Below are 57,671 nucleotides of genomic sequence, written 5' to 3' on the forward strand. Positions count from 1 at the left end.
TGCAAACAACGGTAACCTGCTGAAGCTTAGCTCTGCTGCTACCGCGACTGGCGTAGCTATTGCCCTGTTTGAAAACGACGGCGTAACTGCTATCCCTCTGGGCAAGCCATCTGCAACTCACACCCTGACTCCTGCTGCTGACACGACGCTGACTTACTTCGCTAAGTACCAGTCTACCGCCGCAACAGTAGGCGAAGGTACAGCTGACGCTGCTGCAGACTTCACCATCCTGTACAACTAATACGTTATCTCCCCGGTTTAAATACCTCGCCCATGCTGCGGGTTATTTCTGACCGGGGAAATAAATATGCCGGGAAATAAACATTAAGCAGTAGGAGAGAGGTGGATGATGAATTATTTTCTGAATAGGAAAATAAATATGAAGACGCTAAACCTTCTATTTATAAGACTCAGAATTCATTGGGGAAATAATACAGATTCGCTTGGGTGCTACTGGTCGTTTATACAGCGTCATTTTAAGTTGTAATATTGAGGAGATGCCATGCTATTCGCTGTTAACCTTTCTCTGTTACTCATTCTCGCTGCTGCATGGCTATTGTAATGACATTTAACATACCATTCAAAAATTCCTATTGAGCTGTAGTCCTTTTCCATTCCTCAAGTCAGGTATTGCTGAAACTCCTTACTTTGCGAGTTTACTTAAATTTACGATGGCGTTTTTTCTTATAATGGAGATTGCAATGATATCGCCAGGAGGGCGAATTTTATGGCGAGAAATAAAGTACTAATTGTCGACGATCACCCATTGATCCACTTTGCAGTGACTCAGCTTTTGCAACCCAAAGGTTTTACTATCGTTGGGCAGGCAGAGACGGGGATTGAGGGAATTCAGCTGGCGGAGATTTTACAGCCAGATATCGTGGTGCTCGACATTGGCATCCCAAAGCTCAATGGGTTGAGTGTCATAAAACACCTTAAGGCAATTCACCGCCCGCCTCAAATCGTTATTTTTACTGCTGAAGTCTCAGACTACTACGCCACATTATGTATTTCACTCGGCGCTACGGGCTATGTGAGAAAATCGTCAGGGCTGGATACCTTAGTCCAAGCTATTTGCGCCGCACAAAGGGGCGAATACTATTTCCCGACATTGACCCAACGTCATGCTGAACCTGTGTTTACCCACAAACCTTTCCAACTGCTCTCTGCCGCTGAGCTCGCGGTATTGGATCTGTTATTGGCGGGGAAAAGAAACATAGAAATAAGTCGGTTGCTCAATCGCAGCCAGAAGACCATCAGTACCCACAAAATGAATATCTTCCATAAGCTGAATATCCGCTCTATGGCCGATCTCGCCAGTATTTCCTCACTCGGTTTTTGATAGATAGGGGCGTTCGATAGCCTCTTTTTCATGCTATGAGTGATCGTCCTCATACGATTAATCTTAGGTCCAGGCTTTTGTTTAAAAGTTTGTAATACTAAGGGCATCTTGAGGTTGAACATACATTGCTGTGAAAAGGAAAAACCATGTCCGAACAGAAGAGTAGCCACAAAGGCCACTGCCGCTGTGGCAAAGTTGAGCTGACCATCACCCGCCCGCCAATCATGACCGCCGCCTGCCACTGCACCGGCTGCCAGCGTATGACCTCTAGCGCATTTTCCATGGGGGCTTTGGTCCCTGCCGATGCCTTTGCCGTCACGCGCGGCGAGCCTGAAATTGGCGGCCTGCACGGCGATTCCAATCACTATCACTGCGGCCACTGCAAAAGCTGGCTGTTCAGCCGCCCAACCGGCTTTGAATCCATCGTGATTGTCAAAACGGTGATGTTTGACGACCTGCGTGATTTGCCACCCTTTATGGAGACCTGGACCAGCGAGAAGCTGCCGTGGGCCAGCACGCCTGCTGCCCACAGCTATGCGCAATTCCCGCCGCCGGCTGACTTGCCGAAGCTTATCCAGCAGTTTGCCAGCCGTTAATCGGCTGCGCTGAACGTGCCAAACAAAAAGGGCGCAGCCGGAATTGCCGACTGCGCCCTGTTTTTGCTGCCTGCTTCATGGACTTTTTATCCCATCTAGCGGCTGCCACAAAATGTAAAAATCTCTAATACTCAGTTATATGCCATGGTAAAGGTCGCGGTGGCATTGGTCAGCCCAGCAACGATTGGTGCCTCAGTTTGGTAATATTGTGCCACCAGCGGAAGTTCTATATCCCCCGTCTTGCCTGCGGTACCTAAACCGAGCTGCTTGCCCAGCACCACTGGCGTGGTGCCTTTTAATACCTGAATACCAATGCCGCTGGCCTGATTGGGGCCCGTATTAATGCTAAGAACCCCATCAGGACCTGCGCCATTACCCTCCAGCGTCAATTTGACATTTGTTCCCGCATCGCAATTAAGACCGATATTAAAGTCTTTCGGTTTAGCGGTGGAACCTACGCCTTTAAAATCAGAAGCATCTGCATCGTCAAGATTAACATTTATCACTGTAGTATTAACCGAACAGGCGACAGGCGTAATTGTACTGGTTCCGGTAAGCGCTAGAACCGTATGGAAACTTGGATCTTGTTGAGGGTAGTTTCTTACAATCTCGCCCGTCGTGATCGTGCCAGTACCCACACTACCTGTGGATGTTTTAATGAGCTCTATTGTGCGAGGATATAAGGATATCGGTTGTTTTGGCAATAAATCTATAGAGGTGGGGACATAGCCATAGGAAGTATTAATTCTTATGCCCACCCCTGCAATATTGGTATTATAGACATAATTGCCATAACTACTGAGCGTAGTAAAACGCACCATAGTGTCTACATCTTGCCATGCTTCAGTACAGGCAAAAAGTTTCTTACGGCCATCAATATCACCAGAACTGACTGATGCAATTACGCCACCGACGGGCGTGTCGCGCTGTACAATAACGTTACCAAAGCTAATATTATTGGTAATGACCTTCTGCGAGCCATTAGGGTCCCAATAGCAAGAGGCTAAAGTGGCTTTAGGGATTAATAAAAGAGGGCAAGCTGCAAGGCAGAGTAAAAATGCTTTATTGAATGTAGTCTTCATTACTTAATCCCTATTCACAATGAGCATCTTATTGTCTGCGATGCCTTTCCCTTACATTAAGATGAAGTTATTAAAATTCACATAACAAATATTAACAATGTTGTAACATCTGACATTGATGTGGGAAATTTCTCTTTATATTTTTTTATTGACAAGCTGCACCAGCAAGAAGCCGCGGTGATTAACAGCCTGCTTTAATAGCGCCAAATAACAAGAGAGCGAAGCCGGGATTGCCCACTGCGCCTGACTGGTTCATGTATCGTTTTTAACGCAGTTTCTCTACTCAATAAAAAACGCGCCAGGATAGGCGCGGCGTGGCAATAAATATTTTTTTGAAAATTGCATTTCATAGATCTTCATGCACTTTTCTTCGCCCAGCTAAGCGGCTGCCACAAAAATAAAAATATCTAATAATCAGTTGTATACCATGGTAAATGTCGCGGTGGCGTTGGTCAGCCCAGCAATAATTGATGCATCAGTTTGGTAATACTGAGCCACCAGTGGAATTTGCATATCCCCGGTCTTACCTGCGGTACCTAAGTCGAGCTGATTACCCAGCACCACTGGTGTGGTGCCATTTAATACTTGGATACCAATGCCGCTTGCCTGATGTTCGCCAGCATTAAGGCTAAGCACTCCCGCAGGGCCAGCACTGTTGCCATCCAACGTCAGTTTGACATTCGTCCCTGCATCGCAATTAAGTCCAATATTAAAGTCTTTCGGTTTAGCGGTGGAACCCACGCCTTTAAAATCAGCAACAGCGGCATCATCCAGACTAACATTAATCACTGTATTATTAACTGAGCAGGCGACAGGAATAATAGTATTGGTGCCCCTTAGCGCAACTAGAGCCTTGTAACTAGAATCTGGCTGAGCGTAAGTTTGACTAATATCACCTACAGTTAAATTACCTGAGCCTACGCCGCCAGAAGATGTTTTAATAAGCTCGACCGTGCGCGGGCCAAGGGTAATGCTTTGAGTTGAAAGATAACTCGAAGTGAATGGCACTGCCTGGCTTACACCCGAAACTCTAATGCCAACCCCTGCAATATTTGTATTAAATACTTTATTTCCATAACTACTTAGCGTGGTATAAAGCATGGGCTCGTGTGAAGCCGTCCATTCCTCGGTACAACTAAAAAGCGGTTTTCCGCCAAAAAAATCACCGCTAGTTGTGGATGCAATAACACTGCCGATAGGTGTATCTCTCTGCACTATAACATTACCAAAGGTGACATCACTGGTAATTACCTTTTTGGGGCCATTATTATCCCAAGAGCAAGCGGCAAATGTATTTTCAGACATGAATAAAAGAGGGCATGCCGCAAGACAGAGTAAAAATGCTTTGTTGAATTTGATCTTCATTACTTAATTCCTATTCACAATGAGCACCCTACTGTTTGCGATGCCTTTCCTTTATATTAAGATGGCGCTATTAGAGTTCATTCATCAAATACTAACAATGTCGGAATCTCTGGTGTGGATGTAGGAAAATTCTTGTTATATTTTTAATATTGAAACCTGAATCAACGAGAAGCGGCCTCTGCAGCAATTCTCCTTCGTTAACGACCTGTTTTTAAAGAACCAAACAGAAAAGGGCGCAGCCGGAATTGCCGACTGCGCCCTTGTTATTGTTGCTAAACCCTTACATTACAGCACCGGATCATCCTGATAGCGCGAGGCGAACAGTTTCTTCAACTGGCCCAGCTTCGGCATATCGTTGATGGCGATATAAGGGTTGTCCGGGTTCAGCGTCATAAAGTTCTGGTGATAATCCTCTGCCGGATAGAAGTGATTTTGGCTTTCGATTTTTGTCACCAGCGGCTTAGAAAACACATGGCTGGCGTCCAACTGGGCAATGTACGCCTTGGCGACTTTCTCCTGTGACGCGCTCAGTGGGAACAGCGCCGAGCGATACTGCGGCCCGCTGTCCGGCCCCTGACGGTTCAACTCGGTTGGGTTGTGCGCCACCGAGAAGAACACTTGCAGCAGGTCGCCGTAGGAGACCTGCGTCGGGTCGAAGGTCACCTGTACCGACTCAGCATGCTCGGTTTTGCCACTGCTGACGGTCTCATAATCCGCCGTTAACGCCGTTCCGCCGGTGTAACCCGCCACCACGTTGGTCACGCCTTTCACATGCTGGAATACCCCTTCGACACCCCAGAAACAGCCACCGGCGAACAGCGCGGTTTCACTGTGCGAAGTGGTAGCAGGCGCTTCATTCTGCACTGGCGGGGCAATGGCGACGGCCTCTTCCGCGCCGCCGAAGGACCAAGCAATGCTGCACCACATCAGCGCGGTGATGGCGATAAAGACGCCCCAGACACCGGAGCGGCGCAGGGAGGAAAATCGTTTATGAGTCGTTTGCATTCGGGTTGCCTCGTAGGTTTTTAACCAAAGGTGAAGGCATAAGCCGTCACGCCGCTGTCTAAGAATTCAATAGTAAAGGTATGATCGCCCTGATTATCTGACTGGCGGATCAGCTGATATAAACGCTGGTCAGTCACCACGCCGTCACCCTCAGGGGAGACATCCGTGCCGTGCATCGCGCCCGGCGCTTTGCCGTCGAGTAGCACTTTGAAATGCACCGGTTTGCCGTTTTTCCCCGGACCCAGCACCAAGTGCAAATCACGCGCATGGAACTGGTAGGAGATGCGCCCGGCCGGGCCATTCAGCTGAATGTTCTCGCCGCCGATGGTCCAGCGGCCTGCCAGCCCCCACGAGTTCAAATCCAGATGCGTTGGCAGGGTGTAATCCGCCGGGGCGTCGCTCACCGCGCTTTCAGAGACAAAGTTCTCGGCGCGCATATAGCCCAAATAGGTCTCTGGAGATAGCGGGGCGCTGTTCTGGTCAGCCGCCTGCTCGACGCCTTGCCCCTGCACCTGACTGATGGTGGTGGTGACGTTTTTGGCTCCTGCTTCACGCAGCAGTTGTTGGATCACCTGCTCGGACTGAGCGTAATCCCCTTCACCGAAGTGGCTGTGGCGAATCTGACCCTTGGCGTCGATAAAGTAGTGCGCAGGCCAGTATTGATTGTTGAACGCGCGCCAGATGCTGTAGTTGTTGTCGATAGCAATCGGGTAGTCGATGCCCAGCTTCTGCGCCTCTTTGGTGACATTATTGATGTCGCGCTCGAAGGCGAACTCCGGCGCGTGGACGCCAATCACCACCAGTCCCTGATCGCGATATTTGTCTGCCCAAGCTTTAACGTAAGGCAGGGCACGCAGACAGTTGATGCAGGAGTAGGTCCAGAAATCGACCAGCACCACCTTGCCGCGCAGAGACTCCGCCGTCAGCGGCGGCGAGTTCAGCCACTGCACCGCGCCGTCAAGGGAAGGCATCGGACCTTCATTATCCAGTAGCGGTGCGCCGTTTTCAGTGCTGGCCGAGGCGGTTTTCACCGGGCCATTGGCGCCGAACTTGTTGATTAAGCTCTGCTCGAAGCCACCCGTAGAGGCGGTGGAAATACGCGCCAGCACGCCGGTATCCAGCCCAAGGGAGATAGCCACCACGCCGAGCAGCATCGCGGCACCCAAACCACGGCGGATCCACTCGCCTGCGCCCAATGAGCGTTTCATGGCGCTAAACACTTTGCCGCCAATCAGCAGGGCCAGCGTCAATGAGGTCACGGCCCCCGCCGCGTAGGCCAGCAGCAGCAAGGTTGAGCCAACGTTAGCCCCTTGCAGCGCCGCGCCGGTCAACACCAAGCCTAAAATCGGTCCCGCGCAGGGTGCCCACAACAGGCCGGTGGCGATGCCGAGTAAAAATGACGTGCCAACCTGCGGCTTCTTGCCGACGGTCAGGGCATTGGTCATGCGATTTCCTGCGGACACCAGCGGGTGCATCATGCGTTCGCCAATGCTTGGGAACAGCAGCGTGACGCCAAACACCGCCATCAGCACCAGCGCCAGCCAGCGACCATATTGGTTAGCCTGCACCACCCAGCCGCCGCCCACTGCCGCCAGCGTCGCCACCAGCGTGAAGGTCAGCGCCATCCCCGCCAATAATGGCAGACCGGTGCGGGCGAAGGATTGGTCTGAACGCGCAAACACGAAGGGCAGCACGGGTAAAATGCAGGGGCTGGCGATGGTCAGCACGCCACCGAGGTAGGCAAGGATCAGGATCAGCATGGTGTTTCCTCACAGCAGGATAAGGGCACAAATTTTTATTGTTTTGGACGGTGACAACTTCGCACGCTGTTATCCTGCCAAACCAACAAGGGCCAATGAATGACGGCTGAATGACAAAAATGTCATAAACACCGCTCTGATTTTATTCTGCCTGCAATTGAGATGTTAAAGGGGGTTGTCACGAAAAGTTTAAGATTGTCACTGATGTATAAACGCTTGTTTTGGGGGGTATTTATGGCGCGGGGAATTGTTCAGGGAGTGATCGAAGGAGAGGGGAGATTAAACAAAAAACTCACCCCAACATGGCTCGCCAAATGGCGAATGTTGGGATGAGTCTAGAATGACGTTGGGCTAGGCCCGCGATCAAAATACCGCGTCGTCAGGCGTGATGCCGACCACCAGTTCCAGCGCGTTGCGCAGGATGTCGAGCTGAACGATATCGTTGGTGGTTTCAAGCTGCATAATCAGATGCAAAATAATGTCTTTATTTGTCACTTTGCCGCGTTGGGCCAAAATAGCGCGGATGGCGCCGCCCAGCGCTTCGGTTTCGGAGGAGTACATATCTCCTGACTTGGCAAAGTGTTGATAAACATGGTGCTGTGTAACTTCATCGGAAATCGACCCCATGCTGTGCGAGGCGTTGTTCTCGTGGTGCTCAAGCATATCCAAATCTGTGGCGTTAGTGCTTTTTACGTTCATCGGATGGCCCTTCAGCATTAAAAAAGTGGCGCACGTTGTCCGTGCTATAGATTTCGTAAGTGAACCGCCCCTGCTGGTCTTTCGCACCGTGGCGGATCTCGTTTATGACCTGTTCGCACATCCGTTTCCGTTGAGGGTCACTCTCGCGGCCAGCCATAAATTGCAGCTGGGTAAGGAGACGCTCAATGGAAATCGCGCTCTTAGACTTGAGCAGGGCGACGACGGCTTCGCCCAGAAGCAGGTCCGTCAGTTTTTCATCTTCACTTCTAAACATAGTAATGACCTCTAATGCCTTACCTGGACAAACGCATATCGGTGTCAGGCTCAGAGTTGCTCTTTAGCCCATCTCCCTAACGCACGTGCGTTAATGAGGGACGGTGCATCAAGAGGAAATACGGTCGTGCCAACATCTCAAAGTGGTTTGTTACTAGGCGTCGCGCTCAAGTACCAGTTGCAGGCAGGAGAGATAATGCTTTTCCTGCTCGCCGGACTTGGCGGTTTCAATTCTATTTAACAGCTTATCGCACAGTGCTTTACGGTTAAGATTTCTGCCAGCCGTTAAAATCTCAACGACGATCTGCCCCATGGTTTCTTCTTCAGAAAACAGCACCTCTGTGGAGAAGTGTGCCGCGTCCATCACAGACAGATTTTGCTTCGAGTTTGATTGCTGCATATGTTCCCTCACCCTTAAAATATATGGCTAATAGTCACCTGCGTGACCACAAAGCTATACAACAATCTAAAAGCTGTACAGGCTTGAACGCACTAAATGATCAAGATTTGTGCGCGGGTGGCGAGATTTGTAAGCAAAGTAAGTGTTTTATGTTTTTGAAATTATTAGAATAATTAAAATTGGGACAGAATAGTCTTAAAGCGGGGAGATTCATGCTAACTGCCTTCTCCTTGTACAGGAGAAGGCTGATTTAAGCCGATATTGCGTTACGAAGTTACTCTGCCAGCCACACCTCCACCTGATGATTAACCCCATCGTCTTGCAACGGGATCATGCTGTCGGCCAGAGGTTGCCCGTCCATCATCACTTGATAACCATTTTCGCCGCGTTTCACCATGATTTGATACTGGCTGCTGCCCTGTTGGTAGGTCAGGCTGACCTGCGGCCAGTCGGCGGGAAGGCGGGTGTGGATGGAGATAAACTCGCCGTGGCGCTTGATGCCGAGCAGGGACTCGGTGATCAGGCGATAGGTCCAGCCCGCCGAGCCGGTGTACCAGCTCCAGCCGCCGCGCCCGTTGTGCGGATCGACGGTGTAGATGTCGGCGGTTATCACGTAAGGCTCGACCTTGTAACGCTCGACGCCTTCGCTATTTAGGCTGTGGTTGATTGGGTTGATGAGCGACATCAACTGCCACGCCCGCTCGATATCGCCCATTTCGGCGAAGGCCATTACCGCCCAGATTGCGCCGTGGGTATATTGCCCGCCGTTTTCCCTCACGCCCGGCAGGTAGCCGCGAATGTAGCCGGGGTTTGGCCCGTCGCCGTTAAACGGCGGGGTGAGCAGGCGAATCAGTCCGGTCTGGTCATCCACCAAACGGTTATCCAACTGCTTCATCGCCTGCTGGCTGCGCTCGGGGTCCCCCGCGCCGGAGAGCACCGACCAACTCTGGGCGATGGCGTCAATCTGGCACTCATTGTTGAGATGAGAACCCAAGGTTTCGCCGCTGTCGAAGTAGCCGCGCAGGTACCACTCGCCGTCCCACGCGTTATCGTGCAGGTTCTGTTTCAGCGTTACCGCCTGCTGTTGGCACAGGGTGGCGATGTCGGCTTTGCCCAAGTGTTCGGCCAGCGCCGCAAAGCGCTGCAACACGTTGTAGAGGAAGAAGCCCAGCCAGACGCTCTCTCCCTGACCTTTGATGCCGACGTTGTTCATGCCGTCATTCCAGTCCCCGGCGCCCATCAGCGGCAGGCCGTTTTTGCCGAAGTTCAGGCCATGTTTGATGGCGCGCACCCCGTGCTCGAACAGTGACTCATTGAGGTGGCTGAGGGTCGGCTGCTCGTAGAAAGACTCCTCTTCCGGTGCCAGTAGCCGCGCTTCGATATAGCTCACAGGCTGGTCGGCAATCGCCACGTCGCCCGTCACATCTATGTAGTGGCACATTGCCAAAGGCAGCCACAGATAGTCGTCCGAGCAGCGCGTGCGCACGCCGTTGCCTGACGGCGGATGCCACCAGTGCTGGACGTCGCCTTCGGCAAACTGGCGTGACGCACAGAGCAGGATCTGCTCGCGCATCCGCTCAGGCGCGGCGTGGGTGAGAGAGAGGGTGTCCTGCAACTGGTCGCGGAAGCCAAAAGCGCCGCCGGACTGATAGTAGCCGCTGCGCGCCATAATGCGGCAGGCCAGCGTCTGATAAATCAGCCAGCCGTTGGTCAGCAGATTGACCGACGGCTCCGGGGTGTTGATCTGAATTTTATCCAGCACCTGATGCCAATGGTGATGAATATTGTCCAGCTCGCGACGGGCGGCGTTTTCATCAAGGAACTGGCGCATCAGCTGTTCGGCATCCTGCGCGTTTTGCCCAAGGCCGAGGGTGAAGACGAAGGTGCGCTGGTCGCCGTCAATCAGCGTGGTGGCTGACTGCACCGCGCCGCACGGGTCTAACCCCGCGCCGGTTTTGCCCGACAGGCGCTGAAGCTGCATCGCCGCCGGGGCGCGCGGAGAGCCGTTGCGCCCCAAGAACTCGCGACGGTCGCCACTCACCGAGCAGTGAACGCCGGTGACCGCGAAGAAGGCGGTGCGCTCCGAGCCATTGCTGCCGTAATAGTTGGTCGCCAGCACGCCGCAGCCTTTGTCCACCGAGGCGCTGCGCGTCATCACGTGCATGGCGGACTTCGCCCGCAGGTCGGCCATGATCCACTCGACATAGCCGGTGGCCGACAGCTTGCGCGGGCGGCCGGAGCTATTGCTCAGGGTGAGGATAAACAGCTTCACCGGCGCGTGTTCCGCCACCAGCACGGTTAATTCGCTGTCGATGCCGCTCTGGCGATGCTCAAAGCGGCTGTAACCAAAGCCGTGGCGCGTCAAATACTCGCCCTTGCCGCGAACTGGCAGCGGCATGGGTGACCAGACTTCGCCACTCTCTTCGTCGCGAAGATAGAAGGCTTCGCCCGATCCGTCGGTGACTGGGTCATTCTCCCACGGCGTCAGGCGATATTCGTGAGCGTTTTCGAACCAGGTGTAAGCCTGCCCGCTTTCGGAAACCACCGTGCCGAAGTTGGCGTTGGCGATGACGTTGGACCAAGGAGCAGGGGTGTTTTTGCCCTCTGACAGCAGGATTTGGTACTCGCGCCCATCCGGCGAGAAGCCGCCGAGGCCGTTGAAGAAGCTCAGGGAATGGGTGTCGAACTCGCGCGGCGCGTGGACGTTTTCCGGCAGAATTGACATTGGCACCAGCAGCGGCTGAATGTTCTGCGGCTGCTGCATCTTCTGATTGAGCTGGTCGAGCAAGCCGCCGTGTCGGTCGTCGAACCAAATGCTGGCGACGCTCATCAGCAGGGTGCGGTCTTCCGAGGTCATGTGCTCGCCTTTACGCACGAAGATGCCGCCCGGCTTGTCCATCAGGCTCGACTCGGCACCGGCCGCCACGCGGCTCATGATCTCATTGTGCAGCTCTTGCTGATAGCCGCCCTGATCGTTACTCAGGATCACCAAATCCACGCTCAGCCCTTTCAGACGCCAGTAGTTATGGGCGCGGATCAGATGAGTGACCATCAGAATATTTTCCGCGCTGGTGACGGACAGCAGCACGATCGGCAAGTCTCCGGACAGCGCGTGCCCCCACAGGCCGGACTGCCCGCGACGGTTGCGGCTCAGGGTTTGGGCGTCGGCGCGCAGTTCAGCACTCGGGAACAACACCGCGCTGGCAAGCCGGTTGTAGAGGTTGGCGTCATCCTCGTTGGCGTTGATTTGGCGCAGCGTCACCTGACTGTGCGACCACGCCAGCTCGAACACGCGGTCGGCGATGTTGTGGTCGCGGTACTTCTCCATCATCGCCAGACTGAGGCTGCGCTCCGGCGTGATGCCGTAAACCATGTCGATCACCAGCGGCACGCCGGGCTTGAGCACCACGCGCTGGCGAATGGCGACGATAGGGTCGAGCACCGGCCCGGCGCTGTTGCCCAGCGGACCGGGAGCTGCCAGCGCCTGCGGGTCGGCGGAAGTATGCCCACGGCCAATAAAGGCAGCGCGGTCGGTTTCAAACGAGGTTTCGCGGTCGGTCGGGCCATGAATCGCCAACATGTGGAACAGCCACGGGCAGGCCTCGTTCTCCTCACGCGGCCTGCGGTGGCACAGAATGCCTTCGCGGTCGGGCACTAATTCAGTCTGGATAAACAGATTGCTGAACGCCGGATGGGTCAGGTCATTGGCGGCGGGGGCCAGCACTACTTCAGCATAGGTGGTTATCTCGATGACCCGCGGCTGGCGACCTCGATGAGTCAAGGTCATTCGGCGCAGTTCGACGTCATCTTCCGGCGAAACCACGATTTTGGTGTGCATGATCAGCTGGCCTTCGGTGCGCTTGAACTCCACGCTGGCGTCGGTAAACACCGCCTGATAGAGGCTAGCCTTCTGCCCCAGCGGCTGCCATGCGTTGCTCCACACTTCGCCGGTTTGCGGGTCGCTGATATAGCAGAAGGTGCCGCGCTGGTCACGGGTGGCATCTTCGCGCCAGCGAGTCAGCGCCAGATTGTGCCACGTGCTGTAGCCGCCGCCCGCCTGTGTCAGCATCAGGTGATAGTTTGTGTTCGACAGCAGCTGCACTTCCGGGATCGGGCTGTCCACGCTGTTGAACTCGCGAATATCGACATTCACCGCCTGTAGTGAACCATCCACGGATTCAAACTGGCGGCGCGGGCTGTAGAGGTCCACGGCGTCAGGCACGCGCTCTTGCAGCAGCAGGCGCGCCGACTGGAACGAGGTATTGGCGGCGAAGCGATCGACCATTGGTGCGTCGAGCAGTAAATGCGACAGCGCGAGGAAGCCCATGCCCTGATGGTGCGCCATATAAGAGCGCACAATCACATAGCTCTGCCCACGGTTGAGCCGCGACGGCGTATGGTCCAGCGCCTCGTAAAAACCATACTGGCCGCGCGCGCCCAGCGCCTCCAGCTCCAGCAGGTTACCGCAGGCTTTTTGCGGCTCCACCACCAGCGCCATCAACGTGGCATACGGCGCGATCACCATGTCTTCGCCCAAGCCGCGCTTCAGGCCAAGGCCCGGCACGCCAAACGCGTGATACTGATAGTTATGGTTCGGGTCGAAAGAGGCGTAGGCCGACTCAGAAATCCCCCACGGCACGCCGTGCTCGTTGCCCCAGTCAATCTGGCGTTTCACGGCGGCGCGGCACATCTGCACCAGCAAGGTGTCGGGGTAGCCCGGCATCACCAGCTGCGGCATCAGGTATTCAAACATCGAGCCGCTCCACGACATCAGCGACGGCTGTTTATCTATCTGGGTGAACAGCCTGCCGAGGGCAAACCAACTTTTCAGCGGCAGCTGATTGGTGGCAATAGTGAAGTAATTGGTGAGGCGAATTTCTGAGGGCAGCAGGTCGTAATGGCCGCTGTCCAGCTTATTAATGTCGCAGTTATAACCCACGCTCAGCAGGCTGGTGGTGGCGTTATAGAGGAATTTGAAGTCCATCCGCGCATGGTCGGCGAGGCGCTTTTCCAGTTCGCTAATCAGCACCAGACGCTTACGCGCCAGCGTCACGGTCAGGGCAATTTTCGCCCGGTTCAGCCCCGGCACTTTGCCTTCTAGCTGAGAGAGCCAGACCAGCGAAGGCAGCACTTTGCCGCCCGGCTCCTGTTGTAGCCAGCCATAAAGCAGCGCCCACTCTTGGCAAAATTCGCTCAGTTGCACCTGAAGCGCACTCAGCCAGCGCACGTCGCCAGTGGCCTCTTGCAGCAGCGTCGAGGTCAGGGTCAGCATGGCGTTCAGCTCGTTGAACACCTGATGCTGCGGCAGGCCGCTGGCATTTAGCCAGTGCTGGCGCAGTGGTTTGAGGGTTTCTCGCTTGCCGGTGCCCGCGCCGCTTTCCACCAGATAAAGGGTGTCTTCAATGCCCGCCAGTACCTGTTTGACGTCAATCGCGGGCAGATGGCGCAAGGCCGCCAGCCCGGTGCTCAGGGTAAGTAAATGCCCGGCCAGATTGCCGCTGTCGACGCTGGAGATGTAGCGCGGATTGAGCGGCGCGAGGGTGCGGGTGTCATACCAGTTATAGAGGTGGCCGCGATAGTGCTCGAGCTTGTCCAGCGTATCCAGCGTATTGGTGGTGCGCAGCAGCAGCTCGCCCTGCGTGATGTAGCCGAAGTCCATCGCCGTCATGTTGGCCAGCAGCGACAGGCCGATATTGGTCGGCGAGGTGCGATGGGCAATCACCGGCTCCGGCACTTCCTGATAGTTATCCGGCGGCAGCCAGTTCTCTTGTTTATTGACGAAGGTGGCGAAGAAGGCCCACGTCTCGCGGGCGGTCTGGCGCAGGAAGCGGCGCTGTTTCAGGTTGATATCCGCCTGCGGCTTGCCCGGCGTTTTACTCAACCAACTCAGCAGGCGCGGCGCGAGGAACCACAGCGCGCCCAGCGGCACGGCGAGGGTCATATACAGCGGGTTGAAGTGCAGGGTCAGCAGCACAAACAGCACCCCGGCCAGCGGATTCACCCACATGGCGCGGTAGAAGTTTTCCGGCGACAGCGAATAGCGGGTTTTACTGGCGTCGAAGCTGGCCCACTCATTGAGATGCTTATGGCTGACAGCCAGTCGCCACAGGGTGACCACAATGGCTTTCAGGTTGTAATAGCTCTCGTGCGGCAGCGTGCTGAGGGTCAGCAGCAGGTGCGACAGGCGAGTCAGCGTAGAGCCTAAAACAGTTTTTATATGCTGCAACAGCGGGCGTCGCGGCCCTTTATTGAGCAGGTCCAGCAACAGCGCCACCGCCGTCGGGAACAGCAGTAGCGTAGCGATAAAGCCCAGCCAGTAGGCCGGGTTGGGCACCAGCGTGATGGTGCAAAACAGCATCACCAGCAGGCTTGGCGCCACCAGACTACGACGCAGGTTGTCGAGCAGTTTCCAGCGCGACAATGTGCTTAGCGGATTGGCGTGGCGAGTGCCATCGGCCCGCCGCACCCGCAGGCGCAGCCAGTTGAGCAACTGCCAGTCGCCGCGGATCCAGCGCGAACGGCGCGCCGCGTCCACCAGATAGTTGGCCGGATATTGCTCATACAGCACCACGTCGCTCAGCATGCCGGAGCGGGCGTAGCAGCCTTCCAACAGGTCGTGGCTCAGCACCAGATTTTCCGGGCAGGTGTTGTGGGTGGCTTGTGAAAACATATCGACATCGTAAATGCCTTTGCCGACAAAGGATCCCTCGCCAAACAAGTCCTGATAAATGTCGGAAGACATGGAGGAATAGGGATCGTTGCCCGGCTTGCTGCTGCTCAGCGCGGCATAGCGCCCCTGACCGTAGCGCGGGATCTCCTCGGCCAGTCGCGGTTGCAGGATGGCATAACCTTCCACCACTCGACCAAGTTCAGCGTCAAAAATCGGGTGGTTGAGCGGGTGAGCCATGGCGGCGACCAACTGATGGGCGGTGGCGCGGGGCAGCACGGTGTCGCTGTCCAGCGTGATGACATACTTCACCACCGAAAGCTGCTGCTGGGTGGCACCAATCACCGTGGTGAACGGGTCACCTTTGCCGCGCAGCCAGTGGTTTAAGGCACTCAGCTTGCCGCGTTTGCGCTCATAACCCATCCACACGCCCTGCGAGGTGTTGAACTCGCTTTCGCGATGCAGCAGGCTAAACAGCCCGCTTTGTGCCTGCGGATAGCGGCGGTTGAGCAGTTCAATTTGCGCCGTGGCGTACTCCAACAGGCGATCGTCGGCGGCGCGATAGCGGGTGCTGCTGTCGTGGAAATCGGCGATTAAAGCAAAGTAGAGATGAGCGCGGGTGTTGCCGAGATAGCAGACTTCGAGACTGTTGATCAGCGCGTCAATCCCGGCGCGGCTGCCGAGCAGGCAGGGGATCGCCACCAGCGTGCTGAAGCGTTCGGGGATCTCCTTGGAGAAATCCAGCCGGGGCAAAGGGTGTGGCGTGCGGCTGCGGGTAGTGGCCTCGCTCAGCAGGTTCATCACAAACTGGCTGCAGACAATCACAATCGGGATAGCCAGCAGCCACAGCGGCCAAGTCATGCCTCTATCGTGGGTGTGCAGCAGCAGATCGGCGGTGAGGGCGGTGATCAGCAGGCTCAGGCTGCCCAGCCATGACAGCAGGGGCGTTTTGTTGATTTGATGGCGAAAGCGGCTGAGCAGGGAGTAGTGAATGTTGAGATGCTGCTCCAGCGCGTCGCGGCCTTTATCCACCAGAAAATAGCCGACGTGGCGCATGCGGCTGCCGGTTGGCGCGGCCTCGGTCAGGGCAATCACCTGACGGGTGACGCCGGCTTCATCATAAATACAGTGGCGCGCCAGCATCTCAATCACGTGGCGATAATTATCGCGGGTATCGAAGTGCATGGTCGGGTAGATGCCCGCCGGGTCCTGATGCAGGATGCTTTCCACCAGACTCATGCTTTCGGCGAAGTCCGCCCAGTCCATCTCATTGAGCTGGCGCAGGCCGATAATGCTGTTACTGACCGAGAGCTGGCTGACTGCCAACTGCTGGTTGAAGCGGGCGATCAGCTCCGAGGTGGTCAAGCCGACCTCGGTCAGGCGCTGCTCAATCCAAGTCAGCGGCAGGGCCAGCATCGAGCCGTGGCCTTGCAGGCGGCGCACTAATTCAGCCACAAAGGCACTGGTGCGCGGCGGGTTGGTGCGGGCCATGTCGGCGATAACAATGATCAGCCGCGCGGGATCGTTTTCGGCGGCGTCCTGCATTTTGTTCACCCAGCGGTCGGCCAGATTGCGCTCCTGCTGGGCCTTCGCGACGTCAATACTCACTCGGCGCAGGTTCTCAATCAGCGCCAGACGCAACATGCCGGGCAAAGCCCACAGCTCGCCGAGTTTTAGCGGCGTGACCTTCTGGTAGGCGGCGATAAAGCGCGTCAGGGTAGTGGCGTCCCAGTGGCCGTCGCTGTGGGCGATAACCTCTGTGGCAATATCATAAATGCGCGGGCAGTTGTGCGGCGCGGCCAGCGCGGGCAAGCCTTTACCGAAGTTTTTCGGCAGCAGCTGCCGCACCAGGCGAATCTGTTCTTCAATCAAATAGAAGTTGTCGAGCAGCCATTCACCGGCTGGGGCAATGCTTTTCTTGTCGCCGGTGCTGAGGATCTGGCAGTTACGCGTCAGCAGGGTTTCATTGGCCGCCAGCCGTTTGAGCAGATAATAGGGCGCTTTTTTGCTCGACAGCTTATGCGACTGCGCCAGCTTTTCGCCATAGCGCTCCATCTGATCCACAGAGAATAATTCCGCTTGAATGGCAGTGGTTTCCTGATTCTCTTTCGGGCTACCGGGCTGTACCGGCTGATCTTTATGACTTTTTAACCAATCACTAAACGGGATTTTCACGCAAACATTCCTTATGCGTACGCAAAAGGACAGGCTTCGACACGGCGATGTGGGTACGCAAAGTGAGTGAAGAGATAGCGGAGAAGCTTCACGGATGGACGGCGGAGGGAATAACCGGTTGGTTTAAGCTTAGCAGTGATTGGCGAGGGGGCGCGGTTATATTACAGAGTTGCGAACAGGCTTGGCTTTGCCTTTGACGATTTTCAGCGCTTTGTCCGGGTCGCCCGCGACAAACTCAAAAGTTGGCGAATAATAAAAGGGCAGCCAGCCGCCGTAGCCACTTTCCCACTCCCAACGGACCGGGCAAGGCCACAAGATGTCTTCGTGCAGAATGTAGTAAGTCCATCGTCCGTGAGGGCGACGTGGTTTGGGTGTTTTCATAAATTGGCCGGACGGAATTTTCACAGGACACAGGTTATATTTTGGACCCCAGAGCGGCAGGTTTCAAGCCTTGTCCCGCGCGCAGCCCTTGACGATCGGACGCGTCCTACAAGCTTTCAAGACCCATCTGTCTATTCAACAGGAATCTTTACCTGCAAAATCCCTCTCCCTGCGCGTGCAGTCCTAGGATTTTACTCAGTTAAGAACATAGGAACTCTGCACTTTCCGAACTATGCTTGAAACAATAAAACTGCGTTAAGCGGATAAAAACATTGAGGATCCTATGTATAAAGCCTTAGTAGTCGATGACCACCCGGTAGTCAGGCTGGCTGTGGGGATGCTGTTGCAGCGTGGCGACATTGAGGTCGTGGGCGAAACGGGAAATGGTCTGGACGCCGTGCAGTTGGCGAAAAGCCTGCGCCCAGACATTGTGATCCTTGATATTTCCATCCCTAAACTTGACGGGCTAGAGGTGATTGGCCGCCTGCGCCTGCTGGATTTCCACGTCAAAGTGCTGGTGCTGACCTCGCAATCCGCCGCCTCTTTTTCTGCCCGCTGCCGTCAGGCCGGGGCGTCTGGGTTCATCACCAAGACCGAAGAGTTGAGTGACCTGCTCGACGCCATCAAAGCTATCCGCGCGGGCTATAGCTATTTTCCTCACGACCAATTGATCAACCGCCCGGCGGACAGCCGTCAGCGGGATGAAGTGGCCCAGTTGGCCAGCCTGTCTGACCGCGAAATGATGGTGCTGATTTATCTGGCGAAAGGCTGGAGCAACATACAAATTGCCGACGAGCTGATGCTGAGCAACAAGACCATCAGCACCTACAAGACGCGCCTGCTGCACAAACTTCAGGCCACCACGCTGGTGGACCTGATTGAAATCGCCAAACGCCACGCGCTGGTTGAATAACTGATGCAGCCCCTGAAGCATTTTTTACGCTCCTTCCTCAATAAAAGCGTGCTGATGCTCTGTGCATTGGGGCTGCTATTGGTGTTTGATGAAACCTCTGCGCCAGCGGCGGAGAATGCCCAGCCGCTGCAATTACTCAGCCGTTCGCCGCAGCACGCGGTGATGCCCACCACGCTGCTCACTCCAGAGCAAGACGCTTGGCTGGGGCAGAAAAAGGTGCTCAAGCTTGGGGTGTCTAACCCGCAATACCCGCCTTTTGACATCATTAACAATAAAGCCGAATTCGAAGGCATTACCGCCGATTACGTCGGGCTGATTGAAGAGATGCTGCGGGTGAAAGTGGAAGTGCAAACCTTCCCGTCGCGCGCTTTGGCAATTAAAGCACTGCAAAATCATGAAATTGACCTGCTGAGCAGCGCCACCCAGTTTGACCAGCATGAGGGCAACATTCTGCTGTCGGAACCCTACGCCAGCGAGCAGTCGGTGCTGGTGACGCAGGCCAATGAGAAGCGTGCGATGGGCCACTATCTGGCCGGGCGCACCTTGACCATGGCCGAGGGTTTCCTGCCTGAAGAGTGGGTCAGGGCGCAGTATCCGCAAGCCCGGCTGAAAATCTACCCGAACTATCAGGAAGCCGTGGGGGCCGTGGCCTTTGGCCGCGCCGACGTCTACCTTGGCGACTTATACCCCATCAGCAAGAACTTCCTCAACAATATGCGGGTGCTGAAATTCGCCGACTTCCCGCCAAAAACCTTCTCTTTTGCCACCGCTAAAGATGACGCGCAGTTGCAGGACATCATCAACAAAACGCTGGCGGCGGTGAGCACCGAGGAGCAGCTGAGTATTTTGCAGCGCTGGCACATTGGTCGCAGCTCGATGCTGCTCAGCCAGCAGATTTTCCAGCTCAGTGATGAAGAGAAGGCGTGGGTCGCGCGTCACCCATTGGTGCGCGTGGCGGTGATTGATGGCTATGCGCCGATGACCTTTATTGATGATGACGGCAATTATCGCGGCATCACCATTGACGTGCTGGCGCAGATTCGCCTGCGTACCGGGCTGAGTTTTGAAATCCGCGAAGCCAGCAATGTGAACCAGCTTAAGCAGATGGTCAGCGACGGCGAGGCGGACATGATTGGCGCGCTGACCCCGAGCAGCGACCGCAAGCAGCAGCTGATGTTCACCCGCCCGTACATGACCAACGCCTTTGTGATGGTGGTGCGCCAGCAAAACGGCGGGCCAAATCAGCCGCTGCCGCCGACCAGTCTGAGCGAGATGCAGGGCAAGCGGCTGGCGGTGATTGAAGGCACCGGCATGATTGAGAAGATCCGCAATCTCTACCCGCAGATTCAGCTGGTGATGGCTGACAACGCCACCGACGTGCTGTCTATGCTGCAAAAAGGGCAGGCCGACGCGGCGCTCAATACGCTGGTGAACTCGGAATACCAGATAGCGCGTTTCTATCGCAACAGCCTGCGCATCACCTCGACCATCGGCAGTGCGCCGGCCTACCTCTCCTTCGCCGTGCCGACCAGCGACCCGACGCTGCTGTCGATCCTCGACAAAGTGCTGCTGAGCATTCCGCCGGACGAGCTGGACGTCATTGGCAACCTGTGGCGACCAAACAACATGGTGGCGGCGGACAACTTCTGGCGCGAAAATCGCACCGCGATCGTCACCGCCGTGGCCTTCGCGCTGGCGCTGCTGCTGGTGTCATTCTTCTGGGCCAGCTGGCTGCGCAGGCAGGTGAAGCTGAAAGAGCGGGCGCAGAAAGCCCTGAATGACCAGCTGGCGCTGCGCAAGAAATTGCTTAGCGAGCTAAATCTGGCAAAAGATCAGGCCGAAGAGGCGAACCGGGCAAAAACCAGTTTCCTGTCCACCATGAGCCATGAGATCCGCACCCCGCTGAACGCCATTATCGGCATGCTGGAGATGTCGATCAAAGCCGCCGAGGAGCAGAAAGTAGACCGGCAGGCGCTGGACGTCGCCTTTAACTCCGCCAACGGCTTGGTCGAGCTGGTGGGCGACATTCTGGACATTGCTCGCATCGAGTCGGGCAAGCTGGAGCTGAATCTGGAACCCGCCAACCTGCGGGCGATTACCGAGTCGGTGATCCGCGTGTTTAACGGGCTGGCGCTGCAAAAAGGCTTAACGCTGGTGCTGAGGCTCAACGACGACAGCGACTGCGACGTCAGCATAGACCCGCTGCGCTACAAGCAGATCCTCTCCAATCTGATTGGTAACGCCATCAAGTTCACGGCGGTGGGCAGCGTGGTGGTGACGGTGGCGGTAGAGCCGCTGGCCGACGGCGAGAACTGCGAAATCGTGGCGGAAGTGCGCGACTCCGGCATTGGTATCGCGGCGGACGATTTGCAAAAGCTGTTCGCGCCATTTATGCAGGTGGGCGATCACGCCCCGCGCGTGCGCCAAGGCACTGGGCTGGGGCTGGTTATCAGCAAAACCCTGTGTGAGAAAATGGGCGGGTCGATTGATATCGAGAGCCAGCCGGGGCTGGGAACCAAGGTGACGGCGCGGGTGCAGGTGCAGCGTCTGTCGTCGGGTATGGATCACGCGGCTGTCGAGCTTGACGAAGCTCCGGCGGAAAACGGCCAGCCGCTGCGTATTCTGGTGATTGACGACTACCGCGCCAATCGCCTGCTGCTCACCAAGCAGCTGGGTTATCTTGGCCATCGGGTGACAGAAGCCGAGGACGGGGTCAGCGGGCTGGAAAGCTGGCAGCAGGGGCCGCGTTTTGACGTGGTGATCACCGACTGCAACATGCCGCGCATGAATGGCTACCAGTTTGCGCAGGCGGTGCGCGCCGCCGAGCAGCAACAGGGCGCTGAACCCTGCATGATCCTTGGTTTCACCGCCAATGCGCTGGCTGAGGAGACCGAGCGCTGCCTGCAAGCGGGCATGAACGGCTGCCTGTTTAAGCCCAGCACGCTGAAAGATCTCAGCGACTGGCTGCGGCCTATTACTCCACTTGGTGGCGCAGAACCCCAGCCTGAGGCCGCCGACTTTATTCAGTCAATCGACAAGCTTACCGGCGGCGATCCGCGTTTAGCCTCTCAGCTAATCACCGAGCTTCTGCGCAGCGGGCGAGAAGATTTACAGCTGCTACAACAGGCATTGCAGCAGCAGGATGCCGGTCAACTGGCTGAATTGGCACACAAAATTTCCGGTGGCGCGCGAATTGTGGCGGCCAGCGAGCTAACGACAGCCTGCGTACAGTTGGAAAAACAGTGCCGCGCTGCCCCCCGCGATATGCCACAGATAGAGCGCGAGGCGAAGGTGGTGATCGCGCAATTAACCCATTTCAACCAACTATTGGCTGATGCTGCTAAGACGGAGAAATAGCGCGTCTGACCAGCTTGTAGGATAAGGATTATATTGACCAAACTTTGCGCAATTAGCGGGAGGGATTCCCGCAAATAGCGTAAGGTTAATCAATGCGTAACGATAAGGAATTATCATGAAGAAAATAGTCGCTATCGAAAATGTCAGTCATACATTGTCGAAAATCTATTTTATTGCTGACGTGAAGAAACATCAGGTGATCACTCTGAATGATTTTAGCGAGGCAATAACCACGCTGCAAAAAGAGCTGCCGGATATTTTGATCATCAACTGTGATCTTTATAAAGGTCATCTAAACGACTTTATTGAACAGGTGAGAGGGCAACTCCCCGAACTCTACATTATTGGCTGCTCGTGGCGCATGGCCAAGACGGGCAAGGGGCGGACTACTCCGCTGGCGCTGGATGCCTTTATAAAGATGCCGATGGATGTCAGAAAAATATCCTTAGCGCTGGAAGCCATTGAATATGGCTACACATTATTTCCGGCTGAAATGCTAAGTCATGGATGAAATGAGCGAATTAATTTAAGGACGAAAAGTAGAAATCATGAATAAACGCGTATTACTGGTTGATAACCACCCGTTGGTCAGGTTTGGCACGGCCTCATTTCTTATAGAGCAGGGTTGTCATATTGTTGGTGAAGCCGAAGACGGTGCTCAGGCATTATTAATGGCCGAAGAACTCAAACCAAATTGGGTTATTCTGGATATTGCCCTGCCGAAACTTAATGGCCTTCAGGTGTTATATCATCTATTAGCCGCAGACTGGCCGGTGAATATTATTGTCTTTACCGGACAGGAATTAAAACATTATGTGAATGCCTGCATTCAGGCCGGGGCCTGCGGATTTGTGCGCAAAACCGCGCCGCTGGCAAGCTTAATGTGCGCTATGGAGTCGGCCGCCATGGGCCACGTCTGGCTACCGGCTTCCCGCGTTCAGGGGATAAGAGGCGAGCAGGCTAGCCCGCACAGCCTGACTCATCGCATCAGCGATCGCGAGCGCAAGGTGATAAGCCTGCTGCTTCAGGGCAAATCAAATAACGAGATCAGCCAAATCCTCAATCGCAGCCCGAAAACCACCAGTGCGCAGAAGAAAAGCGTGCTGCAAAAACTCAATGTGAGCAGCATTGCAGAGCTGATTTCCGTCACCACGATTAATCGGCGGATGAATCCGCTCTGAATTTAAAAATGCTATCCTTATTGGACTCACTTAACCGCCAGTCTGATAGAGGAGGGCAAAACGATGCAGGGCGTACCGGAGCTTTTCCCCTACGACAAGGACTGCGCGCAGTTTAAGACCTTGCCGCAACTTCCCGGCGTGGAGCTGTATCACGCGCACATTGACCGCTACGCTTTTGAGCCTCACTCCCACGAGGCTTTTGGCATTGGCGCGATTGAACACGGCGCCGAGCGTTTCCGTTATCGCGGGGCCGAGCATCTGGCGTCGGCGGGTTCGCTGGTGATGATGAATCCTGATGAAATCCACACCGGCCAGTCGGAAACCGAAGGCGGCTGGCTCTATCGCATGATTTACATTGAGCCGCAGATGTTTGAAGCGCTGTCCGGCGAACGCGCTCGCTGGTTCACCGACGCCGTGCGCCACGACCCGCGCGCCGCGCGCCAGCTGTCGCAACTGCTGTCCGGGCTGTGGGAAACCGACGACCCGCTGGCCCGCGACGGCCTGATGCTGGCGGTGACCGACCTGCTGCGCCCGCACTCTCACGTTGGGCGTCGGCTGCGCTCTGAAGCAGCCCACCGTTTTGACCGGGTGACTGATTACCTGCGGGAAAACTTCGCCAACAACATCACTTTGGATGAGCTGGCGTCGCTGGTTAGCCTCAGCCCGTACCACTTTCTGCGTAAATTCAAACAGCAGATGCACGTCACGCCGCACCAGATGCTGATGGCTATTCGCCTCAACGAAGCCAAGCGCATGCTGAGTTTCGGCCTGCCTGCGGCACAAGTCGCCTTTAGCGTCGGCCTGACCGATCAGGCACACCTGACCCGCGCCTTCTCCAACCGTTATGGCTCGACCCCGGTGCGCTATCAAAAGCAGGTCGCGGCCGGTAAATAGCCCGCCAGCGCGCCACTTCCTCGCTTCATCTCTGCGCGCCAAGTGCGCAATTTCCTACAATACAGTGCCCACGCCTCTCTCTACCCTGAGGACATGTAAATGTTTTCTAGAGGTTAAAAATGTTAAAAGGCGTCTTGTTCGCCCTGGCTTCGGGTTTAATGTGGGGACTGATTTTTGTTGGGCCGATGATTGTGCCGGACTATCCGGCGTCAATGCAGTCGACGGGCCGTTATGTGGCGTTTGGCGCGATTGCGTTGGTGGTGGCGTGGATCAAACGTGACGCGCTGCGCGACCTGTCGCGCGCCGACTGGATTGAAGCGCTGAAGCAGACGGTGATTGGCAACCTTATCTATTACTTCTTCCTCGCCAGCGCCATTCAGCGCACCGGCTCGCCGATTTCTACCATGATTATCGGCACGCTGCCGGTGGTGCTGTCGGTCTCGGCCAACCTGTTTTATGGTCAGAAGGAAGGCAAGCTGTCGTGGCGCAAACTCACTCCGGCTCTGCTGGTGATCGCGCTCGGTCTGGGGCTGGTTAACGTGGCCGAGCTGAAGGGCAACACCGAGCCGTTTGACGCGTGGCGCTACGGCACGGGTATCGCCATGGCCTTAGCCGCGCTGGCCTGCTGGACGTGGTTCCCACTGCGCAATGCCCGCTGGTTGCGCGAAAACCCAGACAAGTCGCCGATCACTTGGTCTGCGGCACAGGGCGTCGTGACTTTGCCTCTGGCGACGCTGGCGTTCCTGCTGGTCTGCGCCCAGCTCTCGTTTAGCAACTCGGGCATCGCGCTGCCGTTCGGCCCGCGCCCTTGGGTGTTTATCGGCCTGATGATCGCCATTGGCGTCTTCTGCTCGTGGGTCGGCGCACTGTGCTGGAACGAAGCCAGCCAGCGCCTGCCAACCGTGCTGCTCGGGCCGCTGATCGTGTTCGAAATTCTGGCCGGTCTGGGCTACGCCTTCCTGCTGCGCCACCAGTGGCCGCCGCTGATGACCCTAGCCGGTATCGCCTGTCTGGTGATTGGCGTCATTGTCGCGATGCGCATTAAACCTGAGCCAGTGAAACCACTGGCACAAGAGAATCTGGATACGCCATAATTAAGCGTCAGCCCGCTTGCGCCCTGATGTCACCTTGCTGTCAGGTCGCTGTCGGGCTTCTGTCGTGTTGCTTTTTAGCGCCCGGCGGCATGCTGTTGCGGTGTCCTGCATTTTCTAAAGGTGAAATGATGAATCAGAACCGTATTAAGCAATTGAGACTCTCCCGCGCTTGGTCGCAGGAGCAGTTGGCCGAGCTGACTAGCCTCAGCGTGCGCACCATTCAGCGTATTGAGAATGGCGAGCAGGCCAGTCTGGAGACGCTGGGCGCGCTGGCCGCCGCTTTTGATATTAAAGTGGCCGATCTGGTGGGTGAGCAGGGGGCTGCGAGTTCGCCCGACAACGCGCTGGACCTGAATATCGAAGCCGCGCGTCATCAAGTGCGCAGTGAAAGTCGCTTTTACCGAGGCATGATTATTTATCTGCTGGTCAGCGTTCTGCTGATTGTCATTTGCCGCGTGACCTCGCCCGAATACAATTGGTTCTGGTGGCCGGTGGGTATTTGGGGCGGGCTGATGGTGGTCCGCGGTTTGCGAGTATTTGTCCTGCGCGGCTGGTTTGGTCGCTGGGAGCAGGCGCGGCTACAGAAAATTTTGCGTAAATAGCCGCTTTTTGCACATTTCCTTCCTGCTTTTTTTCTCATTCTGCATAAACTGCTTACAGGGCAGTGAGTTAAATGACGGGGGAGAGATGGCGGCAGAGAGCAAAGTGACGATAGCGCGGTTCGAACCGGAGGATTCTCCGGCGGTCACCGCGCTTATTTTACCGATTCAGAATCAAGAGTTCGGCGTGACGATCACTGCCGAACAACAGCCCGATTTAAGCGACATTCCCGGCTTTTACCAGCAAGGTCACGGGGATTTTTGGGTCGCGAAGGTTGAAGATGAGGTTGTCGGCTGCATTAGCCTGAAGGATATTGGCCAGCAGCAGGCGGCGCTGAGAAAAATGTTTGTAGCCAAGCCGTGGCGGGGCAGCGAATATGGGGTGGCGAGTCGCTTACTTGAGGCTCTGCTGGACCACGCGCGAACGCAGAAGCTGCGGGATATTTATCTCGGTACTACTGAGAAATTTCTCGCCGCACATCGTTTCTATGAGAAAAAAGGCTTTGCTGAAATCGATGTTTCAGCGCTTCCGGCGGCTTTTCCTCGCATGTCCGTGGACGTGAAGTTTTATCATTTTTCACTTTGAGAATTGAGTGATGTTCAGTTGGCGTAGGATTCAGGCAAGAAAAGCGTTGTTGTTGCTGGTAGGAGCGATGATGTTGACGGGGTGCGTGGCGGATAGCCGTTTGTGGGGATTGATCCCTAGCTCGTCGGATGTTTGTGCCCACGGTAAAGACAGTATCACCGGGAATTGCCGCGATTAATCATTAAAACGTCAGGCCAGCAGCCAAGCAGCCTGACGTTTTTTTATGCATCGCAATGGCTTAGGCTTTGGTGCCCGGAAGCAGAGATTGTGCGCATTTGAACACGTCGTCGCGGAACTTCTTCGACGCGTCGTCAAGGTCAGGCGTGTTGGCAAGCTCGGCTTTGCCCGCGTCGATCGTCTCATTAACCGCGATGGTGAAGGCATTTTCACTCTCTTGGTTAATGACGCTACCCGCAACGCCGAACAGAATGCGCATGGCAGAAATCTGAACCAGCAATTCGCGGTTTACGCGCTCAAGTTGGTCAATACGTTTTGACTGAATATCGTCGCTCATGGTGCTCTCCTTCAAAGTAGTGGCGCACACCTTAACAAAATTGGGCGGCCAAAAAAAACCGCCTTGGGCTGCAACCGGCCGGGTGCGCGATTAATGCACCATTTTCTGCATTTCGGCGCTGAGCTTAATTAGCTCGGCATTCAGCGGCACCAGTTGCTGCTGAATGGCATTGTATTTGTCGAGGGTGGCCTGTTTATCAAATTGCAGGCGATTGCCCGAAATAGTGACATTTTTGCCCTGCGCCTTGATGAAATCAGCTTTGGCGACCACCAGAGTCAGCACCTTAGGCAGCAAAGTGAAAGCCTGCTCGGCAACGGCGCTAGGCTGCACCACCACTTTCTCGTAAGCTTGGTCATACACCTTTTTCAAATCATCCGGCTGTTTCAGCGCGGCGTGGCGGGTGTCCGCCTGTTTGCGCAGCACCACCAATTTCTCCCGCCAGTTTTTGCTGCTTTCAGCCATTTTTTGCAGCTCATCGCGTTTCTCCAGCAGCTTGTCCACCGTCACGGTTTCATTCAGGCTGGCAAACACCGGCCCCAGCGATCCGTTCATTTCTTCATTCATCTGGCTGTGGAAATCAGTGATCAGTCCATAGTCATCGCTGTACTTGCCGAAATCCTTGCGCTCTTTCTCCGTCAGCTGCGGCACGGCGATGGTTTGCAGGTTGAGAATTCGGGTCTGGAGGAAGTCGATGAAAGCTTTGCGCTGCGCGGGTTCTTTATCGCCACAGCCGCTAAGGGCCAAGATCAGAGCCAACATAATGAAGGGCAGCAGCAGAAAGCGCAGGGCGTTGTCCTGACGAGATGCCAGAGGGAGAGATGACGTGTGCATTGAAATTTTCTTCCTTATTTGAAACATTCCAACCTACAAACATAGACTATAACTTCTGCAACGCGTATTGCGTTGTGCATTCCTGCCAGTGGGGAAAGGGTTTGAATGCCTCCCTCGGCGGGATAACGCGATGATCAACAGGGAAACTATGATCCGACGTAAAAGTAAGTACTGGCTTTCACTCACGGCCTTGCTGGTTCTGGCGGGCTGTAGCACCAAGAAGCCCTCGGAGACGGCAGTAAGCCGCCCGGCGGACACCAAAGCGCAGATAGTTCGATTGATGCCATCCAGCGTGCCAGACCGGCAGGGCTGGGCGACGGATATCACGGCGGCTTTTAGTGCGCAGAACATTGCGCCAACCACCGAGAACATCTGCTCGGTGCTGGCGGTGGCGCAGCAAGAGTCGAATTTTAGCGTCGATGCGCCGGTGCCGGGGCTGGGAAAAATTGCGTGGAAAGAGATAGATAGGCGCGCTGACGCGGTGCATGTGCCCAATTTTCTGGTCCACACCGCGCTGCTGATTAAGTCGCCAAATGGCAAATCCTACAGCGAGCGGCTGGATAAAGTGCGCAGCGAGAAAGAGCTGAGCGCGATTTTCGATGATTTCATCAGCATGGTGCCGATGGGACAGAAGCTGTTTGGCAATCTCAATCCGGTACACACCGGAGGGCCAATGCAGGTGAGCATTGCCTTTGCCGAAGCCCACGCCAAGGGCTATCCGTACCCAATCGACGGGACCATTCGCCACGAGGTGTTTAGCCGCCGTGGCGGGATCTACTTCGGCACGCTGCACCTGTTGGGCTATCCGGCCAACTACAGCCAGATGCTCTATCGCTTCGCGGACTTCAACGCCGGTTGGTACGCCAGCCGCAATGCAGCCTTCCAGAGCGCGGTGAGCCGCACGTCCGGCATTCCGCTGGCGCTCGACGGCGATGTGATCAATTACGGCACCGACAAACCCGGTTCTACCGAGCTTGCCGTGCGTGTACTTGGCAAACGGCTGGGAATGAGTAATTCTGCTATTCGCCGCGCCTTGGAGAAGGGCGACTTGCCGGAGTTTGAGCAGACCTCCCTCTATAAGCAGGTGTTCGCGCTGGCCGATAAAACAGTGGGTAAGCGCTTACCTCGCGAGATGCTGCCGGGTATTCAGCTAGAAAGCCCGAAAATTACCCGTAAGCTCACCACGGCGTGGTTTGCCAAACGGGTCGATGAGCGTCGGCAGAAATGCGTCGCCAGCGCAGGCTAAAACAATAATTTTATTCGGCTGGTTTTGTGATAACGCAGTGCGATAGGTCCATGGGCGCCTGCATAATGATCGTGTTGGTTTGAACCTCAATCCTTAATCGAGAATTTTACATGAAGAATGTCGCCGCCCTGACGTTATCCACGCTGTTCCTTTATGGATGTGATACGCAAGCCAGCCCTGAGCCGGTAAACCCGATTTTTGCCAGCTACTCCAATATTTTTGGCTTCGAGCCGATTCGCGGCAAAGTTAAAAGCTTCCTGCAACAGCAGCATGACGAGCAGGGCAAAGTCAGTTCGCTGTTTCAGGGGGCGCTAACGGCGGCGGGCTGTTTTACCGAGCTGAAAGTGGTGGCTCCGCTGATGGGGCTGGATGTGGATCTGCTCAAAGAGGGCGACTTTCTGGTCAATCGGGGCGACAAGCAGAAGCGTTATGCATTAAAAGACAACTGCTTACCTGAGAGAAATCTTGCTGACGACACGCGCTATGAAAGCAATGATAAAGGCTTTGTCACTGCCGCTATCAATGAGAAAGACGCCGGGAAAAACAGTTATTTTGAGTATGACGCCTCGGGATTCCCGTCGAAAATTTCCCAACCGACGCCCACCGGGCCTTTTGTCGCCATCATTAAAGCGACCGAATCCGAAGAGAAAAAACGCAATAACACCATCGAAACTCGAGTCAAAGATGTGCTGCTCGGCGAGGTCATTACGCGCTGCGAGTACGATGACCATTTCAACGCAACTGACTGTAAGATAACCAGTAAGGCGGCCGAGAAGGACAAGCCTTTGCCGAAAAGACTCGATGACCCCGAGAGCACAAAAATAGAGTATTACTAAAAATACCAGAGGCTGAGATAAGGTAAAGCGCGGGTGAAAACGCTTGATTTATTTTTGGCAATTAGCCGTCTGGCGGTATATATCGCTGAAGAATAAAAAGCAGCTAAATAAAGTTAATCTGAAATAAAGCTTGCGTCTAAAAGTTATCTATGTGTAAATAGCGTCAACGGTTTGTCGTTAAGACCTATTTATGTAAGACATTTTAGTAAAGCAGTTCCTAGTTCAAGTGATATAGCAAATCTCTTCTCCGACGAATTTTCTTCTCTAGTGCCCCCATAAGTAACTCATAATAAAAACAGACCCTCATTGCCCTATGGCATCTAAAAAATAAAATTCAAGAAGGTATTTCTTATGTCTAATAAAATGACTGGTTTAGTAAAATGGTTTGACGCTGGTAAAGGTTTTGGTTTTATCAGCCCTGCAGACGGTAGCAAAGACGTGTTCGTTCACTTCTCTGCAATCCAGAGCAACGATTTCAAAACCCTGGATGAAGGCCAAAACGTTGAATTTACCATTGAAAATGGTATGAAAGGCCCTTCAGCTGGCAACGTAGTCGTACTGTAACAATCGTCTGTCATAATGGTTTTAACCTGCAATAGCGATGATGGGCCAGACCCGGAGCAGACAGGAAAATAATTAAGACAGCGTTACAACGATACAAATAAACCTCGATGAAAATCGAGGTTTATTGCTCTCTGGAGCAGAGTGAAAAAATTAAAATTATTATTTACTGTTCATTCAATAAAAGTAACGTTTACCAAAAGAAAAGACGATTTACGAATTATCCTAACGACGCGCTATTTTTTAAATAAATTGGGTTTCTAGGAAATTGCCGGAAATAGGCAAAGTCGATTTTTCTGTTGTGAAACAGTTTTGCTCAGACTGCGCAATGTTGGAGTGTTCGATGGACGCTTGCGCCACAATATGACGGCCGGGAAAGTAACCGGCACTCAATTTCACTCACGTTCTTGCCGCCTTCTTGGCGTTCGACTCTTAGGTGAAATCACAACCGCACATGGATGCGGTTTTTTTGTGCCTGAAAATCGATGCTGGCCTTGGTTTGGGCAAAAAACAGATAAAAAAAAGCCCGCACGAAGCGGGCAAAATAACAGGGTTCTACAGGGGTTTTCTACACAGGGACATCACACAACATCTTGATGGCTCTAAGGTATCAAACGCTCTGTATGGTTTTGTCATCGCTCGGTAAGGTTAGGGCAGGAGTTGTAAAATCCAGCGTTACTCGAACGATTAACGCGATGCGTGAGACGAACTACAGCAATTCCATCAGCATGGCCATCACATAACCTATTGCCATCGAACCGCCAGCCATCGTCAGCCAGAATACTGTTGCTTTCATAACTCCCTCCATGAGACGGGGAAAGTGGCCCCGGTGTCTATCGAGCTTTGGCGTGGTACCCGTGCCAAAGTCCTACTGAACTCGCGAATTAATATTCATTTCGCAAATTCATGATAGCAAACCCATACAAAAAGCGGATGAATAGACGGCATTTCTTTGACCTGCCCCGTGCTTTTGCTGGCTGAGGGGCGTTGTCGCCGAATTCAGAAAGGGATTAATTCAGGTAATCAGTCTGTGCTGACAGCTTGTTGTAAGCGCTTGCTTCAACTGTCGTGCAGTGCGGGCGGCCGCCTTCTTTAGCTTTGCGGCTGAGTTCGGAAGCAACATCTTTCGCGTTTGTTGGCTGTGCCGCGGCGAGATTGAAACTCAGGGTGCCGATAAACAGGGAGATGATAATCAGGGTGATGCGGTTCATGTAAAGCTGTCCGGTTAATGCGAGATCCTTAAAGGTGCAGCCAGCTTCTAGTCATAACAGTTGCAACAATAAGAAACGGGAGCGATTTATGCTCCCGTTCATCATTTTAACTGCATGTAAGAACTGTGCTACACGTGCTGGAGCGCATTATGCCCTTGTTCGGCTTTGTTCGGAAGGCGAATTGTGGCAGAAAGCACCAAAGAGAGCACTAAAAGTACAGCGATGAAGCTGAAGGTTACCAAGAAGCCGCCGAACAGGGAGGCGATGAGTGAACCCATGACGCTGCCGATGCCGAAGCCGAGGTACAGCAAACCGTAGTTTTTGGTCAGGTTGTTCAGCCCGAAGAAGTCACTCACCAGCGATGGGTAGACGGTGATGGTGCCGCCGAAGCTGAAGGCCACGCAGGCTACGGAGATAAAGAACAGCGTTTCATTCATGTTGGAGAACAGCAGGATGCTCATGCCCACCAGTGAGATGACCTGTGCCATGGAAATCACTCGAATGCGCGCCATCTTGTCTGACAAGACGCCAAGGATCAGGCGGCCGCTGAGGTTCGCAATAGCAATTACGGTCACGGCGTTGGCGGCGGTGGCCGCGTTGAGATGCACCAGACCTTCGCCGATATCTTTCGCTACGCCGATAACGTACAGGCCGCTCATGCAAGAAGTGAGGAACATCATCGCCAGCATCCAGTATTGAGGCATGCGCACGGCTTCTGGCAGCGTGAAGTCGCGGCTGCTGGTCAGGTTGTCTTCATTACAGTTGATGGTCTGAGGCGCCTGCTTAGGCGCGTCTGTCATCATCAGGCCGCCGATGATTATCATGCTCATCGCCAGCAGTCCCCAGATAATAAAGGTGCTTTCCAGTGAATAAATGCTGAGTAGGTGGCCGCAGATGAATTTGAAACCTAGGCTGCCGAGGCCGTAAGCGCCGATGGCACAGGCTGAAATCACCCCTTTACGCTCCGGGAACCACTTCACGCAGTTCGACAGGGTCATCAGATAGCCCGCGCCGTCCGCCAGCCCGACCAACACACCCGCGCTGAGATACAGCATGATCAGGTTATTGGACTGGGAGGTGAGTGCGAAACCAATCGCCATCACCACGCCTGCCGCCATGGTGACTTTCTTCACGCCGAACTTATCTTGCAGCTTGCCCGCGACAGAAGAAGCAATCGCCAGACCAAGGCTTAATAGGCCGAAGGAGAAAGCCACGCGGCTGATAGGTTCATCCAGTTTTTGCGAAAGCTGCCCGTTAAACAAACTCCACGTATAAACAGAGCCAAGAGCAAATTGGGTAATGATGGTGCCGAACAGCGTTAGCCAGCGTGTGCGGTTGTCGTTCTGCATTCCAGATTTGTCACTCATAGTGGGTTCTCCCGAGCGAAATAAAGTCAATTAAACTGTTTGTATGATAAATCTTTCGCCGCCCAGCGATCGGTTTCAGGCATGAGATGCCTTGGTAGAGGAATGAAATGCACGGAGGAGGGTATGAAACACATTTTTTAGTGGAAATCGGGCAGGAAATTGCGCTTAAAACGTCTTTCTAGCCCAGTCAGGGCGCGGGTTTTGTTTGATCTGGGTCATGATTTTAGCTTTTATTTTTTCCCTCCTCGAAGCCTGCTCTGCGAAGAGAGTTTTACACCTGCCTAAGTCACTTCATTTATGTCACTTGATTGAAAGTTGAACAGCTCGGACTGGCTACCGCAGCAGTGTATGAAGCTTTGATTAAACATAGATTAAGTAGTTTGGTTTTTCTTATTAACCTGCTTCTTATTAAGATGTCAGGAATTTTTTGAGTTTAAAAGAATACAGGGAATATATGATTTTTTATAAATCATTAATCGATTCTAATAGGGATATAAATGTGATGAATAAAAATAGAGTTCGCGTGTTAATTCTTTTGCCATTTCTTACTTTACTGGGATGCACCGCGCCGAAATCAGAAATAAAAGGAAAAGTGGCGAGCGCCAATGAGCAATCCTGCATTAATGAATTTAAAGCGCTGAAAAATATTGATCCCGCCTCTTATGTAATCTATCAGCAACAATTCTCTAAGGTAAACCAAGCTTACGAGGTCTACCGCACCAATAGCTTGAATGTTAACAAGGACTCAAAAGAGATCCTTGGTATGCAGTTGAATAATAAGCTTAAGTTGATCTGTGCGCGGGTTAAGGATGCCTCTTTCAAAAACATGGAAAAAAGATCACAGGAAATTAACAGTCTATGATGAAACATACGCTGTATGTCTGCATATTTCTTGCTTTGGCAAATATGCGAGGGGCGGTGGCGGAAGATGACACTAACAATCTTAGCCTTCTAAATAAGCTGCGAGAGGAAAACCTAGTTCAGTCCGAGCTTAAGCCAATATTTACTTCTTCCGCTAATAATGAGCAGGATTCTACTAAGGAATTAACCAAGAATATTCCTGCAAATAAAGTTAAGTCGCAGAATAACCCATTAACAGCGCAATGGTATAAGCAGCAACTTTCTGAGTTAAATAACAAGAATAAGAAGCTTCAGTCTGAAATTATTGCTGTAAGGAAAAAGCTTTCGGCGATAACCAACGAGCCGGTCCCTGAAACGCTCGAAGCGCAAGCCAGAGAGACTGCCCGTCAGTTAAGTGACACCCAGCAAGCTCTGCATAAAGCCAATGAGGAAAACGCCCGTTTGTCAGCGTCGGTGCAGCAAGCCGAGCAGGACAGAGCCAAGCTAGATGCACAAATCGCAAAGCTGGCGTCACAGCAGATGCAAAGCGCGTCACAGGCGACTAAGCAATTGGCTGATGCCCAGGCGATGGAGAAAAAAGTCAGCGATGAAAATAGTCGCCTACAGGCGGCCTTAAAGCAGGCGACTCAGGATAAAACCAAGCTGGACGCGCAAATAGCCACGCTGACGGCGCAGCAAACCCAGAGCCTGTCGCAGTCCGCCAAGCAATTGGCGGATGCCCAAGCTGCGGCCAAAAAGGCGGCGGATGAGAGCCTTCGTCTGCAAGCCGAGGTCAAACAGGCCGCGCAAGATAAGGCTAAGGTGGAAGCTCAGACCGCAACTCTTAGCGCCCAGCAAGCTCAGATGACTAAGCAATTGGTGGAGGCACAGGCCGCTGAGAAGAAAGCCAGTAATGAAAATCTTCGCATACAGGCGGTGGAGAAACAGGCTGCGCAAGATAAAACCAAGGTTGAGGCGCAAATTACTGCACTCACGGCGGAGAAAAACCAGCTTGCTGCTCAACTTGCCAAACAACAGGCAGATGCACAGTCTGGCAGCAAAAAGTGGGCTGATGAGCAAGCCGCGCTGACGGCTGAATTAGCCAATGTGAAGAAACAGCTGGCTGAGAAGCCAGCGGCTGATGCGACCACGGGCATTCCGAGCAGTGAGCAAGTCAAAACGGCCATTTCTGCTGATAGCAAGGCGGGGCGCCTAGCCAAGCGGGCTTACTCGTTGGGGTATTTCATCGGCCTTGAATCTGAACAGGAGCTGAGAAAAATCACCGCGTTTACGGCAGAAGTGGATCAAAAGATTGTGCTAAAAGGCTTATTGGATCGCTTTAACCACACGCCGCTGCTGACCGATAAAGAGATCGAAGCTTCATTGGCGGTGATCGACAAAGAGATCAATGATAACGCCACTGATAAAGGTAATAAAAACAAAGTGCTCAATGAGCAACTTATGGCCAAAGCTGCAAAAATGAAAAACGCAGTTAAAGCCAAAAGTAACTTTATTTACCTGATTCACAAGCCGGGTTCTGTATCAAAAGTCGCGTCAACGGACAGCATCCGACTGCGCATTGTTGAGAAGCTGGGCGACGGCACGGTGATTGCCAGCGAAAAAGACAACAATGTGATTGCCGCTGCGGTTAAAGATATCCCTCATACTTTGCAAGAAGTGGTTGTGAAGCTGGGGATTGGCGGCGAGGCCACTCTCTATATTCCTCCTAAGTTAGCCTATGGTGAAAAGGGCGTGGCAGGGAAAATTCCGCCTAACTCCTTGTCCATTATGACAATTAAGGTTCTCGGCATTAAAGAGCGTTAATTAACAGCAATGCGTTTAAGCAGGCTAAATTACCGGCCTGCTTAAACCAAAGTGGTTTAATTGCCGACTTAATCCAAATTTGGCTGAGACTTGCGCTTTTTTTCTCAGACCTCTTCCTATAAAAAACGCAGGTGATAGGATGTGCCGCAACTTTACAGGGTAGGATTATTCTCATGTTCAGGTTGGGTACTTTCGTTGCAATTTTGCTGGCGCTGACTTCCTTTTCAGCGTCTGCCGTAACGGCCTATAAATGTGTCTTAACGCATAACGTACAAGCAGCGGACGGCACAGAAACCGCCGACGTTATTAACAAAGATGCGCATGTGTTCGACGCAGGCAATACGTTCACCTTCTCCCCAGACGGCACCAAGATGATCACCAGCCCGGAGCTGACGGATATCATTGGGCAGAATAACCAGCCAATGAAAGCCGGTGCGGAAGATAACCTGATGTATATCCACGTGAAAAACAACTTCGTGGTCGCCACCGAAACTGACGGCTATGTCTACGGTGACTGTGTAGAAGTGCCAACTAAATAACCCTTCCCACGTATTTCCTTGTTCTGCGAATCTGGCTTTTAACAGCGAGATTCGCATCTCAATTTGTTTTAACTGTTACAGTTCCTTCTTACATTTTCATAAATAGAAACATTACTGCCAGTTCATTAGCACACTTCTGATAGTCGGGTCTTGCCTTAGCCGATAGACTTGCGGCCTTTTCACCATTCCGTTTTCCGCCACTTGCTTTATAAGCCGATTAGAAAGGGTTTTGCGCGCCTATGGCTCTACTTAATGACGAAATTCGCGACCATACCGCTGAGTCCGTCCTTTTTGTCCGCCGTGCCGTCATCGCCTTTGTGGTCGTGGTGCTGCTCTCTTCCGTGTTGGTTTACAACCTGTACCGTTTACAGATTGGAATGCATGATTTTTACCAGACGCGCTCCAATCAAAATGACATCAAAATGCTGCCGATCGCCCCGAGTCGCGGGCTTATCATGGACCGCAATGGGGTCATTCTGGCGCAGAATATCACCCTGTATCAGATTGAAATTATCCCCGGCAAAGTGGACGACCTTAAGGCGACGCTGAAGGCCCTGACGCCAATTGTCGATCTGACGCAGGACGATCTGGATAACTTCCACGACGCGATGATCCACGGCCGCAGGTTTGCTGAGATCCCACTGAAGCTGGCGCTGACTGACGTCGAAGTGGCGCGGTTCTCCGTCAACCAATTTAACTTCCCTGGCGTGTCGATCAGCACCTACCAGCAGCGGCAATATCCTTACGGGGCGGAGCTGGCCCACGTGGTCGGCTATGTGTCGAAAATCAATGATAAAGATGAGAAACGCCTTGAGAAAGAAGGCGTTGCTGAGAACTACGCCGCTGACCATGACATCGGCAAGCAGGGCGTCGAGAAGTATTACGAAAATATTCTTCATGGCCGCACTGGCTACCAAGAAGTGGAAGTTGACAACCACGGCCACGTGGTTCGCCTGCTGCGTGAAGTGCCGCCGCAGGCCGGGCAAAATATCTATCTGACACTGGATCTCGGCCTTCAGCAGTACATCGAAAAGGTGTTGAAAGGCCAGCGCGCCGCCGTTGTGGTGATGGACCCGCGAGACGGCGGCATCAAGGCGATGGTTTCCAGCCCGAGCTACGATCCCAATCCGTTTGTTAACGGGATTTCCAGCAAACAGTACAGCGCGCTGCTGAAAAACCCTGACCTGCCGCTGATTAACCGCGTCACTCAGGGGCTTTATCCGCCAGCTTCGACGGTGAAGCCTTTTATGGCGACTTCGGCGCTGTTTGCCGGGGTTATCACGCCACAAACCACCTTCTTCGGCGCGCCGACCTGGACGCTGCCGGGCACCGAGCGCCGCTACCGTGACTGGCTGAAAACCGGCCACGGCATGCTGAATGTCACCAAAGCTATCGAGGAGTCGGCGGATACCTTCTTCTATCAGGTGGCCTACGAGATGGGGATTGACCGCATTCACGAGTGGCTGAGCAAGTTCGGCTACGGGCAATCCACCGGCATTGACCTCGACGAGCAGTACAATGGCGTGCTGCCAAGCCGCGAGTGGAAGCAGAAAGTGCATAAGAAAGGCTGGTATCAGGGGGATACGGTTTCCGTGGGTATCGGCCAAGGCTATTGGGTGGCGACGCCGATTCAGATGGTGAGAGCACTCAGCGCCTTGGTGAACAACGGCAAATTGCAGACGCCGCACCTGCTGTACTCCAGCCAGAGTGGTAAAGTGATCACGCCTTACGTGCAGCCGCCGACCACGCAGATTGCGGATCCTAAATCACCTATCTGGGGAATTGTGCGCAACGGCATGTTCGGCATGGCCAACTTCCCTAATGGTACGGGCTACAAACTGTTCCACACCGCCCCTTATCAAATTGCTGCGAAATCAGGGACATCGCAGGTGTTCAGTTTGCGTGAAAACCAGATCTATAACGCCAAAATGACCCCAATCAGGCTGCGTGACCACATCTTCTATACCGCCTTTGCGCCCTACAAGAATCCAAAAGTGGTGATGGCGCTGATTCTCGAAAACGGCGGGGGAGACGGCGTGGTGGCGGGTCCGACGGCGCGTGCGATCCTCGACCACATCTTCCTGCCACCGGAAGTGGTGGCGAAATGTGACCCGGCGAAGGTCGATAATCCGGCAAACTGTGAGCAAGATGTGCCTGTTCCGAATGCGCTTGGCTTCAGTGAACATTGATTTTGCGACATGTGTCGGAAAATAGAGACAAATGCCTAAGAATGGTGTCTCCAAAAGGAGACATTTAAATCCATGATATGTATGTATTTTGTAAAGATTCCTCTAAGGTGTTGTTTTTTAGCGACGCTTTGTTGAATTATTAGGCTCGTTTCCACGCGAGTGCTGAGGCCGTCAAAATGAATGAAACTATTTTTTAGTTATGAATCAATCATTTGTTTTTGAAGTTTTATTCTTGGCACGAAGCATGCATAATAAGCGCAGTTGCTCATTCAATTGATTATGACAGCCTGCGCTAATCCGCAAATTGTGCCCATAATGCCCGAATGACGCCAAAGCAAGGTGCCTACCGTTCACCAGACCGATAATCGTTGCGCAAGCACGTTATCAAGCATCGAACGACACGTTGAGTGAGGCACCACCTATTCTGGAACACTGAACATCTTCGCCTGAAGGTGTTCAGTGCCCCTCCTAAAGTGCTCCGAAAATCCCTTAAATTTGACTCTTTTCTGGCTGTAAATCAGTTACTCAGTTAGCATTTAACCCATCGGTCTGCGAATGAGATAAATGCGTTGAAAAGAGGAAGAATATTTCCCGGCTCCCTGCGCCAGCTAGTGCTGATGGCCTTCCTGTTTGTGCTTTTACCCCTGCTGGTACTGGCCTATCAGGCTTATCAAAGTCTGGATCACCTCAGTTCACAAGCCGCCGAAATCAACCGCACGACGCTAACCGATGCGCGCCGCAGCGAAGCCATGTCCAGCATTGCTTTGGAAATGGAACGCAGCTATCGGCAATATTGCGTGTTGGATGACCCGACGCTATCTCTTTTATACGACAGCCAGCGCAAGCGTTACTCGCAGATGCTTGACGCCCATGCCTCGGTGCTGCCCGACGTTCGTTATTATCAATCGCTGCGTGGCTTACTGACCCAGCTCGCGCAGTTAAAATGCCAGAACAACAGCCCCAATGCGGCGACTTCAGCCCAACTTGAGGAGTTCGCTCACGCCAATGCCCAAATGGTTCAGGCCACGCGAGAAGTGATCTTTAGCCGCGGTCAGCAGTTGCAGCGCGCTATCGCTGAGCGCGGCCAGTTCTTTGGCTGGCAGGCGCTGGTGCTGTTCTTACTCAGCGGCGCGCTGGTCTTGCTGTTTACGCGGATGATTATCGGCCCGGTCAAGCGAGTCGAGCGGATGATTAACCGGCTGGGCGAGCGCGGCACCTTGGGCAATGCGGACAAGTTCAAAGGGCCGAGGGAAATTCGCTCGCTGGCCCAGCGCATCGTCTGGCTCAGTGAGCGACTGGCGTGGCTGGAATCCCAGCGTCACGAATTTTTACGCCATATTTCTCATGAACTTAAAACGCCGCTGGCCAGCATGCGCGAAGGCACCGAGCTGTTACAGGATGAAGTCGCAGGCCCTCTAACGGCGGACCAGAAAGAGGTGGTGGCTATCCTTGATGGCAGCAGCCGCCACTTGCAGACGCTGATTGAACAGCTGTTGGACTACAACCGCAAACTGGCCGATGCGCCGATGGATAAAGAGCGGGTGGATTTGGCGGCCATGGTCGATAGCATCGTGGCCTCTAACAGCCTGCCGGCGCGAGCCAAGCAGATCCGCACCGAGGTCAACATGGCGGCGCAGTTCTGTTGGGCGGAACCGACGCTTTTGATGCGGGTGCTGGATAATCTCTACTCCAATGCGGTGCACTATGGCGCTGAATCCGGTACCATTTGGGTCCGCAGTCGGCAGTCACAGAACCAAGTGATCATCGACGTTGCCAACACGGGAAATACTATCCCTGAGGCCGAAAAAACGATGATTTTTGAACCATTCTATCAGGGAAGTCAGCAGCGCAAGGGCGCCGTCAAAGGCAGTGGTTTGGGGCTGAGCATTGCACAGGATTGCATCCGCCGAATGCGCGGAGAATTACGGCTGGTCCAGATTGACGATGCCGACGTGTGTTTTCGTATCGAATTGCCATTAACTGCTGAGAAAAATGATTAAAAAACGCCAAATTAAGCGGAATGGCCTGTTAAAGGGCGCCGCGTCTTTTATATCCCAGATTCAGCATTGGTTGAAAACCTCAGTATGCCGCACGGCCATTGCCGTCATCGCCGCGCCCGCGCTCCTCGCGGGCTGTAACTTGCACTCTTCCAGCGACAGCTATTATCGCCCGGTCGACGATGTGATCCCGACCACCAAAGTGGTGGATTTCCGCCTCGCGCCTTGTGAAACCCTGTGGGCGCTGGATGATAATGAAGCTATTACTAACTCGCTGTACTGGCTGCGGGCGATGGATTGCGCGGACCGAATGAATGACACTCAGGCGCGCTATCAGGCTGACCAAATCAAGGCTCACTCGTGGGATACCGTGTTCAAGCAGAGCATTCTGCGCTCCGGTGCTGACCCCGACCAGCAGCAGCGCCGCGCGCTGTTAGCTCGCGTCAATGAGTATCGCGCGCAGATGCCGGGTTCTATTCGCTCCTTGGTGCAGCTGTGGCGCGAGCGGCAGACGCTGCAAGTCACCTTGGGTGATGAAAAAGCGCGTAATGCGCGGCAGGCCGCGGTGTCTGAAAGCAAAATTGAGCAGATGTCCCAGCAGCAAGTGGCGCTACAAAGCAGCCTAGCGGATACTCAACGTAAGCTGAAAAATCTGACGGACATTGAGCGTCAGCTCTCTTCGCGCAAGCAGATGCAGGGCGATTTGCCGGACAGCGATGCGACGTCGCCTGCGGGCAAAAGTGACAGCCCGGCTGCGGCGACGGTCAAACCGGAAGAGACTTACCAGCCACCGATTAAAGGGCAGAATAAACCATGACGTTACGCAAAGCCGCCAGCCTGTTGCTGGTCGATGACGATCCTAGCCTGCTGAAATTGTTAGGCATGCGCCTGACCAGCGAAGGTTTTCGCGTCACTACCGCCGAGAGCGGCGCTGAAGCTTTACGTCTGCTCAATCGCGAGCGTTTTGATTTAGTGATCAGCGACTTGCGTATGGATGAAATGGACGGCATGGCGCTGTTCGCCGAAATTCAACAGCACCAGCCGGGCATGCCGGTGATTATCCTTACTGCTCACGGCTCCATCCCCGACGCCGTCGCCGCAACCCAGCAGGGCGTGTTTAGCTTCCTTACCAAGCCGGTTGATCGCGACGCGCTGTATAAAGCTATCGACGCCGCGCTGTCTCTCTCTTCGCCGAGTGGTGATGAGAGCTGGCGTGAAGCCATTGTTACCCGCAACCCGGTGATGCTGCGGCTGCTGGAGCAGGCCAATATGGTAGCGCAGTCTGACGTCAGCGTGCTGATTAACGGCCAAAGCGGCACGGGCAAAGAGGTACTGGCGCAGGCGATTCACGCTGCCAGCCCGCGAGCCAAAAAAGCCTTCACCGCCATTAACTGTGGCGCGCTGCCCGAGCAGCTGCTTGAGTCTGAGCTGTTTGGTCACGCCAAAGGGGCTTTTACCGGCGCGGTCAGTAGCCGGGAAGGGCTGTTTCAGGCGGCGACGGGTGGCACGCTGTTTCTGGATGAAATTGGCGATATGCCCCTGACGCTACAGGTTAAACTGCTGCGCGTGCTGCAAGAGCGCAAAGTGCGCCCGGTGGGCAGTAATCACGACATAGATGTGGATGTGCGCATCATCTCCGCGACCCATCGCAATTTGCCGAAAGCCATGGAGAAGGGCGAGTTTCGCGAAGACTTGTTCTATCGCCTGAATGTCGTTAGCTTAAAATTACCGGCATTGAATGAGCGCGCGGAAGATATCCCCTTGCTGGCGAACCACCTGCTGCGGGTCGCCGCTCAGCGCCACAAACCCTTTGTGCGCAGCTTCTCAACCGATGCCATGCGACGCTTAATGGCCGCCAGCTGGCCGGGCAATGTTCGCCAACTGGTTAACGTGATTGAGCAGTGCGTGGCGCTGACCTCCGCGCCGGTGATTGGCGAAGCCTTGGTACAGCAGGCTTTGGAAGGAGAGAACACTGCGCTTCCGACCTTCGTCGAGGCGCGTAATCAGTTCGAACTGAATTACCTGCGCAAGCTGTTGCAGATAACCAAAGGCAACGTGACCAACGCGGCGCGCATTGCTGGGCGCAACCGAACCGAATTCTACAAGCTGCTTTCTCGTCACGAGTTGGAAGCGACCGATTTTAAAGAGTGAGCACGACGCTCTTTGACTATGTTACCTTTACCGTCTGCCTGTGCATTGCCGCTGGCAATCAGAATGTGAACCACGCTGCCGCTCAGGAAGGCGGAGAGCAAATGAATGATTATAAGGGTCCGCCATGAAGAAAATTGATGCGATTATTAAGCCGTTTAAACTCGATGATGTCCGTGAAGCCTTGGCCGAAGTCGGTATTACCGGGATGACCGTGACAGAGGTGAAAGGTTTTGGGCGTCAGAAAGGCCATACCGAGCTGTACCGCGGTGCTGAGTATATGGTGGACTTCCTGCCAAAAGTGAAGATTGAGATCGTGGTGGCCGACGATATCGTTGATACCTGTGTCGAAACCATTATGACCACCGCCCAGACCGGCAAAATCGGCGATGGCAAAATCTTCGTGTTCGACGTGGCGCGCGTAGTACGTATCCGTACTGGCGAGCAGGATGAAGAAGCGATCTAATTGCCGTTTTCAGTCTTATGACCAGAAAGCGCCAATAAAAAAGGCTGACGCGATGTCAGCCTTTTTTTATGCATTCTATTACATTACAGCACTTTATGCGGGCCGAAGCATTCGTAATGAATGCGGTCGACCACCACCCCAAGGGCTACCAACTGCTGGGCGGCGAACTGCATAAAGCCGACCGGGCCACAGAGATAGAATTCGGTCGCTGGGTCAGCGAGCTGGCTTTTCAGCAGCCTGAGATCCATCAAACCCTGAGATTGATACTGCTCGCCCGGCAAATCTTTCGCCTGCGGCTGGTTATACCAAACGTGGCTTTGCAGCTGCGGCAGGCGATTTCCCAATGATTTCACTTCATCCGCGAAAGCGTGAACCCGGCCATTTTCAGCGGCGTGCAGCCAGTGGATCGGCGCCTGATGCTGGTTAGCTGCTAGCACGTTGAGCATGCCGAGCATTGGCGTTTGGCCGACACCGGCGGAGATCAGCGCGACGGGCATTTTTGGCGCGACGTCGAGGAAGAAATCACCGTGCGGCGCGGCCAGATACACCACATCGCCTTCCTGTGCTTGGTTATGCAAGAAGTTCGACACCTGACCTTGCTCTTCACGCTTCACCGCAATGCGATAGGTCTTGCCGTTCGGGGCCTGAGTCAGAGAATACTGGCGAATTTCCTGATTTTCCAACTGTTGGCTGCGAATATACACTGCCAGATATTGCCCGGCGTTGAAGTCGGCTACCGGCTGGCCGTCTACCGGCTCCAGTACAAAACTGGTGATCAACTCACTCTGCGGGCGCTTCTCTTTGATACGGAATTCGCGCGTGCCAGACCAGCCACCGTTCTTCTCGGCACTCTCTTTATAAATATCGGCTTCACGCTGAATAAACACCCCGGCCAGCACGCCGTAGGCTTTGCCCCAAGCATCCAGCACTTCCTGACCCGGACTGAACATCTCATCCAGCGTCGCCAGCAGGTGGGTGCCCACAATGTTGTACTGCTCGGGCTGGATGGTGAAACTGGTGTGTTTTTGCGCGATACGCTCGACGGCAGGCAGCAGCGCGGCGAGGTTTTCAATGTTAGCGGCATAGGCGCAGATGGCGTCGAACAGCGCCTGACGCTGGTCGCCATTGCGCTGGTTGCTCATGTTGAACACGTCTTTCAGCTCGGGATTATGCGCGAACATGCGGTCATAAAAGTGGGCGGTTAATTTCGGCCCGGTGGCGGCGAGTAAAGGGATGGTGGACTTAACGGTGGCGATAGTTTGGCTGTCTAGCATGGTGTTAGCTCCCTGGGCTTCAGCCCGTATTTCAGCAGTAAATTTTAAACATGTATTTTTAATGCATCTTATAGCGCGGAATTATTGTTGTAAATAGCCATGCCGCAATCATGGGTTTCATAAAGCGTGCGGGCGCGGTCACAAAGCTGAAAAATATGCATGATGTGCTGAGGAAAACTCCCTTGATAACGCTAAGTCCCTAACGGATAAAAGCCTTGCGGCGTCTGGAGCCAAACGATTGCCTAAAAACCTTAAACAGGCTCTATCCGCAGGCGTCTTAAACATTTACACTGTTGCGCAGAACCCGGAAGGGGCATTTTTTTTTAGTTTGTTGAGTCAGGAGATGCGGATGTTAAAGCGTGAAATGAACATTGCCGATTATGATGCTGAGTTGTGGGCAGCAATGGAGAAGGAAGTTGTTCGTCAGGAAGAACATATCGAGCTGATTGCGTCAGAAAACTACACCAGCCCGCGCGTTATGCAGGCTCAGGGTTCGCAACTGACTAACAAATATGCCGAAGGTTATCCGGGCAAACGTTATTACGGCGGCTGCGAATACGTGGATATCGTAGAGCAGTTGGCTATTGACCGTGCGAAAGAGCTGTTTGGTGCAGACTTCGCTAACGTGCAGCCACACTCTGGCTCACAGGCTAACTTCGCGGTGTACACCGCGCTGCTGCAACCGGGCGACACCATCCTTGGGATGAACCTCGGCCACGGCGGTCACCTGACTCACGGTTCTCCAGTGAACCTGTCCGGTAAGCTGTACAACGTGGTGCCTTACGGCATCAACGAAGCTGGCGACATCGACTATGAAGACGTTAAACGTCAGGCCGAAATCCACAAGCCAAAAATGATCATCGGCGGCTTCTCTGCATTCTCAGGCGTGGTTGACTGGGCCAAGATGCGTGAAATCGCAGACAGCGTTGGCGCATACTTCTTCGTCGACATGGCGCACGTTGCCGGTCTGATTGCCGCAGGCGTCTACCCGAACCCAGTGCCACACGCACACATCGTTACCACCACCACCCACAAAACGCTGGCGGGTCCACGCGGTGGTTTGATTCTGGCGAAGGGTGGCAGCGAAGAGTTCTACAAAAAACTCAACTCAGCCGTATTCCCAGGTGGTCAGGGCGGCCCGCTGATGCACGTGATTGCCGGTAAAGCGGTAGCACTGAAAGAAGCGATGGAACCAGAGTTCAAAACTTACCAGCAGCAAGTGGCTAAAAACGCCCAAGCCATGGTCTCCGTGATTCTGGACCGTGGTTACAACGTGGTTTCTGGCGGTACGCACAACCACCTGTTCCTGATGGACTTGGTTGACAAGAACCTGACCGGTAAAGAAGCCGACGCCGCGCTGGGCCGTGCTAACATCACCGTTAACAAAAACTCCGTGCCAAACGATCCGAAATCTCCTTTCGTGACCTCTGGCGTGCGTATCGGTACTCCGGCGGTAACGCGTCGCGGTTTCAAAGAAGCCGAAGTTCGCGAACTGGCTGGCTGGATCTGTGACGTTCTGGACAACGTTAACGATGAAGCCACTATCGAACGTGTGAAGAAAAACGTGCTGGATATCTGCGCACGCTTCCCGGTTTACGCGTAATTTCGCGACCGGCCTGAGTCTTACTGCTTAGGTTTTACCGCGTTTTGATATGAGTAGATAAACCCGCTTCGGCGGGTTTTTTGTTAATAGTCAGCCATAACTGTGAGCCGCCTTACATTCCTCTCTTATCAGCTCTACTCCTGATTGCTAGCTAGTGTGACCTCTGTCAAAGTATCGGCCATAAAAACCGGAGGAACTATGGTACTGCGTTCAACGTATTGGCTGGGACTTAGCTATTTCACCTACTTTTTCAGCTACGGAATTTTTCTGCCTTTCTTTGGGGTTTGGTTAAAAGGCGAGGGTATCTCTTCTGAAAATATCGGTTTATTGCTGGGGGCTGGCTTAGTTTCGCGTTTCCTCGGTACCTTAATCATCTCTCCCGCCATTAAAGATCCCGCACACTTAGTGACCGGCCTGCGAATTTTGGCATTGCTGACCTTGGCCTTCGTGGTGGGCTACTGGTTTGGCAACGGCTGGGCGTGGTTGATGATTAACATTGCCGGATTCAGCATCTTCTTTGGCCCGCTGGTGCCACTGACCGACGCACTTTCCGGCACCCTCCAGCGCCAAATCACCATGGATTACGGCAAAGTCCGCGTCTGGGGTTCAATCGCCTTTGTGATTGGCTCGGCGCTGACCGGCAAGCTGGTGTCAGTCTATGGCCATAACGCCATTCTCTACACGCTGACCGTCGGCATCGCCGCCATGCTGCTGGGCATGCTGTTCCGCCCGAGCGTCAAGCCGGTGGGAGCCAAACGTGAAAATAACGAACCGGCCATTTCGTGGAAAGCCTTGCTGAGTGAAACGCCGGTCTGGCGCTTCTTGCTCTGCGTCTCCCTGCTGCAAGGCGCGCACGCGGCTTATTACGGTTTCAGCGCGATTTACTGGCAGGACCAAGGCTACTCCGCCTCAGTGGTTGGCTATCTGTGGTCGTTGGGCGTGGTGGCGGAAGTGCTGGTGTTCACCTTCAGCAATAAGCTGTTCCGCCGCTGGAGCGCGCGCGATCTGCTGTTGCTCTCCGCCTGCTGTGGCGTGGTGCGCTGGGCATTGATGGGGGCATTCATCGAGCTGCCTTGGCTTATCCTGATTCAAATCCTACACTGCGGCACCTTCACGGTGTGCCATCTGGCGGGTATGCGCTTTATTGCCTCGCGCCCTCGGGATCAGGTGATTCGCCTGCAATCGGTGTATTCGGCTTTAGCCATGGGCGGCGGCGTGGCGGTGATGACCATGATTTCCGGCTTCTTGTTTGAACATCTGCACGCCGGGTTATTCTTCGTGATGGCGCTGGTGGCGGCACCGGCCATTTTCTTGCGGCCAAAAGTGACGCCAGTCGCGGCGGATTAATGGGCTTCGAGCAGCGAGCGAATGCGTTTTCGCTGCTCTTTGGCTAGCGGCAGTTGGGTATGAATGACCAAGGGGTCAGCGTCGGTGATTTGGGTGGCGTAGGGCGTGACAATCATGGCGACACCGGCCGGTGCGCCGAGCTGCTGGAACTCCGCCAGCGTCTGATATTGAATATTGAGTGGCAGCAGGGTCGCCTCGCGGATCTGCTGCTCCACCGCCTCTTCAAGCTGCGGGTTGTCGTCGGTCAGCAGCAAAATCTGCTTCTCGTGCAAGGCGTTACCCTGCATCAGCCACGCGCCGAAGGTCACGGCGACTAATCCCACTTCTTCTTCCGAAAGTCGAATTTGGTACTCAAGCTGGAAATCCTCCAACGCCTCGCGGGTGGTGCGCACCAGTCTTGGGTACATGCGGGTGACTTCATCTTGCAGCAGATTGTCGATACCAATCGCAAAATGGCAGCGTTCAATCGCCGGGCCGAGATGGGCAAACAGTTGGCGAGTTAACCCTTCATCGCTGCTGAACTTCATCCCGGCAACTTCTTGAAAATTTGCAATTAATCGCGCCACTTGCTGAGTGAGCTGCTCATCTTCCGACGAGCCGCTACTGCTGTACTGATGGTTTTTCAGTAGTCTCAGCAGCAGGGTGAAAAAGTCGCGTTCGCCCTCGGCTAGCTGCCCGCCGCTGATGTGCTGTAGCTGAGTGAACAGGCGACTGGCGGCGGTAAACTCCGGTTTTTCGCGCAGCCACTGGCACTGTAAATCAGTCAGTTTGGCCGGTTCGAAGCTGTTATCCCCTTGAGACAGGTTCTGCCACAGGCAATACTGCAAATAGACGCGCAAAAAAGTCTGGTCGCGCTCGCTGAACTCCCGGCTAAGCTGGGCGGCGCACTGGCTTATCAGCCGATTCAGTTCGTGCTCGTAAAAATGGCTGTCGGCGAAGCGATAGGGCGCCAGTGCCTGTTGTAGCCACGGCGAGAAGTGCTGATTAATAAAGGCCGGAGAGGTGCGCAGGGCGCGGCGCAGGCCGTGAAACAGACACAGACGCAGGTCAAGCAGTTCGCCTTGTAACTGGCATGCAGACTCGCCAAACTCCAGAATATTCAAACGATGCAGGCGGTTGATATCGCGGTGAACATCGGCAAGATCCTGCCGAGTAGTGGGGAGGTCAGTGCCATTTATTTGGCTGATCGTCTCCAGTTGCATTGCCGGTAACGGCGCATACAGCATCAACAAAACATGGCAGCGTCGTTGTTGACCGGAGAGCTCAGGCACGGGGGCTGTGTCTAGGCTCATAAGACCTTCTATATACTTACGCGTGAAATTATATGCAAAGCATAGCAAACCACGGGTTGAGCGACGCGGCGAAGCTCACGGTTTTACACCGGCTTACAACTCTGATCACAGTTATTTTTCTCATCCGCTTAATTGCACCAGCAAAAACTGTTACTTTGTAACAATTAACAGCAGGTATTCACTGACTTTACGGGCCTTAACCATGGAAAAGACCTTTATTCGCGCCAGGAACCGGCGTTCTTCCTGCCTGAAATTAAGCTTATTGGCGAGCAGTCTGTTACTGCCGCTGGCAGCTCAGGCGCATCCGCACAGTTTTATTGATATGCAAACCACGCTGGTGACCAAGGATCAGCAGCTGACCGGTCTGAAAATGGTCTGGACGATGGATGAAATCACCTCGGCGGACCTGCTTTATGACGCGCAGAAAGCCAAATCGGATTCTACCGTGTGGAAGAAACTGGCCGCCGAAGTCATGGCGCGAGTGCTGAGCCAGCACTACTTCACCGACTTCTACCGCGACGGCAAGCCAATTAAATATCTCGATTTGCCGAGCGAATATCAGCTGTCGCGCAAAGGCGATCAGGCGGTGCTGGAGTTTGTCATGCCTTTGGCGGCCCCGCAGCCGCTGTCCGGCGCGCCGATGATCTTCTCCACTTTCGATCCAAGCTACTTTGTCGACATGACCTATAAAGATAAAACCGCGCTGCACATCCCGCCGGAGCTGGCGCAGAGCTGCAGTCTGGCGCTTTTCACCCCGAAGCCTGATGCGTCGCTGCAAAGCTACGCGCTATCACTGGATAAAGCCGACGCGCCGCCGGAAGACATGGATTTGGGCCAGCAGTTTGCGCAGAAGGTGACCCTGCAATGTCATTGAATTTGATGGAAAACCGCAAGCGCCACTGGGCGTGGGATCTCTGGCCGCTGGCGGTATTCCTGCTGCTATTGGCCGTCGGCGCGGCTGCCCTGTGGCAATACTGGCCGCGCATTCTGCTCAACAGCATTATCTGGCAGCGAGAGTTGCATCAGGAGCTGGCTGGGCTATTGCAGCAGGTGAAAGCCAATCCGCAAAAAGCCGGGCTGACTTTGATGGGCTTCAGCCTGATCTACGGCGTTGTCCACGCTATTGGGCCGGGCCACGGCAAAATCGTCATTACCACTTATCTGGCGACTCACCCCTCGCGGCTGAAAAACAGTTTAAAGCTGACCTTCGCCTCCGCCGTGGTGCAGGGCTTAGTGGCGGTTTTACTGGTGACACTGATGCTCGGCGTGTTGCAGCTCTCCTCGAGGCAGCTGCATCAAAGCAGCTTCTGGCTGGAGCGGGGGAGTTTTATTCTGGTGATGCTGCTGGGCGTTTTGCTTTGCTGGCGGGCGCTCAAGCGTTGCTACTTCACGTTGAAAAGCTTGAAACCGCGCCGAGGGTTGGCCATTAACAGCCTGCGCCCGCTGGCTGATAACCACGTCCACGATGAGCACTGTGGCTGCGGGCATCAGCATCTGCCGACTGACCAGCAGCTGCAGGCGGGGAGCGACTGGCGCACTCAGGCGACAATTGTGCTGGCTATGGGGCTGCGACCTTGCTCCGGGGCCATTATGGTGCTGCTGTTTTCCAAGGTGATTGGTGTCTATTTGTGGGGCGTGCTATCCGCGCTGGTGATGGCGCTCGGCACGTCGATTACCGTTTCGTTGATTGGCTTGCTGGTGTTTTATAGCCGAGCGATGGCAGTGAAGCTGAGTGCCAAACGCACCCCTGCCGCGTGGCAGACTGTGGCGTGGTCGGCGCTGGCACTGGCGGGAGGCTTAATCTTGCTGTTGGCCGGCGTTCTGCTTTACACCGCGGGCGGCGCAGCGCCTGATGGCGGTATCGGGCCATTTGGCCGTGGCTAACGGCGGAAAGTAAACATAAAAAAACGGACGCGCAGGGCGTCCGTTTTTCATGGCGAGGCGGAAGGAATTAACGCTTCAGGGCTTCGCTCAGTTCTTCACGCATGGTATTCAAAATACCTTTAACAACGCGCGGGTTGCCAGCAACTACGTTGCCTGACAGGTAGTGGTTGTGGCCGCCAACGAAGTCAGTCACCACGCCGCCAGCTTCACGAACCAGCAGCTCGCCACCGGCGAAATCCCAAGGTTTCAGGCCGATTTCGAAGAAACCGTCAACGCGGCCAGCTGCCACGTAAGCCAGGTCCAGCGCAGCAGAACCAGTGCGGCGGAAGTCAGCGCACTCGTTGAACAGCTTGCCCAGCACGTTGATGTAGCTGTTGGCGTGTTGTTTGGATTTGAACGGGAAACCGGTGGCCAGAATGGTGCCATCGAGATCTTTTGCATTGGTGCCGCGCAGGCGATAACCGTTGAGCTGTGCGCCCTGACCGCGAGTGGCGGTGAACAGTTCGTTACGCATTGGGTCGTAAACTACCGCAACTTCAGTGCGGCCTTTGATGCGCACGGCGATAGAAACAGCAAAGTGAGGGAGACGTTTAACGAAGTTGGTTGTGCCATCCAGTGGGTCGATAATCCATTGTACGTCTTTGTCTTCGCCAGCCAGTTCGCCACATTCTTCACCAATAATGGTGTGTTTTGGGTAGGACTTGCGAATAACGTCAATAATCAGATGCTCAGCATCGCGATCAACGTTGGTAACGAAATCGTTAGTGCCTTTCTGAGTGGTTTCGACAGAATCAGGCGTTTCATAATGTTTGGCAATTAAGTTACCGGCCTTGCGCGCAGCGCGCACGGCGATGGTTAGCATCGGATGCATGGATATCTTCCAACTAGGATGTTAAAGAACGGGAATACGGGAAACGGCGCGCAGTATAGCAGGGGTTCTGAAAATTGACTACCGTTGTGTTAAGCTGCTGTGATTTTCCGCTACGCTTAGAGTCTGTATGCTGCACAATATCCGCATCGTTTTAGTAGAAACGTCCCACACGGGCAATATGGGTTCCACCGCTCGTGCCATGAAAACCATGGGCTTATCGAATTTATATCTGGTAAATCCGTTAGTTAAGCCGGATTCCCAAGCCATTTCTTTAGCTGCCGGTGCCAGTGATGTCATTGGTAACGCCACCATCGTCGACACCCTCGACGAAGCGTTGGCGGGTTGTAGTCTGGTGGTAGGGACCAGCGCCCGATCGCGTACCCTGCCTTGGCCGATGCTCGAACCGCGCGAGTGCGGCGAGAAAAGTGCCAAAACCGCAGAAACCGCCCCGGTCGCCTTGGTATTTGGCCGCGAGCGCGTCGGCCTGACCAACGAAGAGCTGCAAAAATGTAACTACCACGTCTGCATTCCTGCTAACCCGGAATACAGCTCGCTGAATTTGGCGATGGCGGTACAAATCATCGCTTATGAAGTGCGTGTGGCTTACCTTGCTCTGCAAGAGGCTGGCAAACCTCAGGTCGAATATGAAGAAACGCCATATCCTTTGGTCGACGACCTCGAGCGTTTTTACCAACATTTGGAGCAAACCTTGCTGCAAACAGGGTTTATTCGCCAGTCTCATCCCGGTCAAGTAATGAGCAAATTGCGCCGATTATTTACCCGCGCGCGCCCTGAATCTCAGGAGCTAAACATCCTTCGCGGCATTTTGACCTCGATCGACAAGCAGCATAAAGACGCGGAATAAGCCTGAAATTAGCAAGGTTTACTCAATTTAATGTATATAAATCAACGGATTGATTTTTTCTTGCGGGCGGCGAAAAAGACGCGCTGCCCGTAAGGAATAATACTTGAGTAAATTACTAGGTTAAATAGTTGACTGAAATACTCGGGAATGGCAGACTCGTTTGCATGTTCTACCCCCAACGTATTCTTCAACAGGTAACCATGCTATGAGACTGACATCCAAAGGCCGTTATGCCGTAACCGCTATGCTTGATGTAGCACTGCATTCACAGGAAGGTCCGGTTCCTTTAGCCGATATCTCCGAACGCCAGGGCATCTCTCTTTCTTATCTGGAACAGCTGTTTTCGCGTCTGCGTAAAAACGGTCTGGTTGCCAGTGTGCGTGGTCCGGGCGGTGGTTATCTGCTGGGTAAAGACGCCAGTGAAATCGCAGTAGGTGCGGTGATCACGGCTGTTGACGAGTCAGTCGACGCAACCCGTTGTCAGGGTAAAGAAGGCTGCCAGAACGGCGAACGTTGTCTGACCCACACCTTGTGGCGTGACCTGAGCGAGCGCATTAGCGGCTTCCTCAACAACATTACGCTGGGTGAACTGGTGAACAACCAAGAGATTCTGGAAGTGGCGGATCGTCAAAATGGCGAAACGCGTCGCCAGCCTTCAGGCCGTATCCTTGAAACGATTAATGTGAATTTAAGAGCTTAAGCCCTGCACTAAATGGCTTGAGGTCGAAAATCGCGAAAGGGCTGCCATTGGGCAGCCTTTTTTATTCCTCTAGAGAATGCCAGTAGGGCACTATTTTCCTTTTAAGATTCAGTGCAGCCGTTTTAAACTAGCCCTCGTTTTTAAACTCTCTCGTTCGCTCTCGAACGTGCAGTACGGAGCATGCCCGCCATGAAATTACCTATTTATCTGGATTATTCAGCCACCACGCCTGTTGACCCGCGGGTAGCCGAGGCCATGATGAAATGTCTGACCTTTGACGGTACTTTTGGTAATCCAGCATCCCGTTCCCACCGTTTTGGCTGGCAGGCGGAAGAGATTGTCGATGTCGCTCGCAACCAGATTGCCGAGCTGATTAATGCCGACCCGCGCGAAGTGGTGTTCACTTCCGGCGCAACCGAGTCCGATAACCTCGCCATTAAAGGCGCAGCGCATGCCTATCGCGACAAGGGCAACCACATCATTACCAGCCAGACCGAGCACAAAGCGGTGCTCGACACCTGTTTGCAGCTGGAAAAAGAGGGTTTTGATGTCACCTATCTGGCCCCCAATGCTCAAGGCGTGATCACCCCAGCGGCCATTGAATCCGCACTGCGTGAAGACACCATTTTGGTTTCAATCATGCATGTAAACAACGAGATAGGCGTGATTCAGGATATCGCGGCAATTGGCGAACTCTGCCGCAGCCGTGACATCATCTTCCACGTCGATGCTACCCAAAGCGTCGGCAAACTGCCGGTCGATCTCAGTGAGTTGGCAGTCGATCTGATGTCCTTCTCCGCGCATAAAATCTATGGTCCGAAAGGCATCGGTGGCCTGTATGTTCGCCGCAAACCCAAAGTCCGGATTGAAGCGCAGATCCACGGCGGCGGGCATGAGCGCGGTATGCGCTCCGGGACTCTGCCGGTGCATCAGATTGTCGGCATGGGCGAAGCTTTCCGCATCGCTAAAGAGGAGCTGGCGAATGAAGCGCAGCGCCTGAATGCATTGCGTGACCGTCTGTGGCAAGGTATCCAGCAATTAGAAGGCGTGCAGATTAATGGCTCGCCTGAGCATAGCGCGCCGAACATTCTTAACGTCAGTTTTAGCGGCGTTGAGGGCGAGTCGCTGATTATGGCGTTGAAAGATTTGGCCGTCTCTTCTGGCTCTGCCTGTACTTCGGCAAGCCTCGAGCCATCTTATGTTTTACGCGCTCTGGGGTTAAGCGAGGATCTGGCTCACAGTTCTCTGCGTTTTTCTCTGGGACGTTACACCACGGCGGAAGAGATAGATTACGCTATCGACCTGATTGTGAAATCAGTCAGTCGTTTACGCGAGCTACCGCCGGTATTCTCGTCTTAAGTGACCCGAACACAGCAACATTATGTTAGAGAACGTCAGGGCTAAACGCCTGTAATTGAAGACAATACTTTCATTGAAAAATAAAAAAGCAGGAGTGCAGTTATGAGTTCCGAAGTCACCACCAATGAATCCATGCCGATTTTCTTGTCTTCTCAGCCTGCCGACGCACGCTGGGGCGAAAAAGCGACATTAAGCACTAATGCCGAAGGCATGACTATTCATCTGACCTCCGACAACCCGCTGGTGACCATCGCCCGCGCAGCTCGCCGTATCGACGGTCAGGGTGTGAAAAACGTAGCGCTGGCCGGTGAAGGCTGGGATCTGGAAAACAGCTGGGCGTTCTGGCAGGGCTTCCGCGGGCCAAAAGGCAGCCGCAACGTTGAGTGGGCTGAACTGTCAGCTGAAGACACTCAAACCCTGCAACAACGTCTAAAAATTATCGACTGGGTTCGCGACACCATCAACCTGCCAGCAGAAGAGTTAGGGCCAGAGCAGTTGGCAACTCGCGCGGTGGACCTGATGTGCGAATTCGGCAATGGCCACGTTCACTATCGCATCACCAAGGGCGACGACCTGCGCCAGCAAAATTACGCCGGTATCCACACCGTGGGCCGTGCTTCAGACCGCGCACCGGCATTCTTGGCGCTGGATTACAACCCAAGCGGCAACGCCGATGAGCCTGTTTATGCCTGTCTGGTCGGTAAGGGCATCACCTTTGATACCGGCGGCTACAGCCTGAAACCAAGCGCGGGCATGGATTCGATGAAGTCCGACATGGGCGGCGCGGCGACGCTGACCGGTGCTCTGGCACTGGCTGCGGCCAATGGCCTCAACAAGCGCGTTAAGCTCTACCTGTGCTGCGCGGACAACATGGTCGGCGGCAACGCGATGAAGCTGGGCGATATCATTCGCTACCGCAATGGCAAAACGGTTGAAGTGATGAACACCGACGCCGAAGGCCGTCTGGTACTGGCTGATGGCCTGATCGACGCTTCTGAGCAGAACCCTGAGTTGCTGATTGATGCAGCAACCCTGACCGGTGCCGCCAAAACCGCGCTGGGCAACGATTACCACGCTCTGTTCAGCTTCGACGACGAGCTGGCCGCTGAGTTGCAAAACAGCGCGAAAGAAGAGTTCGAACCCTTCTGGCGCCTGCCTCTGGCTGAGTTCCACCGTTCTTACTTGCCATCTAACTTCGCGGAATTGAACAACATGGGCAGCCCGTCACACACTGCCGGTGCCAGCAACGCAGCGGGCTTCCTGTCCCACTTCGTTAAGAACTACAAAAAAGGCTGGTTGCACATTGACTGTTCAGCCACTTACCGCAAAGGCGCTGTTGACCAGTGGGCCGCTGGCGCGACCGGTATCGGTGTGCGTACCGTCGCTAACCTGCTGTTGGCGAAAGCAAAATAAATTTATCGGTAAGATAGAAAGACCATAACGGGGCGCTGAGAAGCGCCCCGTTTTATCGGAGTGAAACAACATGAGTGTCCCGCACGATCACCTGCCAGCGGCAGCCGCAGCCAATAATGGCGAGAATGAACTTGAGCGTTTGTTGCGCCTTTCTGTGACAGAAGCGGCCTATCGCCCGGCGTTTTACCAGACTCTTTTAGAAGCCACCGTCTACGTGCTGGGCGATGCGGGTCAGGAAGAAGAGGGCGCGGGTGAAGTCGCTATCCACGCGGGCAGCGAGTTGAACTTGCTGCATTGGGAAAAGCAGGATGGCACGTCAATCATCCCGCTGTTCTCATCGCTTGAAGTGCTCGAGCGCGCCAGTGCGGGTGAAAGCCCGGACGAGCAGGCTTTTGTGGCTCTTCCTGCACGCGTGTTGTTTGAAATGACGCAGGGCGAGGAGCTTTTCCTCAATCCGAAGTCAGAATACGGCAAAGAATTCACCCCAAGTGAAGTGACGCTGCTGCTGAATACCGGCGGTTTGACCGCACCGGCCGAGCTGGTGTTGGACAAAGAGAGCCAGATAATGATTGGTCAGCCGGAAGAGTATCCTTCGGCGATGATTGACGCGCTGACCACCTTGTTCAGCCAGAAAAAACCGGTACGCCGTGCCTTCTTGGCGCTGATTCACGATAAAGCGGTCGATGAGCTGCCGAACCTGCTGGTGGGCGTTGAAGCGGATGGCACCGAGGCCGAAGTGGACGCGCTAATTCGCGAGGCGGGCAACGTGGCGAGCGAGACGTCGCCAGACGACCAACCGGTTGATTTCTGCATTGTTTCTGAGAAAGAGCGCGGCATTAGCCACTATCTCATCAGCCATACCCAGCCTTTCTATCAGCGCAAGTGGGGCAGTTGGCTGCGCAATATTATTCCGTCTTCCGGCAAGGCGTGATCATCATGAAAGTGGGCTTTAGGTTACAGATGTAGTCTCAGCTCACTTTTTTTTAACGAAATGTTGTGATTCGGGTAGGCAAGCGTAACTTCGCCCCCTATAATCGGCGCCATTTTACGGCAGGTATAACATTAAATTAACCGGCCCTACCTATAAGAGTCAGCCAGAGGTTTTTCATGACTATCGAACGTACTTTTTCCATCATCAAGCCAAACTCAGTAGCTAACAACGACATCGGCGCAATCTACGCGCGTTTCGAACGTGCTGGTTTCACCATCATCGCGTCTAAAATGCTGAAACTGACTAAAGAGCAGGCTGAAGGCTTCTACGCAGAACACAAAGGTCGTCCTTTCTTCGACGGTCTGGTTGAGTTCATGACTTCTGGTCCAATCATGGTTCAGGTTCTGGAAGGTGAAAACGCCGTTCAGCGTAACCGTGACATCATGGGCGCAACTAACCCAGACAACGCACTGGCTGGTACTCTGCGTGCTGACTTCGCTGACAGCTTCACTGCTAACGCCGTTCACGGTTCTGATGCAGTTGAATCAGCGCAGCGCGAAATCGCTTACTTCTTCACCGAAAGCGAAATCTGCCCGCGTTAAGATTTTCTGGCCGGACTTTTTTGCCACTGTTCACCCATATGTACAATAAATATGTGGGTGAGACGCTGCAAACATAGCAACCCAGCCTTAAAATTTGTACAATGTTGCGCCCCGAATGAGTCAGTCTCTTCGGGGCGCAAGTATTTTTGAAGTCCAGAGCTTAGTAATAAGCGACTTTGGAATACACTACATTGCAGGTCGCCACTCAATGACTCTGCACTTCCCTGACGCCATAACGTGTAACAACGAGGCTAATTCGAATTATGTTTGAAACAAACACGCCTGAGCAAAACTTGTCTGATATGACTGCACAACCGACTCCACAGCCAGCCGATGCAGTGAATACTGTCAAGCCTGACGCTGCCAAAATTAACCTTCTTGACCTTAACCGTAAGCAAATGCGCGAGTTCTTCATCAACATGGGCGAAAAACCGTTCCGTGCTGATCAGGTCATGAAGTGGATGTACCACTATTGCAGCGATGATTTCGAGCAGATGACCGATATCAACAAAGCGCTGCGTGAGAAGCTGGCCCGCGTTGCTGAAATTCGCGCACCGGAAGTGGCTTCCGAACAACGCTCCACCGATGGCAC

At 54.0% G+C, this 57,671-nt stretch carries 49 protein-coding genes (1 of these 49 running past the window's edge); 33 read left to right on the plus strand and 16 right to left on the minus strand.

Annotated features, from left to right (window positions below; translation table 11 throughout):
* From GEAM_RS23250 to GEAM_RS02995, 3 genes are all read left to right on the plus strand, one after another.
* A partial coding sequence (locus GEAM_RS23250; RefSeq protein ID WP_034788063.1) for a fimbrial protein occupies window positions 1–241 on the plus strand: 241 nt, incomplete at its 5' end.
* A 486-nt stretch (window positions 242–727) separates the two neighbouring features.
* Window positions 728–1,342, plus strand: a complete 615-nt coding sequence (locus GEAM_RS02990) for a response regulator transcription factor (protein WP_034788066.1) — start codon at window positions 728–730, stop codon at window positions 1,340–1,342.
* 146 nt (window positions 1,343–1,488) lie between these two features.
* Window positions 1,489–1,938 carry a GFA family protein gene (locus GEAM_RS02995; RefSeq protein ID WP_034788070.1) on the plus strand — a complete coding sequence of 150 codons (450 nt, stop codon included), beginning with the start codon at window positions 1,489–1,491 and terminating at the stop codon, window positions 1,936–1,938.
* 131 nt (window positions 1,939–2,069) lie between these two features.
* On the opposite strand, the gene GEAM_RS03000 is transcribed toward GEAM_RS02995, so the two are convergent.
* The 9 genes from GEAM_RS03000 to GEAM_RS03040 all read right to left on the minus strand — a co-directional run bounded on the left by GEAM_RS03000 (window position 2,070) and on the right by GEAM_RS03040 (window position 17,745).
* Window positions 2,070–3,020, minus strand: a complete 951-nt coding sequence (locus GEAM_RS03000; RefSeq protein ID WP_034788073.1) for a fimbrial protein — start codon at window positions 3,018–3,020, stop codon at window positions 2,070–2,072.
* Window positions 3,021–3,434: 414 nt separating this feature from the next.
* Window positions 3,435–4,385, minus strand: coding sequence for a fimbrial protein (locus GEAM_RS03005; protein ID WP_034788074.1), 951 nt, complete (start codon window positions 4,383–4,385; stop codon window positions 3,435–3,437).
* Between the two features lie 285 nt (window positions 4,386–4,670).
* The gene (msrA, locus tag GEAM_RS03010; protein ID WP_051899388.1) at window positions 4,671–5,390 is read right to left on the minus strand and encodes a peptide-methionine (S)-S-oxide reductase MsrA; all 720 of its coding nucleotides are present in this window, start codon (window positions 5,388–5,390) and stop codon (window positions 4,671–4,673) included.
* A 20-nt stretch (window positions 5,391–5,410) separates the two neighbouring features.
* Window positions 5,411–7,150, minus strand: a complete 1,740-nt coding sequence (locus GEAM_RS03015; RefSeq protein WP_034788075.1) for a cytochrome c biogenesis protein DipZ — start codon at window positions 7,148–7,150, stop codon at window positions 5,411–5,413.
* Between the two features lie 363 nt (window positions 7,151–7,513).
* Entirely contained in the window at window positions 7,514–7,849 is a 336-nt protein-coding gene (locus GEAM_RS03020) for a biofilm/acid-resistance regulator YmgB/AriR (RefSeq protein ID WP_229333763.1), read from the minus strand.
* The gene (locus tag GEAM_RS03025) at window positions 7,830–8,123 is read right to left on the minus strand and encodes a hypothetical protein (protein WP_034788076.1); all 294 of its coding nucleotides are present in this window, start codon (window positions 8,121–8,123) and stop codon (window positions 7,830–7,832) included. Before GEAM_RS03025 ends, GEAM_RS03020 begins: the two co-directional genes overlap by 20 nt.
* A 153-nt stretch (window positions 8,124–8,276) precedes the next feature.
* Window positions 8,277–8,522, minus strand: a complete 246-nt coding sequence (ycgZ, locus tag GEAM_RS03030; RefSeq protein ID WP_034788079.1) for a regulatory protein YcgZ — start codon at window positions 8,520–8,522, stop codon at window positions 8,277–8,279.
* 274 nt (window positions 8,523–8,796) lie between these two features.
* Window positions 8,797–17,364, minus strand: coding sequence for a glycoside hydrolase family 94 protein (locus tag GEAM_RS03035; RefSeq protein ID WP_419471215.1), 8,568 nt, complete (start codon window positions 17,362–17,364; stop codon window positions 8,797–8,799).
* A 156-nt stretch (window positions 17,365–17,520) separates the two neighbouring features.
* Complete coding sequence (locus GEAM_RS03040; protein WP_034788084.1) at window positions 17,521–17,745, minus strand: hypothetical protein; 225 nt, start codon at window positions 17,743–17,745, stop codon at window positions 17,521–17,523.
* A gap of 283 nt (window positions 17,746–18,028) precedes the next feature.
* On the opposite strand from GEAM_RS03040, the gene GEAM_RS03045 reads away from it, so the two are divergent.
* The 8 genes from GEAM_RS03045 to GEAM_RS03080 all read left to right on the plus strand — a co-directional run bounded on the left by GEAM_RS03045 (window position 18,029) and on the right by GEAM_RS03080 (window position 26,369).
* Complete coding sequence (locus GEAM_RS03045; RefSeq protein ID WP_034788087.1) at window positions 18,029–18,658, plus strand: response regulator transcription factor; 630 nt, start codon at window positions 18,029–18,031, stop codon at window positions 18,656–18,658.
* 3 nt (window positions 18,659–18,661) lie between these two features.
* Window positions 18,662–22,015, plus strand: coding sequence for a transporter substrate-binding domain-containing protein (locus GEAM_RS03050; RefSeq protein WP_051899389.1), 3,354 nt, complete (start codon window positions 18,662–18,664; stop codon window positions 22,013–22,015).
* Between the two features lie 115 nt (window positions 22,016–22,130).
* Window positions 22,131–22,526: a hypothetical protein gene (locus GEAM_RS03055; protein WP_034788090.1), complete on the plus strand. Its 396-nt coding sequence runs from the start codon at window positions 22,131–22,133 to the stop codon at window positions 22,524–22,526.
* Window positions 22,527–22,563: 37 nt separating this feature from the next.
* The gene (locus GEAM_RS03060) at window positions 22,564–23,196 is read left to right on the plus strand and encodes a response regulator transcription factor (RefSeq protein WP_051899390.1); all 633 of its coding nucleotides are present in this window, start codon (window positions 22,564–22,566) and stop codon (window positions 23,194–23,196) included.
* A gap of 63 nt (window positions 23,197–23,259) precedes the next feature.
* A complete protein-coding gene (locus GEAM_RS03065) occupies window positions 23,260–24,090 on the plus strand; it encodes an AraC family transcriptional regulator (protein ID WP_034788093.1) in 831 nt (276 codons plus the stop codon).
* A 119-nt stretch (window positions 24,091–24,209) separates the two neighbouring features.
* On the plus strand, window positions 24,210–25,184 hold the full coding sequence (locus tag GEAM_RS03070; protein WP_034788097.1) for a DMT family transporter: 975 nt from the start codon (window positions 24,210–24,212) through the stop codon (window positions 25,182–25,184).
* Between the two features lie 125 nt (window positions 25,185–25,309).
* Window positions 25,310–25,786 carry a 2TM domain-containing protein gene (locus tag GEAM_RS03075; RefSeq protein WP_034788100.1) on the plus strand — a complete coding sequence of 159 codons (477 nt, stop codon included), beginning with the start codon at window positions 25,310–25,312 and terminating at the stop codon, window positions 25,784–25,786.
* A gap of 85 nt (window positions 25,787–25,871) precedes the next feature.
* Complete coding sequence (locus tag GEAM_RS03080; RefSeq protein ID WP_034788103.1) at window positions 25,872–26,369, plus strand: GNAT family N-acetyltransferase; 498 nt, start codon at window positions 25,872–25,874, stop codon at window positions 26,367–26,369.
* Between the two features lie 238 nt (window positions 26,370–26,607).
* On the opposite strand, the gene GEAM_RS03085 is transcribed toward GEAM_RS03080, so the two are convergent.
* Both GEAM_RS03085 and GEAM_RS03090 read right to left on the minus strand, forming a co-directional pair.
* Complete coding sequence (locus GEAM_RS03085) at window positions 26,608–26,883, minus strand: hypothetical protein (protein WP_051899391.1); 276 nt, start codon at window positions 26,881–26,883, stop codon at window positions 26,608–26,610.
* 90 nt (window positions 26,884–26,973) lie between these two features.
* Window positions 26,974–27,714 carry a DUF3053 domain-containing protein gene (locus GEAM_RS03090; RefSeq protein WP_051899392.1) on the minus strand — a complete coding sequence of 247 codons (741 nt, stop codon included), beginning with the start codon at window positions 27,712–27,714 and terminating at the stop codon, window positions 26,974–26,976.
* A 148-nt stretch (window positions 27,715–27,862) separates the two neighbouring features.
* On the opposite strand from GEAM_RS03090, the gene GEAM_RS03095 reads away from it, so the two are divergent.
* The 3 genes from GEAM_RS03095 to cspE all read left to right on the plus strand — a co-directional run bounded on the left by GEAM_RS03095 (window position 27,863) and on the right by cspE (window position 30,360).
* Entirely contained in the window at window positions 27,863–28,960 is a 1,098-nt protein-coding gene (locus tag GEAM_RS03095) for a DUF1615 domain-containing protein (protein WP_034788107.1), read from the plus strand.
* Window positions 28,961–29,070: 110 nt separating this feature from the next.
* Window positions 29,071–29,796: a YnfC family lipoprotein gene (locus GEAM_RS22335; protein WP_051899393.1), complete on the plus strand. Its 726-nt coding sequence runs from the start codon at window positions 29,071–29,073 to the stop codon at window positions 29,794–29,796.
* A gap of 351 nt (window positions 29,797–30,147) precedes the next feature.
* Window positions 30,148–30,360 (plus strand): transcription antiterminator/RNA stability regulator CspE, encoded by a 213-nt coding sequence (cspE, locus tag GEAM_RS03105; protein WP_034788110.1) that lies wholly within the window; start codon window positions 30,148–30,150, stop codon window positions 30,358–30,360.
* 1,007 nt (window positions 30,361–31,367) lie between these two features.
* On the opposite strand, the gene GEAM_RS03115 is transcribed toward cspE, so the two are convergent.
* Both GEAM_RS03115 and GEAM_RS03120 read right to left on the minus strand, forming a co-directional pair.
* A complete protein-coding gene (locus GEAM_RS03115) occupies window positions 31,368–31,568 on the minus strand; it encodes a hypothetical protein (protein ID WP_034788113.1) in 201 nt (66 codons plus the stop codon).
* A gap of 128 nt (window positions 31,569–31,696) precedes the next feature.
* The gene (locus tag GEAM_RS03120) at window positions 31,697–32,935 is read right to left on the minus strand and encodes an L-lactate MFS transporter (protein ID WP_034788114.1); all 1,239 of its coding nucleotides are present in this window, start codon (window positions 32,933–32,935) and stop codon (window positions 31,697–31,699) included.
* 427 nt (window positions 32,936–33,362) lie between these two features.
* Between GEAM_RS03120 and GEAM_RS03125 the strand changes: the two genes are divergently transcribed.
* The 8 genes from GEAM_RS03125 (at window position 33,363) to glnB (ending at window position 42,938) form a co-directional block, all read left to right on the plus strand.
* Window positions 33,363–33,797: a hypothetical protein gene (locus GEAM_RS03125; protein ID WP_128124564.1), complete on the plus strand. Its 435-nt coding sequence runs from the start codon at window positions 33,363–33,365 to the stop codon at window positions 33,795–33,797.
* Window positions 33,794–35,599: an FKBP-type peptidyl-prolyl cis-trans isomerase gene (locus tag GEAM_RS03130; RefSeq protein ID WP_034788115.1), complete on the plus strand. Its 1,806-nt coding sequence runs from the start codon at window positions 33,794–33,796 to the stop codon at window positions 35,597–35,599. Before GEAM_RS03125 ends, GEAM_RS03130 begins: the two co-directional genes overlap by 4 nt.
* A 173-nt stretch (window positions 35,600–35,772) precedes the next feature.
* Window positions 35,773–36,138 carry a hypothetical protein gene (locus GEAM_RS03135; RefSeq protein WP_034788116.1) on the plus strand — a complete coding sequence of 122 codons (366 nt, stop codon included), beginning with the start codon at window positions 35,773–35,775 and terminating at the stop codon, window positions 36,136–36,138.
* A 239-nt stretch (window positions 36,139–36,377) separates the two neighbouring features.
* Window positions 36,378–38,327, plus strand: a complete 1,950-nt coding sequence (gene mrdA, locus GEAM_RS03140) for a peptidoglycan DD-transpeptidase MrdA (RefSeq protein ID WP_034788117.1) — start codon at window positions 36,378–36,380, stop codon at window positions 38,325–38,327.
* Window positions 38,328–38,887: 560 nt separating this feature from the next.
* Entirely contained in the window at window positions 38,888–40,327 is a 1,440-nt protein-coding gene (locus GEAM_RS03145; RefSeq protein ID WP_034788118.1) for a sensor histidine kinase, read from the plus strand.
* Between the two features lie 70 nt (window positions 40,328–40,397).
* Complete coding sequence (gene qseG, locus GEAM_RS03150; protein ID WP_244956592.1) at window positions 40,398–41,141, plus strand: two-component system QseEF-associated lipoprotein QseG; 744 nt, start codon at window positions 40,398–40,400, stop codon at window positions 41,139–41,141.
* Window positions 41,138–42,475 (plus strand): two-component system response regulator GlrR, encoded by a 1,338-nt coding sequence (gene glrR, locus GEAM_RS03155; protein WP_034788122.1) that lies wholly within the window; start codon window positions 41,138–41,140, stop codon window positions 42,473–42,475. Before qseG ends, glrR begins: the two co-directional genes overlap by 4 nt.
* Window positions 42,476–42,599: 124 nt before the next feature.
* Window positions 42,600–42,938 carry a nitrogen regulatory protein P-II gene (gene glnB / locus GEAM_RS03160; protein ID WP_013574351.1) on the plus strand — a complete coding sequence of 113 codons (339 nt, stop codon included), beginning with the start codon at window positions 42,600–42,602 and terminating at the stop codon, window positions 42,936–42,938.
* A gap of 83 nt (window positions 42,939–43,021) precedes the next feature.
* Here the strand turns inward: glnB and hmpA are convergent, their stop codons facing one another.
* On the minus strand, window positions 43,022–44,212 hold the full coding sequence (gene hmpA, locus GEAM_RS03165; protein WP_034788126.1) for an NO-inducible flavohemoprotein: 1,191 nt from the start codon (window positions 44,210–44,212) through the stop codon (window positions 43,022–43,024).
* A 349-nt stretch (window positions 44,213–44,561) separates the two neighbouring features.
* Between hmpA and glyA the strand changes: the two genes are divergently transcribed.
* Together glyA and GEAM_RS03175 are read left to right on the plus strand one after the other, a co-directional pair.
* Window positions 44,562–45,815, plus strand: a complete 1,254-nt coding sequence (glyA, locus tag GEAM_RS03170; protein ID WP_034788130.1) for a serine hydroxymethyltransferase — start codon at window positions 44,562–44,564, stop codon at window positions 45,813–45,815.
* A gap of 198 nt (window positions 45,816–46,013) precedes the next feature.
* The gene (locus GEAM_RS03175) at window positions 46,014–47,162 is read left to right on the plus strand and encodes a 3-phenylpropionate MFS transporter (RefSeq protein ID WP_034788133.1); all 1,149 of its coding nucleotides are present in this window, start codon (window positions 46,014–46,016) and stop codon (window positions 47,160–47,162) included.
* On the opposite strand, the gene csiE is transcribed toward GEAM_RS03175, so the two are convergent.
* Window positions 47,159–48,454 (minus strand): stationary phase inducible protein CsiE, encoded by a 1,296-nt coding sequence (gene csiE / locus GEAM_RS03180; RefSeq protein ID WP_034788137.1) that lies wholly within the window; start codon window positions 48,452–48,454, stop codon window positions 47,159–47,161. The two genes, GEAM_RS03175 and csiE, sit on opposite strands and share 4 nt — an antisense overlap.
* A 322-nt stretch (window positions 48,455–48,776) precedes the next feature.
* On the opposite strand from csiE, the gene GEAM_RS03185 reads away from it, so the two are divergent.
* Both GEAM_RS03185 and GEAM_RS03190 read left to right on the plus strand, forming a co-directional pair.
* Entirely contained in the window at window positions 48,777–49,328 is a 552-nt protein-coding gene (locus GEAM_RS03185; protein WP_419471223.1) for a DUF1007 family protein, read from the plus strand.
* Window positions 49,319–50,338 carry a nickel/cobalt transporter gene (locus GEAM_RS03190; RefSeq protein WP_034788144.1) on the plus strand — a complete coding sequence of 340 codons (1,020 nt, stop codon included), beginning with the start codon at window positions 49,319–49,321 and terminating at the stop codon, window positions 50,336–50,338. Before GEAM_RS03185 ends, GEAM_RS03190 begins: the two co-directional genes overlap by 10 nt.
* 67 nt (window positions 50,339–50,405) lie before the next feature.
* On the opposite strand, the gene suhB is transcribed toward GEAM_RS03190, so the two are convergent.
* Window positions 50,406–51,209, minus strand: coding sequence for an inositol-1-monophosphatase (suhB, locus tag GEAM_RS03195; protein ID WP_034788147.1), 804 nt, complete (start codon window positions 51,207–51,209; stop codon window positions 50,406–50,408).
* A 127-nt stretch (window positions 51,210–51,336) separates the two neighbouring features.
* Between suhB and trmJ the strand changes: the two genes are divergently transcribed.
* From trmJ to rlmN, 7 genes are all read left to right on the plus strand, one after another.
* Entirely contained in the window at window positions 51,337–52,074 is a 738-nt protein-coding gene (trmJ, locus tag GEAM_RS03200) for a tRNA (cytosine(32)/uridine(32)-2'-O)-methyltransferase TrmJ (protein WP_034788150.1), read from the plus strand.
* A gap of 205 nt (window positions 52,075–52,279) precedes the next feature.
* Entirely contained in the window at window positions 52,280–52,774 is a 495-nt protein-coding gene (gene iscR, locus GEAM_RS03205) for a Fe-S cluster assembly transcriptional regulator IscR (RefSeq protein WP_034788155.1), read from the plus strand.
* A gap of 189 nt (window positions 52,775–52,963) precedes the next feature.
* Window positions 52,964–54,133, plus strand: coding sequence for an IscS subfamily cysteine desulfurase (locus GEAM_RS03210; RefSeq protein WP_034788162.1), 1,170 nt, complete (start codon window positions 52,964–52,966; stop codon window positions 54,131–54,133).
* 102 nt (window positions 54,134–54,235) lie between these two features.
* Window positions 54,236–55,546, plus strand: a complete 1,311-nt coding sequence (gene pepB, locus GEAM_RS03215) for an aminopeptidase PepB (RefSeq protein WP_034788165.1) — start codon at window positions 54,236–54,238, stop codon at window positions 55,544–55,546.
* 70 nt (window positions 55,547–55,616) lie between these two features.
* Entirely contained in the window at window positions 55,617–56,477 is an 861-nt protein-coding gene (gene sseB, locus GEAM_RS03220; RefSeq protein ID WP_034788168.1) for an enhanced serine sensitivity protein SseB, read from the plus strand.
* A 176-nt stretch (window positions 56,478–56,653) separates the two neighbouring features.
* A complete protein-coding gene (gene ndk / locus GEAM_RS03225) occupies window positions 56,654–57,079 on the plus strand; it encodes a nucleoside-diphosphate kinase (RefSeq protein WP_013574367.1) in 426 nt (141 codons plus the stop codon).
* Between the two features lie 302 nt (window positions 57,080–57,381).
* Window positions 57,382–57,671 carry the start of a dual-specificity RNA methyltransferase RlmN gene (rlmN, locus tag GEAM_RS03230; RefSeq protein ID WP_100937954.1) on the plus strand. It continues 880 nt past the right edge of the window, so only the first 290 of its 1,170 coding nucleotides appear in the window; it begins with the start codon at window positions 57,382–57,384; its stop codon lies beyond the right edge, outside the window.

It is taken from the genome of Ewingella americana ATCC 33852 (assembly GCF_000735345.1).
In the GTDB taxonomy this organism is placed as follows: Bacteria; Pseudomonadota; Gammaproteobacteria; order Enterobacterales; family Enterobacteriaceae; genus Ewingella; species Ewingella americana.

Coding starts and splice junctions, on each gene's coding strand:
- GEAM_RS02990 (WP_034788066.1), top strand. CDS start 728: ATGGCGAGAAATAAAGTACTAATTGTCGACGATCACCCATTGATCCAC.
- GEAM_RS02995 (WP_034788070.1), top strand. CDS start 1,489: ATGTCCGAACAGAAGAGTAGCCACAAAGGCCACTGCCGCTGTGGCAAA.
- GEAM_RS03000 (WP_034788073.1), bottom strand. CDS start 3,020: ATGAAGACTACATTCAATAAAGCATTTTTACTCTGCCTTGCAGCTTGC.
- GEAM_RS03005 (WP_034788074.1), bottom strand. CDS start 4,385: ATGAAGATCAAATTCAACAAAGCATTTTTACTCTGTCTTGCGGCATGC.
- msrA (WP_051899388.1), bottom strand. CDS start 5,390: ATGCAAACGACTCATAAACGATTTTCCTCCCTGCGCCGCTCCGGTGTC.
- GEAM_RS03015 (WP_034788075.1), bottom strand. CDS start 7,150: ATGCTGATCCTGATCCTTGCCTACCTCGGTGGCGTGCTGACCATCGCC.
- GEAM_RS03020 (WP_229333763.1), bottom strand. CDS start 7,849: ATGAACGTAAAAAGCACTAACGCCACAGATTTGGATATGCTTGAGCAC.
- GEAM_RS03025 (WP_034788076.1), bottom strand. CDS start 8,123: ATGTTTAGAAGTGAAGATGAAAAACTGACGGACCTGCTTCTGGGCGAA.
- ycgZ (WP_034788079.1), bottom strand. CDS start 8,522: ATGCAGCAATCAAACTCGAAGCAAAATCTGTCTGTGATGGACGCGGCA.
- GEAM_RS03040 (WP_034788084.1), bottom strand. CDS start 17,745: ATGAAAACACCCAAACCACGTCGCCCTCACGGACGATGGACTTACTAC.
- GEAM_RS03045 (WP_034788087.1), top strand. CDS start 18,029: ATGTATAAAGCCTTAGTAGTCGATGACCACCCGGTAGTCAGGCTGGCT.
- GEAM_RS03050 (WP_051899389.1), top strand. CDS start 18,662: ATGCAGCCCCTGAAGCATTTTTTACGCTCCTTCCTCAATAAAAGCGTG.
- GEAM_RS03055 (WP_034788090.1), top strand. CDS start 22,131: ATGAAGAAAATAGTCGCTATCGAAAATGTCAGTCATACATTGTCGAAA.
- GEAM_RS03060 (WP_051899390.1), top strand. CDS start 22,564: ATGAATAAACGCGTATTACTGGTTGATAACCACCCGTTGGTCAGGTTT.
- GEAM_RS03065 (WP_034788093.1), top strand. CDS start 23,260: ATGCAGGGCGTACCGGAGCTTTTCCCCTACGACAAGGACTGCGCGCAG.
- GEAM_RS03070 (WP_034788097.1), top strand. CDS start 24,210: ATGTTAAAAGGCGTCTTGTTCGCCCTGGCTTCGGGTTTAATGTGGGGA.
- GEAM_RS03075 (WP_034788100.1), top strand. CDS start 25,310: ATGATGAATCAGAACCGTATTAAGCAATTGAGACTCTCCCGCGCTTGG.
- GEAM_RS03080 (WP_034788103.1), top strand. CDS start 25,872: ATGGCGGCAGAGAGCAAAGTGACGATAGCGCGGTTCGAACCGGAGGAT.
- GEAM_RS03085 (WP_051899391.1), bottom strand. CDS start 26,883: ATGAGCGACGATATTCAGTCAAAACGTATTGACCAACTTGAGCGCGTA.
- GEAM_RS03090 (WP_051899392.1), bottom strand. CDS start 27,714: ATGCACACGTCATCTCTCCCTCTGGCATCTCGTCAGGACAACGCCCTG.
- GEAM_RS03095 (WP_034788107.1), top strand. CDS start 27,863: ATGATCCGACGTAAAAGTAAGTACTGGCTTTCACTCACGGCCTTGCTG.
- GEAM_RS22335 (WP_051899393.1), top strand. CDS start 29,071: ATGAAGAATGTCGCCGCCCTGACGTTATCCACGCTGTTCCTTTATGGA.
- cspE (WP_034788110.1), top strand. CDS start 30,148: ATGTCTAATAAAATGACTGGTTTAGTAAAATGGTTTGACGCTGGTAAA.
- GEAM_RS03115 (WP_034788113.1), bottom strand. CDS start 31,568: ATGAACCGCATCACCCTGATTATCATCTCCCTGTTTATCGGCACCCTG.
- GEAM_RS03120 (WP_034788114.1), bottom strand. CDS start 32,935: ATGAGTGACAAATCTGGAATGCAGAACGACAACCGCACACGCTGGCTA.
- GEAM_RS03130 (WP_034788115.1), top strand. CDS start 33,794: ATGATGAAACATACGCTGTATGTCTGCATATTTCTTGCTTTGGCAAAT.
- GEAM_RS03135 (WP_034788116.1), top strand. CDS start 35,773: ATGTTCAGGTTGGGTACTTTCGTTGCAATTTTGCTGGCGCTGACTTCC.
- mrdA (WP_034788117.1), top strand. CDS start 36,378: ATGGCTCTACTTAATGACGAAATTCGCGACCATACCGCTGAGTCCGTC.
- glrR (WP_034788122.1), top strand. CDS start 41,138: ATGACGTTACGCAAAGCCGCCAGCCTGTTGCTGGTCGATGACGATCCT.
- glnB (WP_013574351.1), top strand. CDS start 42,600: ATGAAGAAAATTGATGCGATTATTAAGCCGTTTAAACTCGATGATGTC.
- hmpA (WP_034788126.1), bottom strand. CDS start 44,212: ATGCTAGACAGCCAAACTATCGCCACCGTTAAGTCCACCATCCCTTTA.
- glyA (WP_034788130.1), top strand. CDS start 44,562: ATGTTAAAGCGTGAAATGAACATTGCCGATTATGATGCTGAGTTGTGG.
- GEAM_RS03175 (WP_034788133.1), top strand. CDS start 46,014: ATGGTACTGCGTTCAACGTATTGGCTGGGACTTAGCTATTTCACCTAC.
- csiE (WP_034788137.1), bottom strand. CDS start 48,454: ATGAGCCTAGACACAGCCCCCGTGCCTGAGCTCTCCGGTCAACAACGA.
- GEAM_RS03185 (WP_419471223.1), top strand. CDS start 48,777: ATGCAAACCACGCTGGTGACCAAGGATCAGCAGCTGACCGGTCTGAAA.
- GEAM_RS03190 (WP_034788144.1), top strand. CDS start 49,319: ATGTCATTGAATTTGATGGAAAACCGCAAGCGCCACTGGGCGTGGGAT.
- suhB (WP_034788147.1), bottom strand. CDS start 51,209: ATGCATCCGATGCTAACCATCGCCGTGCGCGCTGCGCGCAAGGCCGGT.
- trmJ (WP_034788150.1), top strand. CDS start 51,337: ATGCTGCACAATATCCGCATCGTTTTAGTAGAAACGTCCCACACGGGC.
- iscR (WP_034788155.1), top strand. CDS start 52,280: ATGAGACTGACATCCAAAGGCCGTTATGCCGTAACCGCTATGCTTGAT.
- GEAM_RS03210 (WP_034788162.1), top strand. CDS start 52,964: ATGAAATTACCTATTTATCTGGATTATTCAGCCACCACGCCTGTTGAC.
- pepB (WP_034788165.1), top strand. CDS start 54,236: ATGAGTTCCGAAGTCACCACCAATGAATCCATGCCGATTTTCTTGTCT.
- sseB (WP_034788168.1), top strand. CDS start 55,617: ATGAGTGTCCCGCACGATCACCTGCCAGCGGCAGCCGCAGCCAATAAT.
- ndk (WP_013574367.1), top strand. CDS start 56,654: ATGACTATCGAACGTACTTTTTCCATCATCAAGCCAAACTCAGTAGCT.